This is a genomic window from Lactococcus taiwanensis (genome assembly GCF_014905395.1).
GTDB lineage: Bacteria > Bacillota > Bacilli > Lactobacillales > Streptococcaceae > Lactococcus > Lactococcus taiwanensis.
The window spans coordinates 1-57,671 of the sequence record NZ_BNDT01000007.1; the positions used below are offsets into that span (position 1 = coordinate 1).

The 57,671-nt window shown below is 37.5% G+C and carries 47 protein-coding genes, 2 tRNA genes, 1 pseudogene and 1 other annotated feature; of the genes and pseudogenes, 10 read left to right on the forward strand and 40 right to left on the reverse strand.

Annotated features, from left to right (window positions below; all coding sequences use genetic code 11):
- Together JKP71_RS08320 and JKP71_RS08325 are read left to right on the forward strand one after the other, a co-directional pair.
- Window positions 1-161, forward strand: a pseudogene (locus tag JKP71_RS08320) (Asp23/Gls24 family envelope stress response protein); the annotation flags it as partial.
- A gap of 120 nt (window positions 162-281) precedes the next feature.
- Window positions 282-1,232: a CorA family divalent cation transporter gene (locus tag JKP71_RS08325; protein ID WP_200407677.1), complete on the forward strand. Its 951-nt coding sequence runs from the start codon at window positions 282-284 to the stop codon at window positions 1,230-1,232.
- A gap of 186 nt (window positions 1,233-1,418) precedes the next feature.
- Here JKP71_RS08325 and JKP71_RS08330 read toward each other — a convergent pair whose 3' ends face one another.
- Window positions 1,419-2,609, reverse strand: a complete 1,191-nt coding sequence (locus JKP71_RS08330) for a GGDEF domain-containing protein (RefSeq protein ID WP_200407678.1) — start codon at window positions 2,607-2,609, stop codon at window positions 1,419-1,421.
- A complete protein-coding gene (locus tag JKP71_RS08335) occupies window positions 2,609-3,325 on the reverse strand; it encodes an EAL domain-containing protein (RefSeq protein ID WP_200407679.1) in 717 nt (238 codons plus the stop codon). The genes JKP71_RS08330 and JKP71_RS08335 overlap by 1 nt, the downstream gene beginning before the upstream one ends.
- A 254-nt stretch (window positions 3,326-3,579) precedes the next feature.
- Here JKP71_RS08335 and JKP71_RS08340 point away from each other — a divergent pair, with 254 nt between their 5' ends.
- Window positions 3,580-4,992: an aminotransferase-like domain-containing protein gene (locus JKP71_RS08340; protein WP_200407680.1), complete on the forward strand. Its 1,413-nt coding sequence runs from the start codon at window positions 3,580-3,582 to the stop codon at window positions 4,990-4,992.
- A gap of 255 nt (window positions 4,993-5,247) precedes the next feature.
- Here the strand turns inward: JKP71_RS08340 and JKP71_RS08345 are convergent, their stop codons facing one another.
- The 10 genes from JKP71_RS08345 to JKP71_RS08390 all read right to left on the reverse strand — a co-directional run bounded on the left by JKP71_RS08345 (window position 5,248) and on the right by JKP71_RS08390 (window position 16,454).
- Window positions 5,248-5,610 carry an ArsC/Spx/MgsR family protein gene (locus JKP71_RS08345; protein WP_200407681.1) on the reverse strand — a complete coding sequence of 121 codons (363 nt, stop codon included), beginning with the start codon at window positions 5,608-5,610 and terminating at the stop codon, window positions 5,248-5,250.
- A 44-nt stretch (window positions 5,611-5,654) separates the two neighbouring features.
- On the reverse strand, window positions 5,655-6,437 hold the full coding sequence (locus JKP71_RS08350) for a PhzF family phenazine biosynthesis protein (protein WP_200407682.1): 783 nt from the start codon (window positions 6,435-6,437) through the stop codon (window positions 5,655-5,657).
- Window positions 6,434-7,408, reverse strand: coding sequence for an ornithine cyclodeaminase family protein (locus JKP71_RS08355; protein WP_200407683.1), 975 nt, complete (start codon window positions 7,406-7,408; stop codon window positions 6,434-6,436). Before JKP71_RS08355 ends, JKP71_RS08350 begins: the two co-directional genes overlap by 4 nt.
- Window positions 7,409-7,679: 271 nt before the next feature.
- The gene (locus JKP71_RS08360) at window positions 7,680-9,203 is read right to left on the reverse strand and encodes a MucBP domain-containing protein (protein WP_200407684.1); all 1,524 of its coding nucleotides are present in this window, start codon (window positions 9,201-9,203) and stop codon (window positions 7,680-7,682) included.
- A gap of 352 nt (window positions 9,204-9,555) precedes the next feature.
- Window positions 9,556-9,843: a putative quinol monooxygenase gene (locus JKP71_RS08365; protein ID WP_200407685.1), complete on the reverse strand. Its 288-nt coding sequence runs from the start codon at window positions 9,841-9,843 to the stop codon at window positions 9,556-9,558.
- Window positions 9,844-10,033: 190 nt separating this feature from the next.
- Window positions 10,034-12,790 carry a cation-translocating P-type ATPase gene (locus JKP71_RS08370; RefSeq protein ID WP_200407686.1) on the reverse strand — a complete coding sequence of 919 codons (2,757 nt, stop codon included), beginning with the start codon at window positions 12,788-12,790 and terminating at the stop codon, window positions 10,034-10,036.
- Window positions 12,791-12,842: 52 nt separating this feature from the next.
- Window positions 12,843-12,887: a sequence feature (sodium ion sensor (DUF1646 type); this cis-regulatory element may regulate processes involved in with the transportation of sodium ions), on the reverse strand.
- A gap of 98 nt (window positions 12,888-12,985) precedes the next feature.
- Window positions 12,986-14,395, reverse strand: coding sequence for an MDR family MFS transporter (locus JKP71_RS08375; protein ID WP_200407687.1), 1,410 nt, complete (start codon window positions 14,393-14,395; stop codon window positions 12,986-12,988).
- Between the two features lie 103 nt (window positions 14,396-14,498).
- The gene (locus JKP71_RS08380) at window positions 14,499-15,125 is read right to left on the reverse strand and encodes a TetR/AcrR family transcriptional regulator (protein ID WP_200407688.1); all 627 of its coding nucleotides are present in this window, start codon (window positions 15,123-15,125) and stop codon (window positions 14,499-14,501) included.
- 224 nt (window positions 15,126-15,349) lie between these two features.
- The gene (spx, locus tag JKP71_RS08385) at window positions 15,350-15,748 is read right to left on the reverse strand and encodes a transcriptional regulator Spx (protein WP_058213129.1); all 399 of its coding nucleotides are present in this window, start codon (window positions 15,746-15,748) and stop codon (window positions 15,350-15,352) included.
- Between the two features lie 175 nt (window positions 15,749-15,923).
- Window positions 15,924-16,454, reverse strand: coding sequence for a hypothetical protein (locus JKP71_RS08390; RefSeq protein ID WP_075524495.1), 531 nt, complete (start codon window positions 16,452-16,454; stop codon window positions 15,924-15,926).
- Window positions 16,455-16,647: 193 nt separating this feature from the next.
- Between JKP71_RS08390 and JKP71_RS08395 the strand changes: the two genes are divergently transcribed.
- Window positions 16,648-17,247 (forward strand): ATP-dependent Clp protease proteolytic subunit, encoded by a 600-nt coding sequence (locus JKP71_RS08395; RefSeq protein ID WP_075524494.1) that lies wholly within the window; start codon window positions 16,648-16,650, stop codon window positions 17,245-17,247.
- A 76-nt stretch (window positions 17,248-17,323) separates the two neighbouring features.
- Here JKP71_RS08395 and JKP71_RS08400 read toward each other — a convergent pair whose 3' ends face one another.
- The 7 genes from JKP71_RS08400 to JKP71_RS08430 form a co-directional block, all read right to left on the reverse strand.
- On the reverse strand, window positions 17,324-20,737 hold the full coding sequence (locus JKP71_RS08400) for a pyruvate carboxylase (RefSeq protein ID WP_200407689.1): 3,414 nt from the start codon (window positions 20,735-20,737) through the stop codon (window positions 17,324-17,326).
- Between the two features lie 135 nt (window positions 20,738-20,872).
- Complete coding sequence (locus JKP71_RS08405) at window positions 20,873-22,117, reverse strand: FtsW/RodA/SpoVE family cell cycle protein (RefSeq protein ID WP_075524492.1); 1,245 nt, start codon at window positions 22,115-22,117, stop codon at window positions 20,873-20,875.
- Between the two features lie 186 nt (window positions 22,118-22,303).
- The gene (gene rpmG, locus JKP71_RS08410) at window positions 22,304-22,450 is read right to left on the reverse strand and encodes a 50S ribosomal protein L33 (RefSeq protein ID WP_075524491.1); all 147 of its coding nucleotides are present in this window, start codon (window positions 22,448-22,450) and stop codon (window positions 22,304-22,306) included.
- Window positions 22,451-23,665: a multidrug efflux MFS transporter gene (locus JKP71_RS08415; protein WP_200407690.1), complete on the reverse strand. Its 1,215-nt coding sequence runs from the start codon at window positions 23,663-23,665 to the stop codon at window positions 22,451-22,453.
- Complete coding sequence (coaE, locus tag JKP71_RS08420) at window positions 23,643-24,329, reverse strand: dephospho-CoA kinase (RefSeq protein WP_200407691.1); 687 nt, start codon at window positions 24,327-24,329, stop codon at window positions 23,643-23,645. The genes JKP71_RS08415 and coaE overlap by 23 nt, the downstream gene beginning before the upstream one ends.
- Window positions 24,330-24,462: 133 nt before the next feature.
- Complete coding sequence (gene pflB, locus JKP71_RS08425; RefSeq protein WP_082272271.1) at window positions 24,463-26,826, reverse strand: formate C-acetyltransferase; 2,364 nt, start codon at window positions 26,824-26,826, stop codon at window positions 24,463-24,465.
- A 254-nt stretch (window positions 26,827-27,080) separates the two neighbouring features.
- Window positions 27,081-27,998, reverse strand: a complete 918-nt coding sequence (locus tag JKP71_RS08430) for a magnesium transporter CorA family protein (RefSeq protein ID WP_075524487.1) — start codon at window positions 27,996-27,998, stop codon at window positions 27,081-27,083.
- 205 nt (window positions 27,999-28,203) lie between these two features.
- Here JKP71_RS08430 and JKP71_RS08435 point away from each other — a divergent pair, with 205 nt between their 5' ends.
- The 4 genes from JKP71_RS08435 to JKP71_RS08450 all read left to right on the forward strand — a co-directional run bounded on the left by JKP71_RS08435 (window position 28,204) and on the right by JKP71_RS08450 (window position 32,241).
- Window positions 28,204-29,727 carry a class I adenylate-forming enzyme family protein gene (locus tag JKP71_RS08435; protein ID WP_200407692.1) on the forward strand — a complete coding sequence of 508 codons (1,524 nt, stop codon included), beginning with the start codon at window positions 28,204-28,206 and terminating at the stop codon, window positions 29,725-29,727.
- Window positions 29,728-29,912: 185 nt separating this feature from the next.
- Window positions 29,913-30,476, forward strand: a complete 564-nt coding sequence (locus tag JKP71_RS08440; protein WP_200407693.1) for a TetR/AcrR family transcriptional regulator — start codon at window positions 29,913-29,915, stop codon at window positions 30,474-30,476.
- A 17-nt stretch (window positions 30,477-30,493) separates the two neighbouring features.
- Window positions 30,494-31,567 carry an ABC transporter permease gene (locus JKP71_RS08445; RefSeq protein WP_200407694.1) on the forward strand — a complete coding sequence of 358 codons (1,074 nt, stop codon included), beginning with the start codon at window positions 30,494-30,496 and terminating at the stop codon, window positions 31,565-31,567.
- A gap of 2 nt (window positions 31,568-31,569) precedes the next feature.
- Complete coding sequence (locus tag JKP71_RS08450) at window positions 31,570-32,241, forward strand: ABC transporter ATP-binding protein (protein ID WP_200407695.1); 672 nt, start codon at window positions 31,570-31,572, stop codon at window positions 32,239-32,241.
- A gap of 114 nt (window positions 32,242-32,355) precedes the next feature.
- Here JKP71_RS08450 and eno read toward each other — a convergent pair whose 3' ends face one another.
- The 17 genes from eno to JKP71_RS08535 form a co-directional block, all read right to left on the reverse strand.
- Window positions 32,356-33,657 (reverse strand): surface-displayed alpha-enolase, encoded by a 1,302-nt coding sequence (eno, locus tag JKP71_RS08455; RefSeq protein ID WP_075524482.1) that lies wholly within the window; start codon window positions 33,655-33,657, stop codon window positions 32,356-32,358.
- Window positions 33,658-33,844: 187 nt separating this feature from the next.
- Window positions 33,845-34,402 (reverse strand): ribosome hibernation-promoting factor, HPF/YfiA family, encoded by a 558-nt coding sequence (gene hpf, locus JKP71_RS08460; protein WP_075524481.1) that lies wholly within the window; start codon window positions 34,400-34,402, stop codon window positions 33,845-33,847.
- A gap of 117 nt (window positions 34,403-34,519) precedes the next feature.
- A complete protein-coding gene (locus tag JKP71_RS08465; protein ID WP_200407736.1) occupies window positions 34,520-36,970 on the reverse strand; it encodes an ATP-dependent Clp protease ATP-binding subunit in 2,451 nt (816 codons plus the stop codon).
- Entirely contained in the window at window positions 36,960-37,415 is a 456-nt protein-coding gene (locus tag JKP71_RS08470; protein WP_075524480.1) for a CtsR family transcriptional regulator, read from the reverse strand. The genes JKP71_RS08465 and JKP71_RS08470 overlap by 11 nt, the downstream gene beginning before the upstream one ends.
- 219 nt (window positions 37,416-37,634) lie before the next feature.
- On the reverse strand, window positions 37,635-38,105 hold the full coding sequence (gene greA, locus JKP71_RS08475) for a transcription elongation factor GreA (protein WP_075524479.1): 471 nt from the start codon (window positions 38,103-38,105) through the stop codon (window positions 37,635-37,637).
- Between the two features lie 169 nt (window positions 38,106-38,274).
- On the reverse strand, window positions 38,275-39,924 hold the full coding sequence (gene mltG / locus JKP71_RS08480) for an endolytic transglycosylase MltG (RefSeq protein WP_200407696.1): 1,650 nt from the start codon (window positions 39,922-39,924) through the stop codon (window positions 38,275-38,277).
- 140 nt (window positions 39,925-40,064) lie between these two features.
- Window positions 40,065-40,628 carry a DNA-directed RNA polymerase subunit delta gene (rpoE, locus tag JKP71_RS08485; RefSeq protein ID WP_075524477.1) on the reverse strand — a complete coding sequence of 188 codons (564 nt, stop codon included), beginning with the start codon at window positions 40,626-40,628 and terminating at the stop codon, window positions 40,065-40,067.
- Window positions 40,629-40,899: 271 nt separating this feature from the next.
- On the reverse strand, window positions 40,900-41,412 hold the full coding sequence (locus tag JKP71_RS08490) for an adenine phosphoribosyltransferase (RefSeq protein WP_075524476.1): 513 nt from the start codon (window positions 41,410-41,412) through the stop codon (window positions 40,900-40,902).
- Between the two features lie 112 nt (window positions 41,413-41,524).
- Window positions 41,525-43,753 carry a single-stranded-DNA-specific exonuclease RecJ gene (gene recJ / locus JKP71_RS08495; RefSeq protein WP_200407697.1) on the reverse strand — a complete coding sequence of 743 codons (2,229 nt, stop codon included), beginning with the start codon at window positions 43,751-43,753 and terminating at the stop codon, window positions 41,525-41,527.
- Window positions 43,754-44,078: 325 nt separating this feature from the next.
- Window positions 44,079-44,777: an SDR family NAD(P)-dependent oxidoreductase gene (locus JKP71_RS08500; RefSeq protein WP_200407737.1), complete on the reverse strand. Its 699-nt coding sequence runs from the start codon at window positions 44,775-44,777 to the stop codon at window positions 44,079-44,081.
- Window positions 44,770-45,693: a ribonuclease Z gene (rnz, locus tag JKP71_RS08505; RefSeq protein ID WP_200407698.1), complete on the reverse strand. Its 924-nt coding sequence runs from the start codon at window positions 45,691-45,693 to the stop codon at window positions 44,770-44,772. Before rnz ends, JKP71_RS08500 begins: the two co-directional genes overlap by 8 nt.
- A gap of 126 nt (window positions 45,694-45,819) precedes the next feature.
- Window positions 45,820-45,892: transfer RNA gene (locus tag JKP71_RS08510), tRNA-Lys, on the reverse strand.
- A 46-nt stretch (window positions 45,893-45,938) separates the two neighbouring features.
- Window positions 45,939-46,010: transfer RNA gene (locus tag JKP71_RS08515), tRNA-Arg, on the reverse strand.
- A gap of 105 nt (window positions 46,011-46,115) precedes the next feature.
- Window positions 46,116-47,021, reverse strand: a complete 906-nt coding sequence (locus JKP71_RS08520; RefSeq protein WP_196756702.1) for an SPFH domain-containing protein — start codon at window positions 47,019-47,021, stop codon at window positions 46,116-46,118.
- A 117-nt stretch (window positions 47,022-47,138) separates the two neighbouring features.
- Window positions 47,139-47,807 (reverse strand): hypothetical protein, encoded by a 669-nt coding sequence (locus JKP71_RS08525; protein WP_200407699.1) that lies wholly within the window; start codon window positions 47,805-47,807, stop codon window positions 47,139-47,141.
- A gap of 107 nt (window positions 47,808-47,914) precedes the next feature.
- Window positions 47,915-48,799, reverse strand: coding sequence for a tRNA (adenosine(37)-N6)-dimethylallyltransferase MiaA (gene miaA / locus JKP71_RS08530; RefSeq protein ID WP_200407700.1), 885 nt, complete (start codon window positions 48,797-48,799; stop codon window positions 47,915-47,917).
- 132 nt (window positions 48,800-48,931) lie between these two features.
- Window positions 48,932-49,597 (reverse strand): YitT family protein, encoded by a 666-nt coding sequence (locus JKP71_RS08535; protein WP_075524470.1) that lies wholly within the window; start codon window positions 49,595-49,597, stop codon window positions 48,932-48,934.
- Window positions 49,598-49,793: 196 nt separating this feature from the next.
- Between JKP71_RS08535 and JKP71_RS08540 the strand changes: the two genes are divergently transcribed.
- Both JKP71_RS08540 and JKP71_RS08545 read left to right on the forward strand, forming a co-directional pair.
- Window positions 49,794-49,979, forward strand: coding sequence for a DUF3042 family protein (locus tag JKP71_RS08540; RefSeq protein ID WP_075524469.1), 186 nt, complete (start codon window positions 49,794-49,796; stop codon window positions 49,977-49,979).
- Window positions 49,980-50,023: 44 nt separating this feature from the next.
- Window positions 50,024-50,197, forward strand: coding sequence for a DUF3042 family protein (locus tag JKP71_RS08545; protein WP_075524468.1), 174 nt, complete (start codon window positions 50,024-50,026; stop codon window positions 50,195-50,197).
- A 50-nt stretch (window positions 50,198-50,247) separates the two neighbouring features.
- Here the strand turns inward: JKP71_RS08545 and JKP71_RS08550 are convergent, their stop codons facing one another.
- The 4 genes from JKP71_RS08550 to JKP71_RS08565 form a co-directional block, all read right to left on the reverse strand.
- Window positions 50,248-51,588, reverse strand: coding sequence for a M20 family metallopeptidase (locus tag JKP71_RS08550; protein WP_200407701.1), 1,341 nt, complete (start codon window positions 51,586-51,588; stop codon window positions 50,248-50,250).
- A gap of 34 nt (window positions 51,589-51,622) precedes the next feature.
- Window positions 51,623-53,143: a YfcC family protein gene (locus JKP71_RS08555; protein WP_075524466.1), complete on the reverse strand. Its 1,521-nt coding sequence runs from the start codon at window positions 53,141-53,143 to the stop codon at window positions 51,623-51,625.
- Window positions 53,144-53,296: 153 nt separating this feature from the next.
- A complete protein-coding gene (locus JKP71_RS08560; RefSeq protein ID WP_075524465.1) occupies window positions 53,297-55,318 on the reverse strand; it encodes a KUP/HAK/KT family potassium transporter in 2,022 nt (673 codons plus the stop codon).
- A gap of 264 nt (window positions 55,319-55,582) precedes the next feature.
- Window positions 55,583-57,670: a DUF3329 domain-containing protein gene (locus JKP71_RS08565; protein WP_200407702.1), complete on the reverse strand. Its 2,088-nt coding sequence runs from the start codon at window positions 57,668-57,670 to the stop codon at window positions 55,583-55,585.
- Between the last annotated feature and the right edge of the window lies 1 nt (window position 57,671).

Here is a 57,671-nt window from a genome sequence, read left to right on the forward strand (position 1 = left end):
CGGATATCAAAACTAAAGCTGAACAAGAAGAGGATGAAGTCACAGTGCAAGACCGTGTGGTAGGTGCTGCACAAAGCACTGGTAAATTCACTTCTAAACAAGTAGATAAAGTGAAAGACAAAGTTGATGATATGACACCTGAAAAAGGACGGGTCAACTAGTTGTCTAGCTTATAGACACTAAAAGACCTCTTCTAGAGGTCTTCTTTTTTAACCATGCGCGCTTTATCACTGATAATCATTTAATCCTAAAATTATGGGCTAGCCTGAGGAGGATATTGGATGTTTCTATATAAGATATTAAAAACTGAGGGACTTGACGAAAGTGCCATAAAAACTTTGAAAGATACAAAGAATGATAATATCATCTATTTCTATCACCCTACGAAAACCTTTTTTGAGCACTTGCGCCAGCTCTACAAAATCGATATTCAATCCTTATTTTATGATGAAAAAGAAGCAAAGTATCAGGTGAAAAATAAATCAGGAGCAGAAAATATTGTAACGCTTCTTCTACTTTACCCCAAAGCAAGAACGGAAGAACATATTGAACGAATGGTCAACGCTCTTATTATTTTAAAATTTCAGAACACTACTTTTATCATCACCGAGGAAAAAGAAGAATTCATTTTACATTTTCTAGAGAATCATGAAAACCAAGAAATGACAGATGGGGAAGGTTTAGTTGGGTTAGTGAATGCGGCACTAGAAAAGATGTCGGATGATGCGCGCAAGATACGGGATGAAATTACAGCTATAGAAACTTCAATTAGTACCTCTGGCCCTATTCGTCCTATTTTTAATGACCTTCTTCAATTAAAGAAACACTTGATTACCCTTACCTTAACTTATGATAGTGATGATAAATTAATCGAATTTTTCAAACGTGAGAAAGACTTACTTCATCTTGAAACCAAAGGCGAAAACGGAACGATTCAATTGGAAGAAAGTCTGGATACTTTGAAAAAACTTGTTAAATCTTATGATAGCTACCTTGGCCATCTCGATGTTATGATCACTAACCTTAGCTCATTCCAATTGAATGCGATCATGAAAACTTTGACAGAAATTTCTATTGTCCTTACAATTCCGACCATCATTTATGGTTTTTGGGGCGTCAATGTGAAGCTACCCTTTGAGGGAATGGCTTTCGGTTTTCTCTTAGTGTTAGCAGTTTCCTTAATAATTAGTGGCGTTGTATGGTTTTGGATGAGGAGGATGAAGTTTTTATGATTTTTTTCTCTACTGACAAATCTTCATAACGATATAAGTTCATATACCTTGATTAATCCATTGCAGAGCAAAGCCTTCTATCTAGAAGATAGAGGGTTTTTTATATAAAATAAGTTCTTTGAACTCTACAAATCCACATAACTTACTCATCAATTTGTTAACATATGCTAATTTAAAACTTTTAAACTAATATAATTTACCATTAAAAGTAACTTTATTTCTCCCATTCTTTTTTGAATAGTAAAGATAATTATCCGCTTCTTCATAAAGGTCCCTTGCGACTAAATTTTTAGTTGACATCTCTGCTAACCCTGCAGATATTGATACACTGATAACTTTACCTTTGTAATTAATAGGGTGGCTGTTTATCTTTTTTGATATTTCTATTAAAATAGGGAGCACCTCGTCCCCACTTCTCCCCCTAAAGGCAATCGCAAATTCATCTCCCCCCACTCTATATAGCTTAGAATTTTTAAAATGGGTAAAAAGAATTTTTTCTGAATTTTTAGCTACTTCTACTAGAACCTTGTCACCAGCTATATGACCAAAAGTGTCATTAATTTCTTTAAATTTATCAATGTCAAATAAAGCAAAGGAGTAAGAAGAGTTTACCTTTTTGTAAAACTGAAATGACTTTTCTAGATTTTTTTCAAAACTAGCCCTATTCCCTATCTTAGTCAAATAGTCTATTGAAGCCTCTCTTAAGCGCATATTATATTCTAAAACTCGTCCTTTTATATTTCTATTAATCAGGAAAATAAGACAAGAAAAAAACCATACACTTATCCAAATTACTAAAAAGCAGAGATGTTTTTTATTTAAAAATAAGTCATTTACAGCAATTAGTGGAAACATAGACCAAGCGAAACTGTATATAAACGAGTAGATGACATTATATCTTTTATATAACCACTTAACGCGCGTGTGCTTGAAGTACCAGTTTAATATGATCAAAACGAAAGTGAATAGGAAAATGAGCATCATTGATACAAGGGAATGCATATGGTGCTTAACAATACTAATCATACTGTAGCCTAAACTCCAAAATAGTAGTAGTAGGGTTACTAATTTTTCATCGTAAAAGAACATGTATAAATAGACAAGTGCACCTTGCATGACAGTACCTGCTAATATACTGAGAAAGGTTTCATGATATAAAAATAAATTGGGATAAAAAACAACACTACAACATAAGAGTTGAAATCCACAAAAAACAATAATGAGAATATTTTTATAAAAGTTATATTGATCTCTAGAAGTTTTTTCTTCATCATCAAAATAGCTCTCGAGAATAATATAACTAAACCAAAAATTTTGTGCTAAAAAACTCGTTAATGTTATAACAATTAAGAAGAGGAGTTCTACATAATTTTCCATTATTTTTTAACCAGCACTCCTTCATGTTCTCGTGGCCAAATTATTTTAGGAACGGAGTATAAAAATCCTTGTTGAAGTTGTGTTATATTTTCACCTACCCAGCTAGAAAATTGGGCTTCTTCTATCCCCTCTACAACTAATTCTTTACCTGCTTTTGAAGTAATTTTAGCAATCATGGATAAAAAAACTTGGACATTGAGATATCCTATATAACGAAAATTTAGTGTAGAAAACTTCACTCTATCCACAATATCCAATAAGCGGAGCATGTTGCCTAGGGAATTTATCCCTTGTCCAACATCATCTAAAGCTATTTTAAAACCCATACTTTTTAGCTTTTTAAAGGCTAAAATATTAATATCACTGAAATAGTCTGTTTTACGTGATATAGGCAGTGTTTCAGTAATTTCAATTGTTATCCTACTTTTAAACTTAAGAAGTTTTCGTAACCGTACATATGTCTCATCATATTCTAATTCTTGATGATCTAAATTAAAACTAATGTTAATATCTGGATAAGCTTCCAAAATAGATAATATAGAATCTGTAAACCAAATAATAAAGTTTTCGTGCTTACTATGGTCAGAAACTATGTTACCAAATTCCTTAACGGGAAATACGTCTCTACTTTCGTGCCTCAATAATAATTCATATGATTTTTCTAAGTTATCGCTCATATTTTCAATCTTTTGGCTAAACAATCTAAATCTATACATTGTTACTCCTTATATAACTTATGCAAAACATTTAATAGAATTATATTTTACCTCATTTAAGCAGACTTTAAAGCCATTATTTTGTATCTCATACAATCTTGCAGGATTAAACTTTTGATTTTATTCATGCAGAAGTAATTACTCGCATTTTAAGTTATAATAAATTTGGATTGTATGGCATATAATAATTTCAAAGGATAAATATTCCTAAATGCTATAATTTTATTAGTTAAAAATAGTGAAAGAGAGTAAACATGCCAATTAATAAATATTCTGAGGATTCCTTAACTTGGCATCCTGACAAAACCCGTCTAGCACGTCCAATATATAAGTCACTCGTAAAATTACTAAAAGAAGACATCTCATCAGGTAAGCTTCCAAAAGACACCAAACTCCCTTCACAAAGAGAGCTGGCCGATTTCTTAGATTTAAATTTTACTACAGTTGGGCAAGCTTATCGCTATGCAATAAAAAAAGGACTTTTATACACTAATATTGGGCGAGGGACCTACACCTCGCCCAATGCTTATGAAGCTTCGACGATATCTACAAATGATATTGGAGAGGAAATTATTGATTTCGGTTTAGTAAGTTCATTCGATCAATGTAATTCTCTCATTATCCCCTTTATTCAATCTGTCGCTAAAAAAACAGATTTAATTGATTTGCTGAACTATCGAAATCCTAAAGGTACTCCTGAACAGCTCAAAACCGCCGCAAGATGGCTTGATACACAGGGAGTTTTTGCTTCTACGCAAAATATAGCCATTGTCTCTGGTGTGCAAAATGGCTTAGCCATTGTCCTCGCAGCATTATTCTCTCCTGGAGATCGTATCGCTGTGGATAGATTTACGTATTCAAACTTCATCGAACTTGCTCATTTATACCACTTAGAAATAGTACCTATAGATTATGATGATCAAGGAATGTGTACTGACAAGCTTGAACTAGAATGTTTAAAAAAGAAAATTCATGGAATATTTTTAATGCCTTCATGCAATAATCCTATGGGCTTTCAAGTTTCATTTGAAAGGAGAATCCAACTTTCAAAAATTATTAAAAAAGAAGGATTAATCGTTATTGAAGATGATAGTTTCTCTTTTTTGACGACTTATTTTCAAAAAGATGTTATCCCGCCTTTTCAACAACTTATTCCCGAGCAGACGATATATCTAGCGGGAGTGACTAAATACATTGGTTCCGGCCTACGCGTCGCATTCTTATCTTATCCACCAAAATTAGCAAAAAGTTTAGAAAAAGCAATTTTTAATATAAATGTAAAAACCTCAGGACTTGACGCCGAAATCGTAAATCAAGTATTGCAAAGTTCAACTGCACAGAGATTATTAGAAGAAAAATTTAAATTTACAAAAAGAGCAAATGAAATATTTGATGAGGTTTTTAAAGAAATAAACCCTACTCGACCGAGTAACTACTATCCTCTTTTTAGAACCCTCCCCTTAAAGAAAAATTTAATAAAGGATAAACAAAATAAAATTGAAGGTTATCTTTTAAAAAGAGGAATTAGGGTTTATCACTCTAAGAGATTTTCTACTCAAACTCAACCCGATTCCTTTATAAGAATCTCCTTATCTTCGAATAGCCTTGAAGATTTGAAAAGAGGACTAGAAATTATCGAAAAAGAGCGAATAGTTCATATTTCTTAGTCTGGGATTAACTTTATATAAAAATAAATTCAGCAAGGATTGCCAACCAGTTAAGTAGAGTTAAAAAGTTTGGGTTTATACGCCTAAAAATTTATATGCACTTCTCTAAGAAAGTTTTGTGAGCGTCAATACAACTCAAAGGGATAGTAAAAAGTACTAACACTCGTTAGTACTTTTTACTATCACGAAGACCATTGCAAAGAAAAACAACATTTAGAAAATCAAGTATTTAATCCACTTACCTATATGATTTTTCTAGTCCGCTAAAAATCTTCTTAGTTCATAGCGATCACAACCAACAAGAATTTTTTTATCATCATATATAATAGGGGATCTTAATAAAGAGGGATAAACAAGTATGAGTTGTATTAATTCCTCTGTTGATAGATTATCAATTTTATATTTCGAATAAATTGTTTTATTTAGTCCAGTACTTACTTTTTTATTTACTAATATCTCACTAAAGCCATAATCAGAAAGGCTTAACATTTTTTTTACAATATTCTTTGTTATATCCTTTTCATTAATGGTTTCAAATTTTATTTTGTACAGATATAACCAGTCATAAATTTTTTTAGTAGAGGCATCTAAATGTCCATTATAGTACACCCTAATCATGAGTTTGCTTCCTTAAGTTCTATCTATTCGTTTATACCGATTTTTCAAACAAAGCAAAAACCTTCTGAATATAATACCGCTCTGCCACTAATCACCACGCGTTCTCCTTTAAATTCACATTTTAAATATCCTCCTCTGGGCGAGCATTGATAGGCTAGAAGTTGATTTTTTCCAAGCCTTTGAGCCCAATAGGGAATTAAATTAGAGTGCGCAGAACCACAGACTGGATCTTCATTGATAGTCAGTTTAGGAAAAAATGTTCGCGATACAAAGTCAAACTCAGAACTATTTGCAGTCACTATCACCCCCACCCCTTCTTCGAATTTTTGAATTTTAGAGAAATTAGGTTTTAGATTTTTTACTGTCTCTTCATTCTCAAGTACAAAGAATAAATCTCTGGATAAAAATGCTTGGCGAATGGGGGCTTCTATTGCTTTTTCGTATTCTGGACGAATTTCCACTCTCCTTGGCATAATACTCGGGAAATCCATGGAATAATAGTCCTTATCTCTTTTGACAATCAAATCACCGCTCTGGCTTTTAAAGTTTACAGTGTCACCATCAATTGAATAGTAATTAAACAGTACAAAAGCAGTAGCTAGCGTAGCATGACCACACAGATCTATTTCTCTATCAGGAGTAAACCATCTCAGTTCATAAAAATCATCATGACTTACAGCAAAAGCAGTTTCAGACAGATTATTTTCGATAGCTATATTCTGCATAAGTTCATCGGATAGCCATTGATCGAGAATATACACAGCAGCTGGGTTACCCTCAAAAATTTTATTAGCAAATGCATCTACTACGAAATATTTTAATTTCATTGTATATCTTTTCCTTTTGTTAACTTGTTATATAAATACTCAGCGCAACAGAGATCTTCAATAGCTAGTCCCACTGCATCAAAGAGGGTAATATCCTTCTCATTTTTTCTTATGTACTCATCATGTAATACTAACTCACTCAAAGAACCGACTATACTATCAGGATATAAATTTCCTTCAGAAATTGGAATAATAATATCGCCGCTCTCTTTAAGTGCCATCTCATAGTCATCGACATATATTTTACTTTGAGCCATTAAATCACTTTTTATTTCCCTGGTATCTGGTGTGAATGTACCAATCGCATTAATATGTGTTCCTTCCTCAACTATATCTTTCCCTAGAAATGCCTCTTTACTAGAAGTTAATGTGCAAATGATATCAGTATTATTAGTAGCTTCTTCAAGAGTTTGACAATTAATGAATGACAAATCCGGATGTAGATTTTTCATTCTATTAATAAAAGTTCTTCCTGATTCTTGTTTTAAATCAAAAACTTTTACTGTTTGAATTGGTCTTATACCTAGTATTGCTTCTAAATGCGAAGCGGCTTGCTGACCGCTACCAATAAGCGTTAAATTATGAGCATCTTTTCTTGCTAAATAATTTGTAGCTAGAGCGGTTACCGCGGCAGTCCTAATCCAGGTAATAGCATTCGCATCAACAATTGCAACGGGCTGACCATTTTCGGAGTCAAATAATATAATCTCACCAACGTGGGAAGGAATGTTTTTATTATGATTATCAGGAAAAGCCGTCAAAATTTTGGCTCCAAAAAAACGCTTCTCTCCCAAGTAAGCAGGCATTAAAGCAAATATATTTTTATTCTTTCCATCTGGTAACTCCATTACAGTTCGAGCCGTTTGAGTTATTGCTTTATTACTATAGTCTAAAAAAGATTTTTTCATTACCAATAATGCTTCTTTAAAACTTAGGTTCTCCAGCACTCTATTATAGTTTATTATCTCCACCTTGATTCTCCTATTCTTGGGATTTCTGATGTACCTTTATTATATCCTTGTTTTGAACATGGAACAATTTAAAAAGTGTATGCCCAACAATAAAAAGGTCAGAAAGCAGCGCTGTTTTCTATGATTCTAGTTGTTATTATACGTCATCGTAATTGTTAGACTGTATTGCTTAAGCTTCAATATATCTGTTATAAAACTACAAAAAGCTATACCACTCATCTAGTATAGCTTTTTGACAGAACTATAAGTATCTTTGATAAGTATTACCAGTTTACTTTTTCGATTTCATAAGTAGAGCGGCACCCGACATAAATAATCCAACAAAACTTAAAAACAAAGCATTTCGCTTTTCGTTTAGGTCCGGTAATATCATTTCATGGTGCGTTAAAATTATAGTGTTCGAGTGTTCCGTTTTAACTTGTTCCACTTTTGCGATTGCTTTACTTTCATTTTTTTCTATTTTATTTGTAGTGTTTTTAAAATTATTGAGTGTATTTGTTTGCTTCAGCGTTTTCTCTACAGATTTCTCCTTATTTAAGAGCTTATATACATATAGGACTTCTGTTAACTGACCAGATTTATAATTACTTATTATATTTGACGGTAAATTTTCTTTGTCAATTTCATACATTTTTCCCTGAAAATTAATTCTTTCAATGTAGTAAGGACTTACCGATGTATCATAAGAGGGAGCGACTTGTTCTTTCTTCCAACTTAGTTGTGGAAGCATTATATCCGGGGCAATAGCTCTACCAAGATTATCTAAATAGCGTACAACAACTTTGCCAGATACTCTATCACTTGTTGGCATTAAAGTTTTTTTCTTATAGAAATAAGTTACATCTATAGTCTGAGTATCTTGGTATTCTCCCTTCACATTTGTTGCTAATCGTTTTCTGTCCAGATAATACTGTTCCCCATTATAATTTATTTCGTACTTGAAATAGGGCTCAATCGTTGTGTCATATCGTGGAGCAGCCTCCCCTTTTTCCCACATGACCATTGGCAATTGGGTATCATCAGCTATCGTATTGCCTTGTTCATCAACGTAATGAACAATAACACCACCAGAATTCTGTACGGAAGAAATTTCTACTTTACTCTTCTTATAAATATATGTTATTTCTACAGTTTGATCTGCTTTATAGCTGCCTTTAACATTATAAGGTTGCTTATTTTCATCTACTTCGTAAATTTCATTTTTAAATTCAATTCTCTTTTGATAATAGGGAGCTACAGTTGTATCATAAAGAGGTGGAGTAGTACCGTACACCCATTTTTCGATGGGGAGTAAATTATCATCAGCAATAGCAATCCCCTCCTCATCAACATAGTGAACGAGAACTTTTCCTATTGCTTTAGATGGAACACTTAGTGATTCTAAAGCTAGACCTTGATTTAAGTTACCGTAGCTACTAGTGTTCAAAATATAAGATCCTGCACCATTTACTTTTATGATAAAAGTCATATAAGTATTTCCTGTACCACATACCTGTACAGTAATAATAGTACCAGGCTCTGCATCCTCAGTTGAGGTGAAAATCCACAGTGAATTTCCCTTTTCTCCCGAAACGCTCACTCCTTTACAAATTTCATAGGGTTGTCCATTACCCGCTATTACTTTCTGAGGTTGACCATTCTTGATTACACCATCAGTTTCACCCATAATCTCTGTACCTTGCGATAAAACAACCATTTCTGCTAATGCCTGATAGGGCATGTTCCAAACCAAACCACTAGTAAAGATTACTAGTGCTCCGCAAGCAATGGTGTTTTTTTTTAATAGACTCGTCATAAATTTTTCCTCCTGAAATTCCAACATGTTCCACAATCATATACTATCATCTTTTTATTACTTTTCCAACAGTTTTCTTTTTTATTTTTAATTGATTTCTAATCTATCATGATTAAGCACTTTTAGGTCCGTGCTTCAAAAATTTTTAAATAAGTTTCCTTGTCTTTTTAGTTAAACTCAAAGCATGTGTAACTCTTAATAAATTTTCTAACTCTGAGGTAAAACTTGAATTCACTGTATTGATTTACTCCATTTCAGGAAAGTTCTTAACACATAACAAAAAGCTAGCGTATCCTTACTATAACGCTAGCTTTATTTTTTTAGACATTCATTTTTTTAAATGAATATCCTATTATTCTTTTATTTCCATAATATGCAATACGGGTTGTTTTAAACTATAATTCGCCAGATTTTGAGCAAAAGCTTTTAAAAGTGGGTTTGAATTATGTTGTTCAATTGATGCTTTTGTTTCCCAATTCTCTATCATTACAAACTCGTTCTGGTTACTTACTGATTCATATAATGAATAGTCAAGACACCCCTCTTCCTTTTTTGAGGATGTAATCAACGCTTCTATTTCTCCTCGGAATTGTTCTTTCTTATCATCAGCGATATAAAACTTTGCATTAACAACAATCATCGGTTATTTTCCTTTTTTTAGTCTATTTTCAATTATTGCAATTAAGTCTCCTCAATTGTTGATTAATCAATAATTGATAAATCATATAATAAGACATTTTATTCATATTTGCAAATTTTTAGATTTCATAGATGAGATTTCCAATCACAGAAATAACTCCTTGTCCTATTTCTAAAGTCACTAATACTCACTACCAGATCTTAATTTTAAAGATTTCCTTGATGCCGGATAAAATTAAAGTAGGTAGAGCTGGTATAAAAAGAACCAGAAGGTAAATGGGTAGTGTAAGTTGTGCAGTTCCCATTATATTATTAAAGAAAGGAAGCATTGTAACTAAAAAGGAGGAAAAACCAGCAAATAATACTGCAACTACTAAGCGTTTATTTTCAAATGGATTTCTTCTAAAAAGTGTCCTTGAACTTCTAGCATCAAAAACATGCCACAATTGACCATAAACCAGTGTAAGAAAAGCCACAGTCTGAGCTTCACTAGTCTCCATTCCACTACGGGCAGCTAATAAAAAGCTTAGATATACCATTGCTCCCATGATACCGCCCCGGATTAGTACACGTGACCATGTATAATTAGCAAGAATTGATTGCCTCGGATCTCTTGGTTTTTCTTTCATCAAATCAGTTTCTGCAACATCGTAACCTAATGTAAAAGAAGGGATAGCATCACTTACCATGTTGACCCAAAGCACCATTAAGGCAGTAAGCGTAGGGGTCATAGCTGCTACATTACCTACTGTTTTTCTAAATAGGAGCAGTCCCAAGATGAGCGCGAGGACTTCAGCGACATTCGTTGTCAACTCATGCCTCATAAAATTTTTGATATTTGCATATATGGTTCGTCCACTGTAAACAGATTTTTCGATAGTAGTAAACTTATCATCCAATAAGATTAGATCTGCCGAATCTTTAGTAACCTCGGTTCCCGTAATCCCCATCGCAACACCAATATCAGCTGCTCGCAAAGCAGGTGCGTCATTTACTCCATCTCCGGTCATTGCGACTACCTGTTCGTGCGCTTGAAGTTGTTTTACAATTCGTTGTTTGTGTTCAGGTGTTACCCGAGCGTAAACCCTCACCTTAGTTACTATTTCAAAAAGCTCTTCATCAGACATCTTCTCAAGGTCAATTCCTTTTAAAACTTTGGCATTTTTTGAATCTACTATTCCTAAATCATAGGCGATAGCTCGAGCAGTCTTTTCATGATCCCCTGTAATCATCACTACATTTATATTAGCTTCATGGAGCTGCCTAACTGATTCTTTAACTTCTTGGCGAGGAGGGTCAATAATTCCCGCAACACCAGTAAGTATAAAGTCTTTCTCTAATTCATCTGTTGAGCCGCTTAAAGCCTGTTCTTCACTTAACTCTCTCTGAGCTACTGCTAATGTCCTTAGCGCTTCTTCAGCATAGGCATCCACCACGGCTAGGAAATCTGTTTTGGCTTTCTCCGTTTGTTCTACTTTGTCCTCTATTAATACTCCTGAACACTTATCAATCAATACATCTGGGGCTCCCTTCGTATAGAGATAATACTTCCCATCCTGCTTAACTACCACACTCATCATTTTTCTAGTACTCGTAAAAGGAAGGGTTCTAATGAGTTGTTCATCGCGTAATATATTTACCTTATCGTAATTTGCCTTCTTACCAAGCACGGTTAGGGCGATTTCAGTCGGATTACCGAAAGCTTTTGTTACTTTGTTCTCTTCTCTTACTTGCGAATCATTACATAAGACGATTCCTCTCATAAAGGAGTCATAATTTTTTTGCTGGGTCACTTTTGTTTCAGGAGCTATATCTCCTGTAGTATGATACCCTAATCCTTCTACCTTATAACTTTGCCCATTCGCATGGAATTTTGTTACTGTCATTTCATTTTGAGTCAGAGTACCAGTCTTATCTGAACAAATATAAGAGGTACTTCCGAGCGTCTCTACGCTACTTAGCGTTTTAATCAAGCCCTTATTTTTGGACATCTTTACTGCACCAATCGTCAATACAATGGATAAAACAACTGGAAGAGCATCTGGTATAGAAGCTACTGCTAGAGCAATCGAAGTTGAAAATACTGTAGTCACTGAAGCCACAGAAAGCTCACCCGAACTAATTAATCCGAAAATAAAAGTAAGCACGACAATTCCTGCAGATATTTTCATTAGGGTTTTAGTCAATTTTTTTACAGTTTCTTGAAGTGGTGATTGTTTTACTGACACATTTTTCATCAGCTGAGAAATTTTTCCTAACTCAGTGTGTACTCCTGTTGCCACAACTAAACCTATGCCTTGACCACTTGAAACTACTGATCCCGAAAATCCCATATTTTTTTGATCACCAATCTCAACCTCTTCATTGATAGCAGCCGTAATTTTTATAATAGCATCAGCTTCTCCTGTCAAATGCGCTTCTATAAGTTGAAGTTCATCAGCTTCTAGCCACCGCACGTCAGCTTCAACAAAATCGCCTGCTCCAACTTTGACAAGGTCGCCTACGACTAGTTCATTCGCGGGTATTTTCTCTATACTTCCCTCTCTAATAACAGATACGAAACGATTATTCATTTCTTTTAATGCATTTAAATTTTTTCGTGCACTAATTTCCTGCCAAAAACCTAAGAAAGCATTAATTAAAATAAGAATCGCAATAGCGATAGCTTCATAAAGAGCTTCCTTACCATGTTGCGAATCATGCACTACTTGGAAAGAGTAAATAGCGCTAAAAAAAGATAGAGCAACTGCACCTAATAAAACAACAACAATCGGCTCTTTAAAACTTTTTAAAAATACCTTGAGGTAGCTCTCTTCTTTCTCTTCAGGAAGCTTGTTTTCGCCGTAAGCGGATCGGTTCCTATTTACTTGATCGCGTGAAAGACCCCGTTCGATTTGGAGGTCATAATATTCCAGTAGATTATTTGTAGTTTGCTGATAAAATTTCATTCAACTTCCTTTCTTCTTATAAACAACAAAAAAAGCGCAAACCTTCAAAACTATCTCCTCACCCTTGGAGATATGTCTTGAAAGCTTGCGCCCAACCTAGTCATTTATTAAATTAATTTAATTCTAACATTATTTTAATTAACAGTCAATAGTTTTTTTGAAAATAAATCAGAATGGGAGATAATATTTCCATTATCAACGCTGGTTTACTTTGTCTCTTTTTTCCTTTAAAAATAAACCTAATACAAATCCTATGCATACAAAGCCGAGTAAAAGTGCAAAAGTATGGTGATAAGCGATCAAATGACTATTTATAGGTGAAAGCCCATTCTGATTTTTGATTTGACCACTTAAAAAAGCCGTTAAAAAGGCGATTGCAAAAGAGTTAACCACTTGCATCATTTCATTGGTCAGAGGAGTGACTCGACTGATATTTTTCATGGGAACAGACTGAAGGGCGTGGTTATTAACTTGCATATTAACCAGACCTTGACTTAAACCAAGTAAAACGATGGCACCGATAGTGAAAGGTAAAGATGAACTAGGCTTAATTTGAGTAAAAAGGGTCAAGCTGAAAGCACCAAGCAGAAATCCCGGCAGAACTGCGGCTTTCGTCCCAAATTTATCAAAAATACGTCCACCGATTGTCATACCTAAAAAACTCGCAATAGCCTGTGGAACCATGACTAAGCCAGTTTTTTCAGAAGAAAGTCCGACGACATTTTGTAAGTAAAGTGGGACAAGAAGCATGGCCCCGAAAACAACGATTTGATTGAGCCACATGAGCGAAATTCCTTTTGTAAATTCAGGAATTGTAAAAGCTCGAAGGTGTAAGAGAGGATTTTCAACACGTAGTTCAACAATAATGAATAAAAGCAACATGATTAAACCAAGCCCTACAAAAGGGAGCGCAGCAGGGTTTGACCAGCCTTTATCTGCCCCAACGTGGACACCATAAATTAAAATTGGAAAGGCAAATGGAGAAAGAAGAGTCCCTTTTAAGTCAATTTTGCTTGCTTTATTTGCAGGAAAATTTGGGAGAAAGAGGAGAACAAAGATTAAGGCGAGAATGCCAACCGGAAGATTAATCAAAAAGACAGTTGACCAATTGAAGTGTTTAACTAAGAAACCTGAAAGTGCAGGTCCTATTGTTGGAGCGAGCAACATTGGTAACCCTAGAAGGCCCATCATTGAACCTCGTTTTTCCATTGGGATAATTTTAAAAGACATCCCAATTCCGATTGGAGCAACAACGCCACCAGTTAAGCCTTGAGCAATTCGCCAAATAATAAGACTTTGCAGGGAGTGAGCATTAGCTGCAAGAAATGAAGCGATAGTGAAAAAAATGATTGCTAAAGCAAAAACTTTTTTATCTGAAAAGCGGTCTCCCAAAAATCCAGCAAATGGAATAACTGTGGCCATAGCTAAAGTATAAGCAGTAATAACCCACTGACTATTTGAGAGATTTTGATGGAAAGCAGACTGGATATGCGGAAGAGTGACATTCATAATGGTTGTATCCATCATTACTAAAAGCATTCCAATTGCAATTGTTAAAACCGCAGGTAAGACTTTTTTTAAATTAAAATCATTAGTATTATTCATAAAGAACCTTCTTTTATATTTTTAGAACACTGTTCGGTAAAAATAATACCATTGTTCTGAAATAAAGTCAAGAAAAAAACTTCCTCAGGAAGTTTTCTATAAATTAATTAATTTTAAGCATTTTTTCAATTCCTGAAATAATAAGCTGTAAACCAAACTCAAAACTTTCAGAAGAGCCAAGACTAGTAAGGCTTTCAGTTCGCCAATATTTATCAAGAAAAGGAGCCAGTTGTACCAGAGGAATTTTGACAGTAGAAACGGGTTTTTCGGGTTGCTCTACTAAACGATCACGATCTATTTTACTGGTGTAAATAAAATTTAGAAAAAGGTTAATGGTGTAAAATTTGTGATCATCAGAAAGCTTGAGATCATCTACAATCATTAAAAGTTTATCAAAGAGCCGAAGATAGTTCTCAGATTCTGGTGGATAATCCATCATCAATTGTGCGAGGTTTGGATAAGCTTCTAAAACAGCATAAATATTTTTACCATAGACGAAAAGGCGGTCTTGCCATGTTTTTTCATTTGCTGGAAAAATAATTTCAAGACTTGCTTTATCAATAAGTGCTGCAAAAAGTGCTTCTTTACTTGAAAAATGGTAGTAAAGAGAAGACACTGTCATTCCTAGCCGACTAGCTAACTTACGCATTGAAAATTCTGTGAGAGGAAGTTCTTCTAAAAGTTCCCAGCTGCTACTAATAATTTTATCTTTGGTTGGTTGAGTCGCCATATGCAAACTTTCTATGATTTTTATTTTGTCTAATACAAATTTGACTTACAATTCTATTTTATTGTAAAAGTGAATAAAAAGCTATTTTTTATAATCAGACGATTAAAAAGCTTCACTATTGATGGAATTATTGATTTTGTAAGCTTACTGACAGAATGGTCAGTAAACTTACAAAAAAAAGACGCTATTGCGTCTATAAAAATTCCAATAATAATGAATGTTTTTTAAATTGCTGAACGCAAACGCGCTCCGCCATTTTCCAAAATACGGACTGTACGGGGCAAGAAGGCACGAATTTCTTCTTCGTTATAACCTACATGGAGACGTTTTTCATCCATGATGATGGGGCGGCGCATAATTTGAGGATTTTCAGAGATAATTTTGATTGCTTGTGAAAGTGAAATATCTTCAAAATCAACGCCTAAAGTCTTGACAAAACGATTTCGACTTGAAATCAATCCTTCAACACCATCATCACACTTTTGCAAAATTTGGCTAATCTCTGTTGTTGATAATGGATCTGCAATGAGATTTCTTTCGTTAAATGGGATATGGTGATATGAAAGCCAAGTTTTAGCTTTTTTACAGCTTGTACAAGAGGGTGCTGTATAAATTGTGATCATCGTCTCTCCTTCGTCTATATTTATTTAATTAATTAATACTATTAAACATCAATGATTGTACAATTATACCACATTTATAAACTTAAAAAAAGACCTTTTCAAAGTTTTTTCATAATTATTTTCAAAAATTAAAAAAGAAAAAAACACCCTAAAATAAGTGCTTTTTTTATGGTTATTAAATGTTATAATGTTGCTTTTTAAGCATTGCAGGATAAACGTTTTTCGCCTTTTGGAGCTCTCGCTTTTTAGCTTCAATATCGTCTGTAATTTCTACTGAGAAATTTTCAAAAATTGAGCGTGATTCTTTAAAAATATACCCTCCATTTTTCAAGTCTTGCTCATCGTCAAAAACAGCCAAATGATGTGATAATTTTTTAAAGAAGGTATTCAAAAAGTAAGTTGGAATGTATAAATTATACATGGAAGTATAATTTTTCAAAAAATTATAATCATAAAAAGGGACTTTTACGTCACTCTGCGGGTTAATCAAGGCCTTATCATCACCTGTAATTGGGCGATTCAAAATTTCGATTACTTTTTGATTGAGCGTATTACGGACTTCAATTTCCCGAAGTAATTTTTCAATTGTTAAACGCTTTTTATAGCGGTTTTCATCATAAATCTTGTAGATGTAAATCCCTGCTACCATCAGCCATGCACCAATAATTAAACCAAAGATCATTGCAATAATAAGTTCTGTATTCATGAGAATATTATAACAAATTTGAAAGCGTTAAGAAAGTCAAAGCTCTTTTTTATTGCACTTTTATTTAAAAAAATCTTAAAAGTATTTTCTTTGACCTTTTTTGACCAATGCGTTATAATAGTAACTAATAAAAACACTGAATCGTTTCTTGAAAGAGAAATATTCAGATCTTATTTAAAAGGAGATTCAATTTATGGGTTACTTAGTCCCTACTGTTATTGAACAATCAAGCCGTGGTGAACGCGCTTATGATATCTACTCACGTCTTTTGAAAGACCGTATCATCATGTTAACAGGTCCAGTCGAAGACGGTATGGCCAACAGTATTATTGCACAACTACTATTTCTTGATGCGCAAGATAATACGAAAGACATCTACCTCTATGTCAATACGCCTGGGGGATCTGTCTCAGCTGGACTTGCCATTGTCGACACAATGAATTTTATCAAATCTGACGTACAAACAATCGTAATGGGAATGGCTGCTTCTATGGGAACAATCATCGCCTCTAGTGGTACTAAAGGTAAACGTTTCATGTTACCAAACGCTGAGTACCTCATCCACCAACCAATGGGTGGTGCAGGACAAGGTACTCAACAAACAGATATGGCCATCGTTGCGGAACAACTTTTAAAAACACGTAAACGTCTGGAACAAATCCTAGCTGATAATTCTGGTAAATCTTTGGAACAAATTCATAAGGATGCTGAACGTGACCACTGGATGGACGCTAAAGAAACTTTAGAATATGGTTTTATTGATGAAATCATGGAAAATAATTCTTTAAAATAAAGCATTTAAAAAGACAACTTAAAGTTGTCTTTTTTAGTATAAAAACTTACTGACAGCTCTGTCAGTAAGTTTTTTTTTAGAGTAATTCAATCAACAGGTCTTGTGTTTGAATGGCTTCACCTTTAATGACAAAAATTTCTTTAATTTCAGCATCGAATGGCGCTTCAATCGTTGTTTCCATCTTCATCGCCTCAGTGACCATCAGTGCTTGACCTTTTGAAACTTTATCACCAGCTTGTACAAGAATTTCTAAAACTGAACCAGGCATCGTTGCTCCGATTTGGTTTGGATTTCCTGTTTCAGCCTTGCGTTTAGCAACAACTTGCGTTTGTACAGATTGGTCATTAATAACGACTTCACGACGTTGTCCATTCAGATTAAAGAAGAGAACACGATTCCCTGCCAAATCTGGCTCACCAATTTCATCAAGGCGAATACTGAGTGTTTTCCCCTTTTCAATTTGGACTTCGATACTTTCTCCTAAACGCATTCCATGAAGGAAAGTAGGCGTATCTAGCAGTGTCACCGCACCAAATTCCCGTTGCATTTTTTGGTAATCCAAGAAAACTTGTGGGTACATAATGTAAGAAATAACTTCATGATCACCAGGTTGGTAGCCAATTTTTTCTGCGAGTTCGGCTTTAACAGCAGCAAAATTAACTTTTTCTGCATGCAGACCAGGTCGATCAGCCAGAACTGCTTTATCCTTCACAATAATGTGTTGAAGTTTCTCTGGAAAACCTCCGACAGGTTGTCCCAAATCACCTCGGAAGAATGAAACAACTGATTCTGGGAAGTTTAGTTCGCTACCACGTGCATAAACGTCTTCTTCATTTAACTCGTTTTGTATCATAAAGAGCGCCATATCGCCCACTACTTTGGAAGATGGTGTCACTTTAATAATATCACCAAACATCATATTGACAGTGCGGTACATGGCTTTAATTTCATCAAAACGGTGCCCAAGTCCTACAGCTTTAGCCTGTGATTTGAGGTTAGTATATTGTCCACCAGGCATCTCGTGCATATAGACTTCTGTTTGAGGGCTCGTAATGCCAGCTTCAAAGGGAGCATAGTACTTACGTACATCTTCCCAATAATGGTCGATTTGCTCTGCATTTTTGACATTAATCGCTGCATGACGTGGACCATGCTCAAGAGCATAGTAGATGGACTGCATTGATGGCTGAGAAGTTCCCCCAGCAAGACTGGCTGTTGCAACATCAATAATATCAACACCCGCTTGTGTCGCACCCGAATAAGTGATAATTCCATTTCCAGATGTATCGTGCGTATGTAAGTGGATAGGTAAGTCAACTGTATCTTTCAACTCAGAAATCAAGCGATAAGCTGCTTGTGGTTTCAAAACTCCGGCCATATCTTTGACAGCTAAAATATGAGCCCCCGTTGCTTCCAATTCCTTAGCTAAATCTTTGTAGTATTGAATGCTATATTTAGGGCGAGTTGGGTCAAGGATATCCCCTGTGTAACAAATCGTAGCTTCTGCAATTTTCCCTGCATCACGCACTGCTTGGATTGATTTTTCCATTTGTGGTAACCAGTTTAAACTGTCAAAAATTCGAAAAACATCAATGCCCTCTTTGGCAGCTACACGAATAAATTCTTCAATAACATTATCCGGATAATTTTGATAACCTACGGCATTTGAGCCGCGGAAAAGCATTTGGAACATCGTGTTTGGCATCAGTTTACGAAGCTTACGAAGACGATACCATGGAGATTCATTGAGGAAGCGATAGGCAACATCAAAGGTTGCACCACCCCACATTTCAGCAGAGAAAAGCTCAGGTAAACCTTGATCAATAGCGGAAGCTATTCCCTTCATATCTTGCAAACGCAAACGGGTAGCTAAAAGTGATTGATGTGCATCACGTAAGGTAGTATCAGTCAAAAGCACTTCTTTAGTATTTTTGACAAAATCCACAACCGCATCTGCACCTTGCTCATCTAAAATATTTTTAGCTGTCTTTTTCTTTTCAATCAATAACTCTGGTTGACGTGGGGTATCAAAATGCCGTTTTTCAGTATTTTCAATACCTGGGAAACCATTTACAGTGATGGTCGAAAGATAATGCAAGGTCTTTGTGCCTCGATCTCGTAGACGTGGGAAGTTAAAGAGGCTTGGTGTGTTATCAATGAATGTTGTTGTGGCTTGTCCACTTGTGAAGTTTTCATTCTCAATAACATTCATTAAAAATGGAATGTTGGTTTTAACTCCACGAATACGGAATTCACGAAGAACACGTTGCATTTTTCGAACACTATCCTTAAAATCATTAGCAAACGTACAAACTTTTACCAACAAAGAGTCAAAATAAGGCGTCACTTCGTAACCCGCATAAGCATTGCCAACATCTAAACGAATCCCAAAGCCACCTGGTGAACGATAAGTATCAATCTTTCCTGTATCTGGTAAAAAGCCATTTTCAGGGTCTTCCGTCGTAATGCGGCACTGTATAGCAGAGCCTAAAAGAGGGATTTGGTCCTGTTGAGGAAGGCCAATCTCTTTATGGAGATCTTTTCCTTGAGCAATCAAAATTTGTGCTTGGACAATATCAACTCCGGTTACCAATTCTGTAATTGTATGTTCCACTTGTACACGGGGATTGACCTCGATGAAGTAAAATTGGTCGTCTTTTACTAAGAATTCAACCGTACCCGCATTGATATATCCGACATTCTTACAAAGTTTGACTGCTGCTTCGCATATCTCTTTACGAAAAGCTTCAGACAAGCCTACCGCTGGCGCAATCTCAATTACTTTTTGGTTACGCCGTTGAACGGAGCAGTCTCTTTCGTACAAATGAACAATATTCCCATGACTGTCGCCAAGGATTTGTACTTCAATATGTTTAGGATTTTCAATATATTTTTCAACATAAATTTCCCCAGAACCAAACGCACCGATAGCTTCTGATTTTGCACGTGCGTAGCCGTCGCGCATCTCAGATTCATTCCGTGCAACACGCATCCCGCGGCCACCACCGCCAAGTGCAGCCTTAATCATAACAGGATAGCCATAGGTAGCTGCAAACTCTAATGCGCCTTCGATGTCGACCGCACCATTCGTCCCTGGAATACCAGGAACCTTGGCAGCGTCTGCTGCTGCTTTTGCTTTAATCTTATCTCCAAAAATATCTAGATGATGAAGGTCTGGTCCAACAAAAATAAGCCCTGCTGCACGCACTTTTGTAGCAAATTCGAGGTTCTCTGATAAGAGGCCATAACCAGGGTGGATGGCATCCGCTCCGGCATCAAGTGCTACACGAATGATATCATCCATGTCTAAATAAGCATCAATTGGTTTTTTTCCTTGACCAATTAAATAAGATTCATCCGCTTTAAAGCGATGAACAGAATATTCGTCTTCTCTTGCATAAACGGCTACTGTTGAAAGGCCGAGCTCATTACAAGCACGGAAGACACGAACAGCTATTTCGCCACGATTGGCCACGAGCAGTTTTTTCACATTGAACTCCTTATTTTTGGTTTTAAAGAAAATCAGCCCTGATTGACACACTTTTCTTACCTAAAGCATGCATTGGCTGCACTGAAATCTTTAATGATAGTATTTTTGAATACTTTTGAACAACTGACCAGTTGGTCAGTTGCTCTCATTACTCAAAGAACCATAGCGGTTTGAAAGTTCAGAGACTTCCCGCCGCTTTTCATCAGCTGAGATATTTAAAGCAAAGGCAATCCCTAGCGAGAGCACTAGAAAAGATGATCCCCCTTGGGACAAGAAAGGAAAAGTAACCCCCGTTTCAGGAATCAAGCCAATTGCTCCCCCCACGTTAATGAAGACCTGGATCAAAAACATGGCACTTATCCCAATAGTCATAAGGGAATTGAAAGGATTCCGCGCTCTTATTCCTACCAAAAGTATTCGTACAATCAAGAAAAATAATATCCCAAGAATCAGAATCCCTCCGATAACGCCTAATTCTTCCACCACAATCGCGAAAATAAAGTCAGTGTGTGCTTCAGGTAAATAGCCATTTTTTTCGATAGAATTTCCTAAACCACGACCAACCCAACCCCCATTAACAATAGCATAGTAAGAGTTTGCAAGCTGGTGACCCGAGTTGGCTAAATCACTAAAAGGATTAACAAAAGCTTTAAAGCGAGCGTTAATATATGAAATCGGTAGGAACGAGGGAATCAGATGTCCTCCTGTCGCAAATAAAAGCCCTAAGAAAGCTACCGCTACTGTCAAAATAATTTTGCCATAGCCGCTAAACCAACGCCAAGAAATCCCACTAGCTCCCACCATTACCATGACTAAGGCAGCGAGTATGACTGCATTCCCCATATCAGGCATGATGATATCAAGAAGCAAGAGACTGATTACTGGTAAGCGCCAATCGCCAAAGAGGCGCTGAAAAAGGCTTTTCCCTTTAAAGAGTTCCTGGACATCACCAGTGGAAATAGCCTCTTGTTTTCTAGAAAACACTGAAGCAAGATACCAAATCACAAATACTTTGGCATATTCTGCTGGCTGGATTGTTCCCACACCCGGGATTGGAATCCAGCCATGTGCTCCATTTACTGGAGGGAAAAACAGGCGTGCAGCAATCATAGATAAAACCAGCATAATCCAAATAAAAAGGAGCATTCCTTTACTTTTCAGAGCTTTAAGCTTCATCCGATAAATAATGGCAATCACTACGAAACTTAGCATCATGAAAGCAGATTGTGTAATAACTAGTCGATAGGGTGAAAGGCCCCTTGTAAGTTGATAAGGTACTGTTGCTGAAAAAACCATAACAATTCCAATAGCTGACAGCATCAGGTAGGGTATCAGAATAGAATAGTTTAAGAAGTTTGCTTTTTTTAATCCATTTCTCATTATTTAAATCATCTCATATATCTTCGTCTTCATTTTATCTTTTTTATTATATCATTTTTTTGAAAGGATTTTCAGTTAAATGAATAATTTTCACCCCTTAATCCGATAAATTAAAAAAACATCTCTCAAGGACTACTGACAGATGTTTTTTGTTACTGACAGAGCTGTCAGTAACTTTTATTCATGTTATTCCTCGCGGTGAAGGGTTACAAGCCTTTCCTTAGGACAAAATTTCATGGTCTCAACTTTTTCTGGATGCGTTGCTTTGTTTTTACTACTGATATAATTCTTATTGCCACATGAAGTGCAGCGTAATGTGATTTTTATTCTCATTTATAAAATACTCCGTCTCCCCAGATACTTTCGAAAATTGATGAAAGACCAAATGATATTTACTACCACAAATAGACTTGTTCCTACTATAGCTGCACGATAGCTAATATAACCCGCGATGGCTGATCCGACTAGCGGGCCTGTTACCATGCCGAGGTTCGAACACATTTGAGCATAAGCAAAAATCCGACTAACCCCCTCTTTTGGCGTAATCTTAGATAACAAAGAGTTGACTGAAGGCATCAAAGCTCCAGTTCCAAAACCAAGAAGAAAGCGTAATATCCCCAGTTGCCAAGGATTTTGAACAAGAGCCATTGGTAAATAAATCACGAAAGTGAAGACAAGGCCAATCAGTATCAAGCGATGCGAACCATATTTATCTCCCAAACGCCCCAGAAAACTAGAGGAAAGCATGGCAGAAAGCCCCACCGCTGAAACGATCAAACCCGATATAAACATCAAATTATTCGTGTTTGTTGTTAAAGTCTTGATATACAAAGTAACAAATGGCTCGATAGACTGAGAAGTAATCTGAATGATAAAAGTAGTTACCAATAAGCCAAAAAGAATTTGTTTATTGCTCACTTTATTGATAATTTCCTTACTAGAGAGCATTTCTCCTTTTGGCACAGGTTCAAAGTTTTCATGTACAAAGAAAATGGTCAAAAAAGTCGCCAAAGCGAGCAGCCCGCCAACGATTAAAAAGACGTTGGACATCCCGAACCACTGCGCTAATAAACCTCCTAGTGAAGGACCAATTAGTGTTCCAGAAACCATCGCCGTTGACAAAGTACCTAGAGCATAACCCGATTTATCTTTGGGGGCCTGCGAAGCAATCATTGCAGTCGAATTAGGAATATAACCTGAAAAAAAGCCCATCAACAAACGCAAACCCAGCAACCACCAAACATTGGGGACAAAAGCAAGCCCACCCATCGTCAGGGTCATTACAATACTTGCGCGCACCATCATTACTTTACGGCCATGTTCATCGGCTAATCTTCCCCAGATGGGTGCCACCAGTCCGGAAGCTAGGGCAGTCAAAGAAAAAGCCAAGCCAGAATAAAGCTCAACATTTCCGCCTTTGACACCTAGACCTTGGATGTATAAGGGTAAAAAAGGCATCACCAACGAAAAAGAAGAGCCTACAAAGAAACAGCCAATCCACGTGATGAATAAGTTTCTTTGCCAATTAACAGTTTTCGTTTGATTCACCTCTCTTTTTTCTATTTAACTGCATTAATGCATCCTCCACTTGTTTTTCTAGCTCTGCGATGCTTCCTGAATTATCCAGAATACGATCGGCTACTTTTCGTTTTTTCCACAAAGGCATTTGTGCCGCGATACGTTGCTTGGCTTCTTCTTTTGTGAAATGATTACGAGCCATTAAGCGTTCTAATTGCCTAGTTTCATCAATATAGACCAACCAAATTTCATCAAAGCCAGTATAGTTATATTCAAGAAGCAGTGGAATATCCATGAAAAATACCTCATCTACTGACGGCGCCATCAGTAAATGATCAGCAAATTTCTTATCCCCAGAAGCTGTTGCTATCTCCGTTTTTTCTAATAAACGCGCCCTTTGAGCATAAAGTTCTTGACGAATAATGTCATCTTGAATTGTTGATAACTCTTGTCGTTTATTAGGATCCGCAAAAACCAACTTTCCTAGTTTCGCTCGATCAAGTTGGCCACTACTATCAATAAAATCACGCCCAAAATGTGAAACAATGGCCTCATATAATTTTCCACCTGGAAGCTGCAATTGGCGAACCACTTGGTCTGCATCAATCACTTGGTAACCTTTAGAAATCAAAAAATCAACCACCGTTGATTTTCCACTCGCAATCCCACCAGTCAATCCGATAACTTTTTTCATTCATCTATTTTAGCATATTTTTTAGGTTTACGAAACTAGAATTAATAGTTAAAAACTATTTATTTTAAGTTGTTAGAATCAGAAAAACCTGTCAACAAAGCTGACAGGTTTTTCATTAAATTATCATAAATCATTAGATGTTTGAAGTGTGCATTACTTCTTCATCATCATTTGAAAGCACTTCGTGGAAGACACGTTCAGTCAATTCTTGTTTTTGTTCTGGTGTGAGGTATTTCGTATTGACACAGTAACCAGAGATACGAACGATGACATCTTCACCACGCATGATTTTATCGTAAACATCTTTAAGGTCCATAACGTTCAAGTTAACGTGTTGACCAGCAAATTCAGTACCATTAATCAAAGCACCTGGTGTGAAGTAACCGTCAAGAATTTGAACCAAGTTATCCACTTGTTCATCACGTGTTTTACCAAGGGCACGTGGAGAAACTTGAGTAGTCAATGAGATACCGTCATTAGCGTCTTTGAATTCCAATTTAGCCAATGAGCGAAGGTTTTGCAACCATCCACCTTTAGCCTTGTTAGATGGGTTAGCACCTGGTGAGAAGAATTCAAGTTTAGATTTGTTGACTGTACCATCTTCATTGAGGAATACCCCTTTATGCACTGGAGAATTACCAGTTTGTTTAGAGTAAGCCACATTTGAAGTAATTGTCAAGAGTGATACAGTTGCTTCAGCATTCTTGTAAAGTTTATGAGAAGACAATTTTTGATGGTACATTTTCATGACAAGTTTAGCAATATCATCGGCACGGTCATCATCTTCACCATAACGAGGGAAATCACCTTCTACTTCGTAATCGTAGATATAGCCATTTTCATCACGCAAAGTTTTAACTTTAGCATATTTAATCGCTGAAAGCGAATCAACTGTATTTGCGAATCCACAGATACCAAATCCCATGTTAGCGCGAACTTTAGTAGGCAAGAAGGCCATTTGAACTGCTTCATAGTTATATTTATCAGTCATGTAGTGGATGATATTCATCGCATCAACATAAGTATCAGTCAACCAATCCAATGATTTATCAAAATTATCCATTACAGTATCATAATCGAGGATTTCATCACGTACTGGTTCGATGTCGAATACTTTATAATCTTTATGAACGTCATCATAACCACCATTCAAACCAGTCAACATTGCTTTCAAGACATTGACACGCGCACCAAAGTATTGGAGGTTGTGACGTCCATCTTCATTTTCTGGATCAAGGGGTGATACACAACATGAGATACATGACATTTCACCATATCCATCCTTAGCCATTGTTTCAACACCTTCATATTGGATAGATGAGTGTTTGTGGCTCATAGACATTGCATAACGTTTGAAAGCATATGGAAGTTTAGAATCCCAAAGGACCGTCAAGTTTGGTTCTGGAGCATTACCGATTGTATCGAGTGTATTCAAGAAACGGTAGTCCATTTTAGTAACACGGTGACGTCCGTCATTACCCATACCAGCCATAGATGTTGTGATGAATGTTGGGTCACCAGAGTAAAGTTCATCGTAAGCAGCAGCACGAGCAAATTTCATTGTACGAAGTTTCAATACGAAATCGTCAACAAATTCTTGGATTTCTTGTTCAGTGAATGTTCCACGAGCAAGGTCACGTTCTGCAAAGATATCAAGAACGATTGGCACACGTCCAAGTGAAGTTGCAGCACCGTTGATAACACGACATACAGCCATATAAGCGATGTTAACCCATTGGATAGCTTCTTTCACGTTCATCGCTGGACGTGAAACATCAAGACCATACAAAGCACCAAAGTTTACAACTTGTTGCAAGGCTTGGTACTGCATGTTGATTTCTTCTTTAAGACGAATATTTTCATCGTTAATTTCAGTGATTGCGTCCCATTCACGTGCTTTTTCTTTCATAAGGTAATCAGCACCATAGAGTGCAAGACGAGCATAAACACCAATGATACGTCCACGAGAGTAGGCATCTGGCAATCCTGTTACGGTATGCGCATGACGTGCTTTACGGATTGCTGAAGTGTAAGCGCGGAAGATCCCGTCATTTACGGAAGTCATAGTTTGAGACAAAACTTCGTGCAATTGAGGATCTACTGAAAGACCATGTTCTGTCAAAATCTTTTCAGCAACACGAAGTCCCCCTTTTGGCATAAAGTTCAAACGGAACAACTCTTTATTTTGCATACCATAAATCAATTCAAGATCTTTATCATTTGGATCAATATAGCCAGCAGGAATTTTATCGATAGAAGTCACTACATCCGTATCAAACGGGAAACCTACTTCTTCGTAGTGTGCTTTTGTATCTTCAATAATTTTTTTTACTTTAAGCGTGCGCTCAGTAGGACCAGCAAGGAAACTTTCATCTCCGTCATAAGGATTGTAGTTATCTTGCACAAAACGTGTTACACTGGCTTTATCACGCCAGTCCGTTCCTTTAAAACCTTCCCAGGCTTGCTCAAAAATATTTTCAGTAACTTCGGTTTTCATTTTAGAAATCTCCTTCGTTCTTTCTGTTTCAAATTACTCTTTCATTATATCATACAGTTACGCAATAGCAAGCGCAAACAATAAGAAATTTGAGATTCTTTACTAATACAGTAAGCGTTATCTTAAAAACTGTATCAGTATTTTAAAGAATAATTCGCGTTAATTTCACAAAGAAAGTAGAGTCAAGACACTGGAAATCAAACCCTTTCATTTCTAATGAATTTTTTCACAAAGAAAAAAGAGCTGCTAGCTCTTTATAACATATCTTTGCGGTGTAACAGCCAGGTCACCCAGCCACAGACCAAAATTCCAACAAAGAAAATTGCCCAGACCATCCATCTCAAATCCTGCCCAGGAATTGGGACGTTCATCCCGTAAAATCCAACAATAACTGCTGGGATCCCCAAAACAAAGGTAGCTGAAGTCATAATTTTCATAACGATATTCAGATTGTTACTTACAATATTTGAGAACAAATCTCTGAGATTTTCTAATAATTTCAACTGAATTTTCGTTTCTGTATAAGCTTGATCTGTTTCGACAAAAATATCATAGATTTTTTCAGCAAAACCGTCTTCATCATCTTCACGCAAGTAATCTATAAAATTCTGAAGTACTTCACGATTATTGTGTAGTGCATCTTCAAAGTAAATTAGACTAGCCTGAATAGCAATCATATCAACAATTTGGTCGTTTTTTGTCGAATTCTTGATCCCCACTTCAAGTTTCCTCCGTCGAATACGAAAATCACGTAAATAATCATGATAAGTATGCGTCATCTGATACATTACTTGAAAAATAAGTTGGTGCTTGTAACGTTTCGTATCATATTCTCGGCTAAAAAGCGCTTCGTTATCAATATCATGGTTGAGGGCTAGAATAACAGATTCATTTTTAGTCCAGACTAGAGAATAAGGAAAAGTAGCGACTTCTCCATAATTAGAAACAGCTGGATATTGTAACAAGATCAGATTATTATCATTATCATCCGTTTCAAAACGGGCATTTTCGTAATCATCAAGAATACCTGACAAATAGTCAAAGGGAAAGTCATAATACTCAGAAACAGTGCCGATTTCCTCACGTGTTGGGTTTAACACATAAGTAAAATTTTTCATTTCAGATGTAGAGATTAGTTTTTTATCAGGAGATAATTCATAGTTTTTTATCATTCATTCATACTCGCTTACAGCTTTTAAAAGAACCCATCAGCTCTTATCATATTCAATTGTAGCAGAAAATCATTCATTTGTGTCCGATGTAGGGTTTTTCGCTTCTTTTTCTGTAAAGTGTTTAATCAAATTGTCATTAATAAATGTATTGGTGTCTCCTATAGTTTGTGATACAATAAACATACTAACCTTGAGGAGTATGATTTTGAACTTTAAACATGAACCATTGAATCTCTATCTAAACTTTAAAAAATCAGCTGAACAGTTTCCTGATAGCCCGATTATCTTTGATGAGGCTGTTGGAGCTTTCCCTGAACTAGCTCTTGAAACGACTTATCAAAAGACTCATCAAGCCATTGTTGATAAGGCAAGTCTCCTAGCTGAGCTGGGAATCAAAAAATCGGATAAAGTCATTATTTTTAAATCAAGTGCCTTTGATACCTATCTTTTAGCGGTTGCTGTTTCTTATTTAGGCGCTGTTCCAGCAATGATTTCTTATCATCTTCCTGCCGAAACAATGGACATTTTAGCTGGACGTCTAGATGAGCCTTGGCTCATTTATGACGAAGTTACTGACAGAACTGTCATTGAAATGAAGAATCTTGAAGATTCTAAAAAACTTGCTGTCAGTAAATTTGCTTTGGAAAAACCCAGTCAAATTGCTGACAGTCAGCAATTGGCCAGTGATGAGATTGCTTATCTCACTCATACTTCTGGAACAACTGGTGTACCAAAATTAATCGCTCACTCTGCTAATTCAATGGGTTGGCGTTGGGTGCTTCAAAGAACTGTAATGGATTGGATGCCTGATAAGGAAGAGATTTTAGCTTTCCATATTTCTCCTGTTCATTCTCGTTTCAATATAGGGGTTTCATCAGCAATGACCTTTGGTTTTGGACTTATGCCCCTCAATGATTTAGCAAAAGATAATCTTGTCAATCTTTTTGCTAAACATCAGCCTTACGCCTTTGAAACTCATCCAAACGATTTTGTTCGTTTAGCAAATCTTGCAAAGCAAGACCCTGACATATTTGCTTCAATTCGTTACCTTCACTCAACTTTTGATGCAATTAATAAAGAGACAATGCACACTTTTCTTTCTGCCTCTAAGCAAAAAGATCCAGTCTTTCTACAAATTTATGGACAATCAGAATGTGGCCCAATGATTTGGAAAAAGCACCGTTTATCAACTTTAGCAGACACGAATGCCCGTGAAATGGGGATTGGTATGCCTGGATTATCTAAAGCACGTATTGCCGATGAAAATGGAAATGAATGTCCTGCAGGTACGCCTGGAAGAATCCACTTTCTCTCAAAGGGAAGAGCTTTGACTTACTTTAAGGAAGAAGAACGTTTCAACAAAGAAGTCTATGGCGACTGGTGGGATACTGGCGATTGGGGCCTTATGAATGAAGACGGGATTCTCTTTTTACATGACCGGCAAGTTGATTTAATCGATAAAATTGAATCTAATTTGGCAATTGAAGATCTTCTGTTAGACCAACACGACTTCTTAGATGAAGTGGTGATTATTCGTGATAAATGTGGTAAACCACAACCTATTTTGGCCCTAGCTGAAAATGCGGAAATGGATTGGTCAGCTTGGTGGGCTTCAATTGTTGATTTGCCATTTTTAAATGAACCTATTCTTATGGCTTACGATGAAATTCCTCGTACAGCAACAATGAAAGTTCAACGATTAGCTCTTGAAAGAGAATTAGCTAAATAAGTGTTCCTAATTTTACTGACAAAACTGTCAGCCACTTATACATCAGCAAATTTATTATCAAAACTACTGACAAAACTGTCAGTAGTTTTTTTGCTTAAAAAAATTAATTAATTGATGTTAATCAATTAATTTGTTAGAATTTAATAAATGACACAGTGTCATAAATTGAATGAATTGGAGACAAAATGCCTAAATCAACCTATTTCAGTCTATCTGACGAAAAACGTAATCGCGTATATGATGCCTGTTTAAATGAATTTCAGACTCATTCTTTTCACGAGGCCAAAATTATGCACATCGTAAAAGCGCTTGATATTCCGAGAGGGAGTTTTTATCAGTATTTTGAAGATTTAAAAGATGCCTATTTCTATGTCCTCTCGCAAGAAACCCTTGAAATTCACGATTTATTTTTTAATTTATTAAAAGATAATTCCATTGAAGAGGCTCTGGATAAATACAAATATCTCCTTCTTGAAAATTTAATTGATTCTCCTCAATATCAACTTTATAAATATCGATTTTTAGATTGGACTTATGAACTTGAAAGAGATTGGAAACCTAAAAGTTCAGCAACCGTCCCAGCTAGTGAAAATGATAATCCAGATTCACAAGTCTTAAAATCAGTTGTTCATAACCTCGTTTACAGATTATTCAGTGAAAATTGGACTAAGAAAACTTTTATTGAAAATTATGATAAAGAAATCAAATTAGTCACCGCAGGTTTACTTAATTATATTACTGACAGATAAAGCTGAAAGGAGATTTGATGTTTTTAGCATTGAGAGAAATACGTTATAATAAGGCTCGCTACACCTTAATTGGAGCCATTATTTTTTTAATCGCTTATGTAGTCTTTATACTATCTGGTCTATCTGTAGGACTTGCCAGTCAATTTAAACAAGCCGTCCTTGATTGGAAAGCCGAAAAAGTTGTTTTATCAACAAGTTCAAATAATATTATTTCTGCTTCACAAATTACTTCTGATGATTTAAGAAAGATTCATGTAGAAAATGGTTCAGAATTATCTTTGTTTTCTACTTCTATGCGTCAATCAAAGAGCGAGCGAGATAATATCGCTATCATTGCCCTGCCTGATAAGTCTAAAATCATGCCAGAAGTTCTTGAGGGGAAAAAATTTACTGACAATCGTTTAGAAATGATTATATCTAAAAAATTGGCAAATCAAGGATATAAAATCGGTCAAGAAGTTTCCGTGGGAAATAATAATATTAAAATCAAAATTGTCGGAATTTCAAAATCCTCTTCTTATTCCGCTTCGCCGGTTGTCTATACCTCGTTTTCCGCTTTGAATCAGATCAAATTTGGTGAAAAAAGCACTTCAGCTTCTTCTGTTAATGCTGCCGTTGTAAAATCTGGAAAAGTTAAGATTGATTCTTCTAACTCAAATCAATATAAAGTCATCTCTATTTCTGATTTAATTAATGATATTCCAGGTTATTCTGCTCAAAAGATGACACTCAGCGCAATGATTTACTTCTTATTTCTGATTGTACTGTTGATTATTGGAGTCTTTATGTATGTTATCACTCTTCAAAAGGTTCCGATTTTTGGCATCATGAAAGCCCAAGGAATTTCAAATCGCTTAATAATGAACTCTTTACTTGGTCAAAGCTTTATCCTTAGTTTAGTTGGCGTCTTCGTTGCTTTTATAGCAAGTTATGGAACGAGCTTTATCCTACCGGATGCGATGCCATTTGAAATTAGTCTTACAAACTGGTTGCTCTATGCTTTAATTCTCATCATCGTATCAATGATTGGGTCGCTTTTTTCAATCATTACTATCCGTAAAATTGACCCAACAAAAGCCATTGGAGGTTAAAAATGACAACAATTCTTAAAATGGAAAATGTAAAAAAATCTTTTGGGAGTGGTCATAATGAGATTCAGGCACTCAAAGGAATTGATTTAGCAGTCAAGCAAGGGGAATTTGTTTCAATTATTGGTCCATCCGGATCAGGCAAAAGTACATTTCTCACAATTGCAGGTGGCTTGCAAAGCCCATCTTCTGGAAAAATATCCATTAATGGGTTAGACTTTACTCCACTTTCTGAAAAAGAGCGTTCCAAACTTAGATTTAAAGAAATAGGTTTCATTCTCCAAAGTTCTAATTTGATTCCTTATTTAACCCTTGAAGAACAATTTCTCCTAATTGATAAAATCAATCACGAAAAACTAACTTCTAAAAAAGGGAGTGAACTTCTTAAGTCACTTGATATTTTAGACCTTAAAAATAAATATCCAAGTGAGCTTTCGGGAGGGGAACGTCAAAGGGCAGCCATTGCTCGTGCACTCTTTAATGAACCAAATTTAATTTTGGCCGATGAACCAACCGCAAGTTTAGACACTGAACATGCTTATCAGGTTGTTGAATTATTAAGACAAGAAGCTCATTTAAAGAACAAGGCAACAATCATGGTCACACATGACCAAAGGATGATTGAAAATAGCGACAGTGTTTATAAGATTGAAGATGGACTCTTATCAAAAATCTAAATAAAATAAAAGCTACTAGCTTACTAGTAGTTTTTTCATAGAATATTTTTTATAAAAAATAACCCTTCTCTAAAGAAAGAAAAGGATTATCTCTAAATCATTCGTTGATAAACCTTATTTTTTAAGGTTGTAGAATGCTTTAAGACCTTTGTATTGAGCCACTTCAGCCAATTGGTCTTCGATACGAAGCAATTGGTTGTATTTAGCCATACGGTCTGTACGTGAAAGTGAACCAGTTTTGATTTGACCAGCGTTAGTTGCAACAGCGATGTCTGAGATTGTTGAATCTTCAGTTTCACCAGAACGGTGAGAAACGATTGCTGTGAAACCAGCTTCTTTAGCCATTTCAATAGCTTCGAAAGTTTCTGTCAAAGTACCGATTTGGTTAACTTTGATCAAGATAGCGTTTGAAGCATTTTCACGGATACCACGTTCAAGGTATTTAGTGTTTGTAACGAAGAAGTCGTCACCAACGAGTTGAACTTTTTTACCAAGACGTTCTGTGAGGAGTTTCCATCCATCCCAGTCGTTTTCGTCCATACCATCTTCAATAGTGATGATTGGGTATTTAGAAACGAGTTCTTCAAGGTAGTCAACTTGTTCAGCAGCTGAAAGTTTTTTACCGCCTTCACCTTCGAATTTAGTATAGTCGTAAACACCGTTTTCGTAGAATTCTGATGATGCACAGTCGAAACCGATCATAACGCCATCTTCACCAGCTTTGTAACCAGCTGCTTCGATTGCTTTAAGGATAGTTTCTACACCGTCTTCAGTACCTTCGAATTTAGGAGCGAATCCACCTTCGTCACCGACAGCTGTTTCAAGTCCACGTTCTTTAAGAATTTTCTTAAGTGTGTGGAAGATTTCAGCACCCCAACGAAGTGCTTCTTTGAATGTAGGAGCACCAACAGGTACGATCATAAATTCTTGGAAAGCGATAGGAGCGTCTGAGTGAGAACCACCGTTAACGATGTTCATCATTGGAGTTGGCAATACTTTAGCGTTGAATCCGCCAAGGTAGTTGTAAAGTGGAACACCAAGTTCATCAGCAGCAGCACGCGCAGCAGCGATAGAAACACCAAGGATAGCGTTAGCTCCCAATTTACCTTTGTTTTCAGTACCGTCAAGAGCGATCATTGCACGGTCAATAGCTTGTTGGTCAGTAACTTCATAACCGATGATAGCTTCAGCGATGATGTTGTTTACGTTGTCAACAGCTTTTTGAGTACCAAGTCCGTTGTAGCGAGATTTGTCGCCATCACGAAGTTCAACCGCTTCATGTTCACCAGTAGAAGCACCTGAAGGTACCATACCGCGACCGAATGCACCGTCTTCAGTGTAAACTTCAACTTCAAGTGTTGGGTTACCGCGTGAGTCAAGGACTTCGCGAGCATAAATATCAGTAATAATTGACATTTTAGTCTCCTTATTATTTTTAAGTGCGTCTGCACTCTTAATACATCTCTGATTTTACTATTTTTTAAAGTTTTTTTCAAGTGAAAATCTTTGCAAACTCGAATTTCACAAGGGTTTGCGCTTACATTTTTCTTCTCCTTTTCTTTTTGATAAAAAAAGAGATTGGCAAAACCAATCCCTTTTAATTTTATTCTGTTTCAATCAAACCATAACGTCCATCATCTCGACGGTACACCACATGTGTAGCATTAGTATCTGCATCAGTGAAAACGTAGAAGTCATGTCCAAGCATATCCATTTGAAGCACTGCTTCTTGCGCATCCATAGGTTTTAAGGCCACATGTTTAGTACGTACGATTTCACTGCTTTCTTCCGTCACTTCATCTGCTTGATCAAGAGGAGCAAATTCATCACCGAAAGCTTGACCAGTAGGCACTGCATTACGTGGTTTACGGTTCATTCGCGTTTTATATTTACGAATTTGACGTTCCAGTTTTTCTTCAACAAGGTCAACTGAAGAATACATATCTTGTGAAGTATCTTCAGCACGCAAGGTTACATTCTTAGCTGGGACAGTCACTTCGACTTTAGCACGTTTATCAGAGTAAACTTTAAGATTAACATAGGCTGTCACTTCATGACCATCGTTGAAGTATTTATCAAGTTTGCCAACTTTATCTTCAACATAAGCGCGGATTGCATCGGTAACTTCGACGTTTTCGCCACGAATATTAAATTTGATCATAAGAGTACCTCTCAACAGTTTTATAATTCACTCTTCATAACTATCAGAGCATTTGAATTCTTCAAACTGTCCTTTCCTTTATTTCTAATCTAATTATAACATGAAACAGCTTTCATCTCAAATGATTTGAGTGATTTTAATTTTTTTGTTAGAGGTGCCAATGGAGAGTTGGTCACCCGCTTTAATTTCATTGGAAAGGAGTTGTTCACTTAACAGGTCTTCTACTTCCCTTTGAAGCGCTTTTCTTAGAGGACGTGCCCCATATTCTGGATCAAATCCTACTTCGGCAAGGAGTTTAACAGCCGCAGGTGTGAGTTTAATGTGAATATTTTGTTCTGCAAGTCGATTAATAAGAGACTTACTCATAATCTTCACAATTTGCTCGATTTCTTCAGCAGTAAGCGGATGGAAGACAATAGTTTCATCAATTCGGTTTAAAAACTCGGGACGGTAATGCCTTTTTAGCTCCTCCAAAATCCGTGCCTTCATTGCTGCATAATCACCACTTATGTTTTTTGCACCAAAACCGACTGTTTTATCGTCACGAAGCGCCGTTGCTCCTAAATTTGAAGTCATGATAATGATGGTATTTCTGAAGTCCACTTTGCGGCCTTTTGTATCGGTCACAAAGCCATCATCTAGGATTTGCAACATAATATTAAAGACGTCTGGATGGGCTTTTTCAACTTCATCAAGAAGCACAACAGAATAAGGCTTATTACGCACACGCTCAGTTAGCTGGCCTCCTTCATCGTAACCCACATACCCTGGAGGAGCTCCAATAAGTCGTGATGTCGAGTGTTTTTCCATGAACTCACTCATATCGACCCGGATCATATTGTCCTCACTTCCAAAAACACTATCAGCTAGTGCTTTGGCAAGTTCTGTCTTACCTACCCCAGTAGGACCTAAAAACATGAATGAACCCATTGGACGGCGGCTATCAGCCACGCCTGAACGCGCTCGTCTAATAGCACGAGCAACCGCTGATATCGCTTCATCTTGTCCCACTACACGCTTATGCAATTCTTTTTCAAGATTAATAAGGCGTTCGCTCTCAGTTTTAGTCATTTGGCTGATTGGTACCCCTGTAAGAGTAGAGGCGACGTTAATGACCGCTTGGTCAGTAACTTTTTGTGGCTTTTCTGAGCGCACTGAGAAACGATTGAGAGTCTTTGTTGCTTTCTGAACAAGCGCTTCTTTTTCTCGAGAAGCCGTAATATCTAAATGAACAACTGCCTCTGACAAGTCTTTTTGAGCTTCTTGTACTGCTTTTTCTAACTCTAAACGTTTAGCTTGTTGATTTTTGATTGATATTTTTACCGAAGCTGCTGCTTCATCTAAAAGGTCAATGGCTTTATCTGGCAACTTACGGCTGGTCATATAACGCACACTGAGCATGACGGCGCTTCTGATGGCTTCATCAGTAAATTGAACGTGATGATAAGTTTCAAATTTTTCCCGTAAGCCTTCTAAGATAGCGATTGCCTCATCTGGCGTAGGCTCCTCAACATTCACTCGAGCTAGACGGCGTTCTAATGCTTCATCTTTTTCAATGTATTTTTGATATTCGTTATAAGTTGTCGCACCAATCATTTGGAAGTTACCACGAGCCAAGGCGGGCTTGAGAATATTCGCTGCATCGTTGACCGAATCCATTCCTCCGCCTGCTCCAATAATGGTATGTAGCTCATCAATAAAAATAATTACCTCTGGATCATTGCTGACCTCTTCGACAATCGCTGTCAACCGGTCTTCAAACTCTCCACGGAATTTTGTCCCTGCAACAACTGTTGCCATATTAAGTGCCATGATACGACTATTCATCAAACCGACTGGCACTTCACCGTTTACAATTCTTTGGGCTAACCCTTCAATGATCGCTGACTTCCCTACCCCAGGTTCTCCAACTAAGACAGGGTTATTTTTCGTACGACGACTTAAAATGTGAACTAAACGTTCAATTTCAGCCTCTCGACCAATCATCGGATCCAACTTTCCTGCTCGGGCTTCTTCTGTCAAATCAGATGAAACGGAGTCTAAAGTAGGAGTATTCGTTGTTGCTGAAACACGTTTAGCTAAATTTCGCTTAGACATTGGAGTTACAGCCTTTTTAACTTCTGGCGTTTTAAGTCCTGTGCGTTTTTCAAGTTCTTTTCGCACAGAGACGATGTTAATCTTTTGTAATTTCAATAGTTGAAGTGCGAAGCCATCCTCGACTTGTAAAAGAGCGTAAAGGACATGCTCCGTTCCAACAAGCTGCGAGCCATTATGCTTAGCTAAGAGCTGAGCAAGAGTCATTACCTCTTCAGCACGGGGCGAGAAAACAAGTTCGTCGCGCTCACTGGACACATGGCTCGATAAGTCTTCCAAGTCAATTAATAAATCAGAGGTATCCACTTTCATTGCCCCTAAGACACTGTAAGCAATTGATCCTGGAATGGAGGCCATTGCAGCTAAAAGATGCGCACTTTCAATCGCGCCATACTCATATTGATAGGCATATTCTGCTGCCTTTTCTAATATTCTTTCAATCGTTGGGGTATACTCGATATTTTCAAATTTCATCATCACGATCCAATCTATTTATTATGCTTTTCATCATTGTCCCGCGTGTAAAAGGACTGATGGCTCCGTCAGTAAGGATAAGAAGGAGCAGATTACCTTCACGCTCTGTTAGGACCTTTTCATCAAAAAGAAGTTGGATAATATCATGCGCCGCCTTGCTTGATAGATTGGCCGGAACCTTTTGATACAATGCCGTCAAAAATTCATGACGTGCGGAATACTGATATTTAACGATTTTAATGTAGCCGCCACCACCGCGTTTTGATTCCACATCATACCCTTTTGAGGCTGTAAAACGTGTTTTAATCACATAATTAATCTGACTAGGCACCACATCAAATTGATTGGCCAAGTCCACGCGTTTAATCTCTATCTCCTGAGCTTCTTCAAGCAAGTGTCTCAAATAAGCTTCAATAATATCTGATGTATTTTTTTGAGTAGACATTTCCTTTTCCTTTCCTTTGATCCATTTTCCTAAAATAATCTTTGACTATTACTGACTATTATACCTAAAAATAATAATTTTTACCAAGAATAGCCATTAAAAGTGCGGATAGGGCTGTCAGTAACAGAGCAGTATTTTCCCTGCGAAATCTGTAAGAAAAGGCTACTGATGAAGCTGTCAGTAAAAAAAAAGCCACCAAAAGGGGCTTTTTTAATTTAATTAGTCAACATTCACAATTTTAACAGTCATTTCACCAACAGGCAAGGGTACGTTGACTGTATCTCCTACTTTTTTACCAATCAGCACCCGTGCAATCGGTGATTCATTTGAAATTTTCCCAGAGAAAGGATCCGCTTCGGCCGTACCGACGATTTGATAAGACTCTTCTTCTGTATCCCCTACTTCTACAAAAGTAACTTTTTTACCAAGTGCCACTTCATCCTTAGCAATTTTAGCGTTATCTACAATTTCAGCATAGCGAATCATTGTTTCTACAGTTGAAATACGCCCTTCAATGAAAGCTTGTTCGTCTTTAGCTGCTTCATACTCAGAGTTTTCAGAAAGGTCGCCATAGCTGCGTGCCACTTTAATCCGATCAATTACTTCTGGACGTTTAACGAGTTTAAGATTCTCAAGTTCATCTTTTAATTTATCAAGACCCTCTTGGGTCATTGGGTATGTTTTTTCCATTTTTTCTTCCTTTTTCTATAAACTTTTTGACCAGCTCAACTGAAAGCAACTTCTTTTGTTCCCTACGGTCGAACTTTTAGGAATTGTCATCTTCACAAAACAAGAGGACGCTGATTATGCATCAACGTTCCTCCTTGTCTTATCCTACAAACAAGTTTGAAGTGATTTCCTAGTTTTTAATTTTATCATTAACATAAGTTTGAACATTTTTATTTTGTTCTTCCAATGTTTTAGCAAAGTAAACCTTACCTGTCGTTACATCAGCAACGAAATAAAGATAATCATTTTGTGCTGGATTTAGCACTGCCTTGATTGAAGATAGACTTGGACTATCTACCGGACCAGGACCAAAGCCAGTATTGGTGTACAAATTATATGGTGAATCAATCGTAGTGTCAATATTCGCATCTTGCTCAAGTGAAGTCTTTTCACCCAGTTTATCCTCAGCATAAAGAACAGAGAGGTTTGAACCTAGTACCATTCCTTGATTCATGCGATTGAAGAAGGTAGCTGCTACTTGACGCCGATCATCATCATTATTCGCTTCTTTTTCAACTAATGCAGCCAAACTCAAGACTTCATTAACACTCAATCCTTGCGAAGTGATGGTATCATAATAAGGAGTCAGTTGGGCGTTCATCGCTGCTATCATACTTTCAATCATCGATTCAACTGTCGAAGATTTTGTATAGTCATAAGTTGCAGGATAAAGATAACCTTCAAGCTGATATTTCACACCTGAATCCTTTGCGGGAAGACTAGCAAACAGTTTCGGATAGGCTTTAACCATTTTGTTGATAAAAGTTTCATCCTGTACGGTTTTCATAAAAGCCGCAGTTGTGAAAGGCGTCTTTGCATTTTTCTCTTGTGAATTTACAGCAATCGCTTTGGAAATTTGCGTTAAGGTATAACCTTCTGGAATGAGCACCTTGCCAAGTGTCGGCGCAACAGGTTTCTCCGTCCCTCCTTCTTCTAATTTAGAAGCAATCGTGGATAAATCCATATCAGGAGAAAGGTTATAATAGCCACTCTTAAATTCCGTATAATTCTTAAACTTTGTGTAGTATTGGAAAATCATCCCATTTTTGATAATGGACTGATTTTGTAAAATTTCACCGATTTGTTTACTGCTAGAGCCAGAAGGGATATTGACTGACTTCATCGTATGGTTTTTGGTGTCTAAGGGTTGCACACCAGATTTTACAAAATTATAACCATACCATCCTGTTCCCCCTATAACCAAGATCAATAAAAGAACAATCACAGCAATAATTTTTCCTGCTGTAACACGCTTTTGTTTCTTTTTCTTTGGCTTTTTCGACGGTTTTATTTTTTTGGAACCTCGATTTTTCGCACTTGAGGTCGCTTTTTTTCGCTGAGGTGTACGCTCTCTTGTTTCCGCAGTAGTAAACGTTTCTTTTTCGAGCGGTTCACTTGGCCGGCGATGCTCACTTCTTGAGAAAGTCGTCGCTGAAGCTTCGTTTTCTTTTTCTTCCAGAGCTAAAGCTTCTAGTTTTTGCCGTAAAGAACCTGTTTCTTGCGAGACTTTTGACGCCTTAACTTCCTCCTCTAGCGGTTCATCTTCTTCTTCAGGAAAATCAAAAACAGGAAGCTCAAAGGGTTCAAGCTCCACTTTCCTTCGGGTCGCACGAGGGCGCGTCTCTGTAGGCTTATCTTCTGATTTTGGGCGTTCAAATTGACTGACGCGTGGTGCCTCTGTCTCTTCTTTCGCCTGTTGTACAGCATTTTCTTCCAGCTGACGTAAAATCTTTTCTTTAAAACTTTCGCGGGAAAATTCAGCTGTGTCTTTATCCACCAAATCTGTTCTCCTTATGATGTTTGAACTGACGTTCAAGGATTAGCATTTCACTTTTATTTATTGTAACCGTTCTTATGAAATTTTACAAATAATAAGCAAATATTCATAAAAGTGAGGCCCCTCACCTCACTTTTATACTTTTAGTCTTCGTCTGAGTCGTCAGAATCTTCGTCATCATCGTCTTCAACGTCGATTTCAACATCTTCATCTACATTTTCAAGTTCTACTTCAGCAAGTTCAGCATCATAAGCTGCGACGTCATCTTTGTCTTCATCTTCAGCTTCAGCATCATAGGACATATCTTCTTCTGTCTCTTTGCCATTTTCTTCATCTTCTGGATCAATCTCATCTTCGATCCCAAAGACATTAACTTTGCTACGTTTTTTAGCTGGTTTTTCTTCTTCGTCTTCTTCGATTTCATCGAGGGCAATGACTTCCTCGTCGATTTCGTCGATTGCATACCATGAACGTAAGGCCCAAACATTCCCACCAAGTGGAATGAAACTTCCATCAGTATTGATTTCGGTGTAAAAACGTGAAATACTAGCTTTGATTTCGTCGTCTGATTTATTCAGGTAAGTCTGGATTGCTTTGACAATTTCAGCAAATGGCATTTCTTTACCATGTTGCTCTAGCAATGCATGAGCGACTTCAATCATTGAAAGTTCTGAGGTTTGTTGTCCTTCTAAGGCTGTAATTTTCAAGTTCTTGCTCTCTTTTCATATAAAATGTAAGTTCGTTCCATCGAGTCAGAAAATTATGGCATCGCTGACACCTCTTTCTAACTCTCTTTAGCGAACTTCGTTTGCAGAATTTTCTTTTTATAGTTTATATCAAATTTGGCTAGCTGTCAATATTTTATATCGCTTACGCCAAAAAACTTCTGTCAACTTACATGAACTTTTTTACTCCTTCTTTAAAAGCATTTCAAAAAGGAAGTTCTGACAGAAATATTCGTATTATTATAGAATAAAATTAGTAATGCATGAGTACTTTATAGTCGTAATTGCCAATTTTCTCACGACCTTTAAGCTCGTCCAATTCGATGAGAAAAGCGCATCCAACAACAATCCCACCCATCTTTTCGACAAGCTCAATAGTTGCTGCAATAGTCCCACCTGTGGCCAACAAATCATCAACAATAAGCACACGTTGACCGGGTTTAATGCTATCAGCGTGCATCGTTAGCGTATCTGTACCATATTCTTTTTCATAGGTTGCTTCGATGACTTCACGTGGAAGTTTGCCTGGTTTACGCACAGGTGCAAAGCCAACACCTAAAGCAAACGCTACTGGACAACCAATAATAAAACCACGCGCTTCAGGTCCGACAACCATATCGATTTCTTTATCTCTGGCATATTGGACAATTTCAGTAGCTGCATAATTGTAGGCATTACCGTCAGCCATTAAAGGGCTAATATCACGAAAGACTACCCCTTCTTTTGGATAGTTTTCAATGGTTGCAATATAATCTTTTAATTCCATAGTTTTTGTATTACTGACAGAGTTGTCAGTGCTCCTTTTGTAAATTGTAACTGTAAGACGTAATTTTTAAATTTGAAAGTTACTGACAAGCTTGTCAGTAATTTTTTTACAGTCACTTTTCAATTAATTTTTGATAGATTTCTTTAACAGGTGCCAGTGCAAAAAGTTCTTGCATTTTCACAATTTCTTGTAGTTCTTGGTAAATCTTACTTTCTGAAATTTCACGTTTTTCTGCCGTCTTATTCACTGACATAAGCCCATTTTCAATGGTCACAAAGTCAAGTTCTTCAAATATTTTAATCATTTTAATTAATAAAAGATGGGGAATATTTAAATAATCGGCAAGTGACTTCAATTTGTAACGGACATCAAATTCGGGAAATTGATAGATTGCTTTATACAATTTAGCAAACTGTTCACGATTGCCGCCACCTGTTAAATAATAGGTGTCTTCAATCTGATTTTTAAAATAAATCATTTTCAAATTTTGGGCCGCCTTCGCTTGAAGGGCTTGCTTTAACAAAGAAAAACCTGCTAAATTTGTAGGTGCCTCCAAAACAACAAGCACATCTTCCATTATATCATGTTTTAGTTCATTTTGAACAAATACACCTGCTTTTTCTGGGAAATTTATTCCCTGGCTGCGTGCATCAATGAGTTCTATACCGACGGCTTTTGCATCCTGTACCATAAGTTGAACAGTAGTATTTCCATTCCAACTATTAGTTGATAAGTTAACCGCAAGCTTTGTATCGACTTGTTCAAATTCTAAAGCTTCAGCACCATGGTTGAAATAAACAGCCTCTACCTGTTGCTTTCCTTGAGTCAAGCGAAGCTTGAGATGACTATTGTCTTTCCCCATGCTCCGGCTTTGCATGACCTTATAATTTTCGACTAAAAAGTATGGTTTAGGGTGGTCCATCCCATAAGGAGCCAACTTTTGCAGGCTACGAATTTGTTCTACAGAGAGCGTCTCCAAATCACAGCGTCCAGAAAGTTCAAGCGAGCTTTTAAGCGACATGTCAAGATTTTCACGCTCGATATAATCTAACATAGCTTGTTTAAGGGCAGTGACATGATCTAGAGTTAGGGTCATCCCAGCTGCCTGTTTATGCCCCCCAAACGCAATAAAAAGTTCACGATGAGAATTTAAAGCATCAAAAATGTTGAAAGCCTCAATGGAACGAGCAGAGCCTTTTAAAATTTCTCCCTCTTTAGCAAGCATGACGACTGGCTTATGTGTCTGCTCCAAAAGACGGCCAGCGACAATCCCTAATACCCCTTTATGCCAATCTTCGTGGTAGAGCACTTCGACAGGATCTCCAGTTAACATCATGACGGCCTGTTGATAAATTTCTTCAACGATTTCCTTGCGCTCACTATTTTTTTGATCAATCATCTTGGCAATCTCATGCGCTTCATCTTCATCCCACCCAGTTAATAATTCAATTGCTGGGTTGGGATCATCTAGCCGTCCTAAAGCATTTAATCGTGGGGCAATTTGAAAACCTACCGTCTCCTCAGTCACTTTATCAAAATCGACACCTGCGTATTGCATCAACTCTTGCAAACCAGCACGCTCTGTTTGTGCTAAAATTTTTAGTCCGTGTGCAACTAAAATACGGTTTTCATCCGTTAAACTTACCATATCAGCAATCGTCCCAATAGCGACAAGATCTAACATTTCACGCGGCACATATTCTAAAAGCGCACAAGCGACTTTAAAGGCAACACCTACTCCTGCCAAAAATTTAAACGGATAAGCGCTCTCTGGATGCTCAGGATGAACAATGGCGTAAGCCTCAGGTAACTGATCAGGCATCGCATGATGATCCGTAATAATTACATCAACACCTTGATTTTGTGCCCAAGCGATGGCTTCATTTCCCGCCACCCCATTATCCACAGTGATAATGAGATCAATGGCTTCGTTATTGATGAAATATTGATAAACTTCGAGATTTGGTCCATAACCATCAGTGAATCTGTTGGGAAGATAAACTTCAACTTCAGCTCCAAGTTCATCTAAAGCTGTTTTCATGACTGATGCAGCGGTCATCCCATCTGCATCATAGTCACCATAAACCAAGATCTTTTGATTAGTTTCAATCGCTTTTAAGATACGTGTGATTGCTTTTTCCATATCATGGAGCAAGAAAGGATCATATAAATCCTCCAGATTTGGACGTAAAAAATGCTCTATTTTCTCAGCATCCCGAATGCCTCGATCATAGAGAATTTTTCCTGTCAGTGTGTCTAATTTTTCTTTTTTAATTAATTTTAAAAACTCATCTGGAAGCGTCCCCTCGGAGAGCATCCATTCATATTTCGTTTGAATCATTAAATTCCTCACCTAGGTTTTATGCTTATTTTATCATATTTTGTCCAAAAGAAAAATCCCAGAGTTGGGAAATCTCTTTTCTTATAATGCCAGACTTTCTCCGATGTATTGTTACTTAGAATACATTTTCCGATTCATCGGACGGACGGAGAAATTGTTTCTCCTCAAAGATATTTTCGCCATCAAAATCAACCATCTCTTTAATAAACGCTTTAAATTTTTCAAACATAGCACCCGCCCTCATTTCCTTTAAGATAACCCCAATTATAGTTGGCTTCTATCAACAGGAACTTAAGCTATTCTTAGCCTAAACTAAAAAACTTGCTTACTTAAAATTAAAAAAACGTGTGGATAAATAGTCAAATAGGCCGGGCATTAGTGCTCTTAGTCTCGAAGCTGTGGATAAAGTCCAGGGCAAATTAATTTCTCGTCTCTTTTTCCCCAAACTTTGCACAATTTTAGTGGCCACTTTCTCTGCAGAAAGAGCGGTTCTCCCCACTTTAGCCAAATAGGCCTGGTTCTCCTTATGAAACTTAGTCCGCACCGGTCCAGTATTTACCGTAGTTACAATCAAGGCTGGATTTTCCATCCGAAGGGCATCAGAAAAAGTTAACAATGCAGCTTTAGAGGCTGCATAAATACTTGATTTGGCAGTCGGAAGTTTCCCTGAAATGGATGCGATATTAACCAATTGTCTTTGGGGGATTAATTGTCGCGTCAGCTGAATAGGTAAGAGGGTATTAATTACAAATTGTTCTGTCACCTCAGCATCTGTCTGTGACATCAAAGGTTTAAATATCCCAAATCCTGCATTATTAATCAAAATATCTACAGGTCCGACTTCTTCTTTATTTAGTAACTCATCGGTTGTAAACAAGGTAACGTGCGTCAAATGACCGTAAAGCTCCGAAAGGGCCTCTTTGCGCCGGGAAACTAATATCAGATGGTCATCATCAGGTAACTGTTTGACTATTTCCTGAGCAATGTCTCCTGTCGCACCGGTAATTACAATTGTCCTAGTCAATTTTTTCCTCATATAAATCTTTTACCACAAAAGCATTGCCATGTACAGCTTGGGCTTCTCTTGCCAACTGCCCTACTAACGGCCCCACATAACGTGCACTGATATGGGTCAATAATAAACGTTTGACCTGTGCTTCTACAGCAACTTCAGCCGCCTGTTTTGAAGTCGAGTGACCGTGGGCACGTGCCATCTTACTTTCAACCGCACCATAAGTTGCCTCATGAACTAAAAGATCTGCTTGCCACGCCAAGCGCGTCGCTGCATTGGTCTTTCGCGTATCGCCTAAAATCGTGATAATTTTTCCTTTTTTATCAGGTCCGATAAAATCTTGCGGATTAAAAACAGTTCCGTCGTACTCCACAGTTTGACCTTTTTTAATCTTGCCAAAAAGTGGTCCAAAAGGAAGCCCTGCATCCTTTAAGGCTTGAGCATCAAGTTCCCCTACACGATCTTTTTCAACGACACGATAGCCAAGGCAAAAGATTGTATGATCTAGCAGATCGGTATAGACTTCAAAACTATCATCCTCAAAAACCTTGCCTGCTTGTGAAATTTCATGAAAATGTATTTTATAACCTAAGCGTGAACCAGATAGTTTCAAACTCATTAAAACATACTCTTTAATGCCTACTGGGCCAAAGAGATCAAGATCTGTTTGCTCGTCACTACTTTGAAAGCTTCGACTGGATAGAAAGCCTGCTAAACCAAAAATGTGATCGCCGTGCAGGTGAGTAATAAAAATTTTCGTAATTTTACGCGGTTTAATCGGCGTATTCAATATCTGATGTTGCGTTGCTTCGCCACAGTCAAAAAGCCAGATTTCATTGCGTTCATCAAGCATTTTTAGGGCGATCGCTTGAGTTTGACGGGATTTTGAAGGTTGCCCCGCACCTGTTCCCAAAAATTGAATTTCCATGAGACCTCCGTGTCTTCTATGCTTTCTTAGCTATCGTACTTTTTTGTTAATCACTAATAAAAAAGAGTTTTAAGGAAAGCAAGAAAAAATTGTGAGTTCCCCCACAATCCTTATCCTATAATTTAGTGACCCGTGCTGGGCTCGAACCAGCGACCCTTTGATTAAAAGTCAAATGCTCTACCAACTGAGCTAACGAGTCATTTTCAAAAGTGTTGACCGAACACCAATTTGTCAACTGACAAATATGCGTCCGGAGGGAATCGAACCCCCATCGCAAGAACCGGAATCTTGCGTGATATCCATTACACTACGGACGCGGATGTTGATTACCCAACCATCTTATTTTACCGAAATTCTAAAAAAAATGCAAGAGTAAACTCAGTTAAAAAATAAAAAGACTATCCATTTGGATAGTCTTTTGTTTAATTTTTGGTAGCTTTGATAGAAGACATAATTTTAGTGCGCAAATCTTCGGCACCTTCTGCGCCACCCGGTAGGAAAATTGTGGAATTCCCCCGATCCGCAAATTGGTTGAGCGTGTCTAAATATTGGTTAGTGAGGAGGATGGACATGATTTGTTCTTCATCCAAAGCAACACCTAAGTTTTTGATTTCAGTGATTTGTTGGGCCAAACCATCTACAATCGCTTTACGTTGTTCAGCAATACCTACCCCATGCAATCGATCTTTTTCAGCTTCAGCTTCAGCTGCTGTGACAATTTTAATCTTATCTGCATTGGCTAACATTTGTGCAGCATCACGTTTCCGTTGAGCAGCGTTAATCTCATTCATAGACTGTTTGACTTCTTGATCTGGTTCCACTCGTGTAATCAAAGTTTTAACAATGATGTACCCATAAGTTTCCATTTCTTCTGCCACTTGGTGTTGTACCTCTAATGCAATTTCATCTTTTTTCTCAAAAACTTCATCAAGTGTTAGCTTGGGTACTGCAGAACGCAATGCATCTTCAATATAAGATTTAATTTGTTCGCCAGGGTTCATGAGTTTATAGTAAGCATCTTTAATACTGTTTTCGTTCACACGGTACTGCGTTGCAATGTTCATTGTTACAAAAACATTATCACTGGTCTTTGTTTCTACTGTCATTTCAGTTTGTAACAAACGCAATTGAATGCGCGCTGCAATTCGATCAATCCCCCAGGGCATTTTCAAATGAAAACCTGGCCCAGCTGTGGATTGATATTTACCAAAACGTTCCACCAAAGCAACGGTTTGCTGTTTGACCACAAACACAATTGTACTTAAGCTAAAGATGAGAATGAGTAAAATAATGGCTAGAATAACCACAGGAAATAATAAGATAGACATGAGAACTCCTCCTTTTTCTCTTCATAAATTACTGACAACTCCATCAGTAATCGTTTTCACAAGTGTACCATTTCTCAGCCATAAAAGCAATGTTTACCGCTGTTTAAAAGGGTTCTTTTACATTCCCTTTGTAATATATACAAAGTGCTTGCGTCCATCTCGACCAAAGCGTAAGGGGCTTAAAAAGCCAATTTGTTGTGCCTGCTCTAGTAAATCTTCCACATTATAGCCTGATAAGCGGATGTATTCATCATTTTCTGACAAGTCTGTCAGTGGAGAGGCTTCTTTAAAATCGACGAATTCACTCTCAAACTTTGCTGGTCTCATCGTGATGCGCTCCCCATTTTTTTCAAGGAGGTAGTGAGGAAAAATTTGAGCCAGTTCAAAAAGAAGTTCGTCGGTAATTTTTACGGGAAATTCACTAAAAATGACGGCTTCTTCCTCTTTGTTTTTGTAGCAAAAACCAAATGATTTTCCTGAAAGATTCAAGCGGATAAAGCGGAAATTTTCCGTGCCAGCTTTTCCCTCCAAGTGAAAATCAGGTTTTTCCTCAAAAATATCAAGTGCACAAGACAGCTCAAAAAAGTAATCTGTCGCATCTTTTGGAGAACGTTTTTGATAAAGTTCAGCGAAATAGGCGTTCAGTACAGAGGCTGGTGGAGTGACTAACAAACGTTTGTCTGAAAGTGTCGTCAAACTAGCCAACCGATTTTCCAGAAAAACACGATCTTGCGCCATGAATCCTCCGTATTTCATCGCTAAATCCAACCACTTTTTATCATTCATCTTTACATTTTCCTCTTTTTCCTAAAAATATTACTGACAGCCCTGTCAGTAACTTATTAATTTCTCATTTTCATTCTGTTTCATTATAACATTTTTCGGGACGGGCGTCAGTTCAAAAAAGCATCTACCTGATCAAGAATATTCGCTGGATAACCCGCTTCAAAAACAACAAAAAATTCAACAGCCATCCGGTTTTTAAACCACGTCAGCTGACGCTTAGCATACCGTCTTGAATTACGTTTAACCAACTCAACAGCTTCGTCTAATGTTGCTTCTCCTTGAAAATAAGGGAAAAATTCCTTATAGCCAATTCCTTTTGCGGCTTGGGCTTGAGGGGCTTTCTCAAAAAGACGACGTGCTTCATTTAACAAGCCTTCACTAAGCATTTGATCAACACGACGGTTAATCCGATCATAGAGGATTTCTCGTTTTGCGTTAAGACCAATCAAATGAAACTCATAAGCAGAGCCTTTATTTTCATCTTTAACGCCAAACTCTGCTCGCTCCAAAGCCCGTACTGCTCGTCGACGATTCAGTTCGGGAATATTGAGTCCTAAGTTCGTCACCTTTTCAAAGAGTTGCGCATCGGAAAGGGTCTCTAATTGTTCACGCAGAGCCAGCATTGCCTCGTGATTTTCTTCGCCACCCAAGTGATACCCTTCCACCAATGCTTGAATATACAGCCCCGTTCCGCCCACAACGATTGGAACTTTTCCTCGCTCAATAATTGCTGCAATTGTTTCATTAGCAAGTGAAACAAAGTCATGTACCGAAAAATTTTCCTCCCAAGATCTTACATCGATCAAGTGATGAGGTGCAAGCAACTGTTCTTCTTTAGTCACTTTAGCTGTACCAATATCTAATCCCTGGTACACTTGTTGCGAATCACCCGAAATGATTTCGCCATTAAAACGCTGAGCAAGTTCTATTCCTAGAGCTGTTTTTCCGACTGCAGTGGGTCCGACAATTACTAAAACTTTATTATCTCTCATGAAGTTATCCGCTTATTCATTTCTATCAATACTTTTCTCTATTATTTCAGATTTAAGACACAAATTCAAGCTTTGAAAGAATAAAAAAGTTACTGACAGCTCTGTCAGCAACTTTTGTACTTTTCTTATGCCTTAACTAGCGAAAACCTTACGATAAATTCGTTTCCCCCGATGCATCAGAAGCTGACGATATTCTGCTCGACCGACAATCAGAGTCATCTTACTAAAGATATAGCACGAAAGCAGAGTTACCGCAAAATTTGGTAAGGAAAGGAAAGTCAATAAGGAGACACTCAAGACCACCACATCGACCATAAATAAGACTTTATCTATTTTGAAATCCCACTGTTCTTCCAAAATTCGACCAAGTAAAATCGAACCTCCAAATGTCCCTTCTGAAATAATCACAAGTCCCGCACCAATCCCAGAGAGAATCCCATCCAATATTCCCGCAAAAATGACATGTGAAAACTGAAAGCCAGTCACTCCTAATGCTTCGTAAATCATCAACCACACACTCATCGAAAGGGCTCCAGGAACACTTAACAATAAGATTCGCCTCGGCAACAAACGTCCCCCAAAAGCAAAGAGTGGAATATTGACTAAAAAGAAAGTTAAAGCTGGGTTAATCCCGAAAACAAAATCCATAAGTACAGAAAATCCGGCCACCCCATTACTTGCTAAACGGTTTGGAATGACAAAAAGTTGGACAGAGAGCACGTAAAGCCCGACACCTACAATCAAAATGGCGAGGTCTCTCATAAACTTTTGATCTATTTTTACGCCCATTAGTTTCATATCTATTGCTACCTTCTTTCTATCTTAACTTAAATTGTTGTAACTTGTTATATGATATCACATGAACCTCTATCTTACCTTAACCAGTTAAGCATTTAGAAAATCACATTTTGCAACCGTTTCATTAGCGTTACTCTAAAAATTGAATTATAATAATATTAGAACGATTTCAATTTATAGATAAAGGAGACTACACATGAAGCACAAACTGATTAAAGGTTACCTCGTAGGTAAAGCTATCGAGATGACGATCGCAGGAGCCACTGTCCTCCTCGCAAAGAAAAAAGGGTGGATGCCTGAACATTCAGAAACACCTTCCAAAGCAGATTTTATTGCCCAAAAGAAAAAAGAGGCAGCACGCAAAAGGATCGCCCGTTTTTAAACGAATCCACTTCTCTCGATTATGTAAAGAAAAGGAGTCACTCTATGGATAAAAAAACATTTATCGCTGGCGTTTTAACAGGAAAAGCAACGACTTACCTAGCACTTGGTCTCGTCGCACTTGGTGTACATTATAAAGTCATAAATCCGCTCAAGAATAAAGCATTAAAAGTTGACAGTGGACGTAAGCGTGCGGCGCGCAAACGTATTGCTCCTTAGTAGAAATAAAAAAAACTTACGGGTTAATCCGTAAGTTTTTTATTTCTTTATTACTTACCCCATAAGCGATAAATTGCTTCTGCATAGATTTCCATTGTTTTACGAAGCTCTGCCACAGACCACTGTTCATTAGCTTGATGCATGTAGTCAGGACTGTCAGGGAACATTGCCCCAAAAGCCACACAATTTTTCATTGTACGCGCAAAAGTAGCTCCTCCGGAAACCATTGGTTCCGTCATGTCATTCGTGCAATCTCGATAAGTACTTAAAAGTGTACTTACTAACTCACTTTCTAAAGGAACATATAATGGTGCTAGCCAATCAAATTCTTTATACTCAAGTTGATATTGCGCAGCCTTATGACTTAATTTCTTGACTAACTCGTCTTTATTCACAGTCACTGGGATACGCATGTCTAAACCAATTTTCGTTGCTTCTTCTGTAATCACAAGTTCAGCAAAATTCATTGACAACTCACCAGAAGCTTCATCTTCAGTTTTTCCAACAACATTTTCTCCCGTTGCATTTTCTCCAACCAGTTTTCCAAGAAAGGAAAGAGGAGGAAAATCAAAGACATCACTCAAAGCTATTGCCAGACGGCTGACCGCATTAATCCCCTCCGGAGCATCCTTAGCATGCACACTTTTCCCATGAACCAGCAAGCCATTTTCTAATTTTTCATAACTAAAGCCATGCGCATCCAAAGCCTGTTGGACTTTTGAAAGTTGATGGGAAGCATAAGACGCTCGGTCAGGCACTACATTTAATGCACCACCGGCTCTTAAAGAAAATTCTGTTGTCCCTGGGCCGATAAGATGAGCCTGCAACAAGCCTTTCTCAGCATAAATCAAAGGGAACTCCGCATCTGGGGCAAAGCCCATCGTGATACTTTCTTCTTTTTCATTATATTTTTCTAAGCAGCGCCAAAGCGTTTCTTCATCCGTACCAAAAATGAAACGGATACGCCCTTCAAAGGCAACACCTGCATCCATCAAAGCCTTTACTGCAAATAAAGCAGCCATCGTAGGCCCTTTATCATCCTGGGTCCCTCGTCCAATGAGTAAGCCATCACGTTCAATCAGTTCAAAAGGATCTGTCTGCCACCCTGCTTGATCAGCCGCTGGGACAACATCCATATGACATAATAAGCCAAACAGCTGTTCTCCTTCACCTACTTCTGCGTAACCATAGTAACCCTCATCATCTTTAAAGGTTTTAAAACCAAGTGACGCGCAAAGTTTCAAAACCTCATCCAGAGCTGCCACTACTTTTGGTCCAAAAGGCTGACCAGGGCCTGCCTCATTTTCATTAAGGACCGACTCATGACTTACCAAAGTTTTTAAAGCAAGGACCGCCTGTTTTTGATGTTCATCAGTAACAAATGTTTTCATATTCTACTCCTTTTGTTAAGTTAATAACTTCAAATTATAACACCGCAGCAATACCAAGAATAACCATAATGACCACAAGTTGAATCACAATTAATTTTGCCATAAATTTCCACCACGTTCCGATATTAAAACGAGCAATTGCTAAAGCTCCCATGACCACCGCCGATGTTGGTGTAATCAAATTCAAAATACCCGACGCAGATTGATAAGCAGTAATTACCAAATCTTTAGAAACATTAGCAAACTCTCCCATAGGACCCATGATACCCATAGTTGCAGCCGCTAAACCAGAAGTGGAAGGGATTAAGAAACTCATCGGTAAATAAAAGAGGAAAGTTAAAATAATGAAGAGACTTGAAGAAAGCCCGCTCAATCCCTGCTCACCCCAGTGAAGAATCGTATCCGTAATCATTCCATTATTCATCACAACTTGTATTCCCCGTGCAACTGCTACTACAATGGCTACGCCAATCATATCAGAAGCACCAGCAAGAAATGACGCAATAAATTCTGATTCTTTCATGCGATAAACCACCGCTACAATGAGCGACATCACAATAAATAACATCGTGATTTCAGGAAAATACCACGTACCGAGCGGTGCCATATTTTTACCTAAAAGAACCCCGACCACTGGCAAACCTGATAACCAATCAGTAGCTGTATTGAAAAACGTAAAGTGTTTATTCAACATATCCCAAGGGATAAGCGAAATAATCATAATCGCAAAAGTTGCAAAGAAAATGCCATTGACCCACTTTTGTCGTGTAGTAATCTCTGCCTGACTTTCGATGGATTCGATATCAAAGTGTTTACGATCTGCTTCGCGGGTTTTATAAACTAATGATTTGGTCGGATCCTTTTCAATTTTTGAGGCATAACGCATAACATATATAATGGAAATTGCGGTCAAAACAATTAACATAATAAAGCGAAGACCAATTCCTTGCCCCATCGAAATCCCAACAGCATTGGAAGCCACACCCGTGGCAAATGGATTTACTGTGGAAGCCAAACATCCTACTTGAGAACCGACTAAAACAATGGCCACGGCTGTTACAGTATCGAAACCAACCGCAATCATTACTGGAATAATCAAAACATAAAAGGGTAGTGTTTCTTCTGCCATTCCATAAGTTGAGCCTCCCAAAGCAAACAGTGACATCAAGACAGGAATCAGTAATTTCTCGCGTCCTTTAAAACGCTTAACAATTGATGCTACTCCGGCATCCAAGGCACCAGTCTTATTCACAACACCTAAAAAGCCTCCTACCATGAGAATAAAGAAAGAGATAGGAATTGCGGCAGGAGTTGCAGGAATATTGCCATTAGCATCTATTCCCAACATTCCATTAACGGGTGCCATAAAAACATCCCAAAGCCCTTGAGGATTGGAAGCCACCTGTGTAAAAGATCCTGCGATGATGTTTCCCGCATCATCCACTTTATAGTGTCCTGCGGGAATAAACCAAGTCAGCACCGCTATAATTGCAATAATGATAAAAAGTATCGTATATGCTGATGGCATCTGAAACTTTTTCTTTTTCGCTTCCATAAGAAACCTCCCAAATATAATAATTAAAGCGTTAACATAATAATACTACACCTTTTTCTAATTTTTTTCAAATCTAAACATTAATAAATAACCTAAAAATTAAATAATCTTATCATAATATAAAAAAGAGAGTTTCTACGAACTCTTCTTTTTTTATATTTCATTAGTAGTGAAAATTTCTTTTTCATCTGCCCGATCTAAACGCTCATGAATTTCCAAATTACGAACGTCTGAAAGCACCAGAGGAACGGTTTCTACGGTGACCTCAGAGAACTGAAGTCCAAACCAGCGGATTGGTGAGGCCGTAATTCTCTTGATTTGTGCCTTGGTTTGAAGTACAAAACGTTCAAATCCCGGCATTTGACGTGCATTCATCAATTTTTCTTCAACGACTACAAAGCGGAAATCTCCCACTTTTCTACCTGGCGTAATACTATAATGCTGGTGCTGACGAGGTAAACGTCCTGACTCCATCAAGTCTGTGACAATCGTCCGTAGGTAACGAGGAACCTCTTGGCGCATCCGGAAACCTAAATAGAGATTGACACGAACAATAAAATCTGTTCCCATCATATCTACCTTATACTCTGACGTGTAGGGCTCATCAGTGACCTTAACATTCACAAACCAGTAACACTCTGCACGTTTAGGACGCTTGTCAAGAATAGAATACAAAATAGAGCGATCGATCCACTCATGGTCCATTTTGCTTGTCAAATAAACAACGTTTGTTTGATATAAATCATAGGATTCATCATGACGCAACGCATTGAGTTGATTCTTATAGTCATTAATATTGAGTGATTTGATATATTTTAAAACAATTTTATGCGATTTGCTCCAAATGAACATTACAAAGATGATCATCAAAGCTATCAGTACTACGATATAAGCACCTCGTAAGAATTGCACCAATGATGCTGCAAAGAAGGAACCTTCTATCATAAACAGGGCCAGTGAAATCACGGCCACCCCAATTTTAGGTATGCCCTTTTGAATAAGGAAATATGTCAATAAAGTCGTTGTCATTAACATTGTGATAGTAATGGCAAGACTGTAAGCTGCTTCCATATGTTCTGAGGTTTTAAAATAAAGAACAAAGAATGAAGTAGTTGCCCAAAGCGCAAAGTTAATAGCAGGAATATAAAGCTGTCCTAAACTTTGACCAGGATAATAAATTCTTAACAAAGGTAATAATTTGAGTCGAATAGCTTCTGAAACAAGTGTGAAAGAACCAGATATTAAAGCTTGAGAAGCTACAATTGCGGCTAGTGTTGAGAGGATAACCGCATAAACTACCAAGGGTTGTGGCAAAACAGCAAAGAAGGGGTTGAGTGATAAACTTTCGCCACGGTGTGACAATAACCATGCTCCTTGCCCACAGTAGGACAGGATAATACAGATTTTTACAAACGGCCAACTGACATAAATGTTTCCTCGACCGACGTGTCCTAAGTCCGAGTATAGTGCTTCTGCCCCCGTTGTAACGAGGAAAACTGAACCTAAAATAAAGAAACCTGCTTTGTTTTCAGGACTAAACAAGAGCTGAACTGCATAGTAAGGATTGATTGCTTTTAAAATAGACAAGTCTAAAAAAGAGTTTAATAAGCCACTAATACCGAGGAAACTGAACCATACAAACATTATCGGTCCAAAAAGCTTTCCTACTAAACTTGTCCCAAAACGTTGAATAAGAAACAAAAAGGCGAGGATAATCATGGTAGTAATGATTACAGCCGTTTGGTTGGAGTAAACATTCGCAAGATTAGGGACTCCCCTCAGCCCTTCAATTGCTGAGGTTACCGTAACAGCCGGAGTCAATGCTCCGTCAGCTAATAATGTTGCTCCACCAATCATCGCTGGAACAACGAGCCACTTTCTCATCCGACGAACAAGCGTGAATAGAGAGAAAATCCCACCCTCATGATGATTATCCGCCTTCAAGGCGATGAGCACATATTTGACCGTAGTAATGAGTGTCAATGTCCAAATGACAAGAGAAACTGCGCCTAATACGAAATTGACAGAGAGGTTTTCTAGACCACCTTGCCCTCGAACAATAGCTTGCATAGCATACAAAGGGCTCGTCCCAATGTCACCATAGACAATACCTAACGCAATAAGGAAGCCCGCAGATGTCGCTTTATTAAACGACTTATTGTTTGCATGACTCAATTTGAATTTCCTCAACTTTCTTCCGCCACAATGAGTGACTTTATAAAAAACAAACCTCAACTCAGGCTTATTTTTGATAACTACATTATAGCAGAAATTAAATGATTTAAGATGAAAAAACTGTCAAGATTATCACATAATACTACTTTTCCTTTAATAGGACATAACATAAAAAAATCGAACAATGAGTTCGATTTTTTTATGTGTTTTTGATTTCCTTCATAGCGCTTATCACTCTGCTCTTTTAATTATCAATTATGCATTTTACCTCATGCTTCTTTCTAAAAAGAAATCATAAACAAGTAAGAGCACAAGACCACTTCCTATGATAGATAGGAGTGTCAGTCGACTCCAATCTTTCCAAAAAGGAATCTTAGTCAAAATGAGAGTCCGATCCCATGAGCTATCTGCTTGAATAGACAAAGTTGTTATTTTTGAGCCATTTTTTTGATAGCCACGCGGTAATTGAATGGTGACGATTTGGTTCGTCAGCGCTTCAATATTTGCAGTGCTTACCGTTTTACCCTTGTTGTCATTAAAGAATATAGTAATGTTATGCAAGTCAGCTTTCACTTTAATATCAATCGTTTGTTCAGTGCTTTGATTGAATCTATAGACTTTTGGATTAGAAGCAAGCGTACGATAACCTTGTACGGAGGCATGAGAAATATCATAGGATTCATTATAAGGTGAAGTGATTCTTTCTGTTCCCACTATTTGCTTTGATTGAACATCAATATAGCGAATCAGCGCATTACGAAGCCAAGGCTTGGTTGAAGATAAATTATCATTATTTGGTTTAGGATTTTTTCCCATTTTCTTATTTTTAGAAATCAGGGAGGGATCTGTTTCTGTCTTGAGCACTGTTTGAGGCCCGATAGGAAAAAGCTTGGTCTGCAAACGCCCTAGATAACGTTTATAAAGTGAAACAATTCCCCTTACTAGGACAAAGTCTTGATTGGGTACCTTCTGTAAAGGCACCTGATTATCTAAATACACCTGTTTTAAACCATAGTATTGAGCAAACCATACATTTGCCCACTCCTTTTCAGGATGCTCACTTGCAACTAAATATGGTGTCCCATAATAGGGATTAAAAGAATTAGACGTGATAGGCATCCCAGGTACGCGTGCCACTGACTCGCCAGTCTTTTGAGCTTTTTGAGCAATACTTTGCGCTGTATAAAAATACTGATAAGATGATTTAACTTCTTTAAGATTATAGGCGTAACTTGGAATAGCTACAAACGCCATCACCAAAATAACAAGAAAAAGAGGAAGCTTTGTCCATATTTTTTGTAGCCGTAACTCTTGCCAAGCTTCAAGCATTAATAATAAAGCAGTAATAAATAAAATATTGCTAACAAACCAAAGTCGTGCTGGGGTGATCGGTGATGCTATAATAGCGACACATCCTACTAAACCAGAGCCAAAAAAGAAGAAACTGGAGACAACTAAGCTTTCTACGGTATCTTCCCACTGCCTACGTCTTATAAAAAGTAAGCCGCTCAGGATAAGAAAAATCAAGATCAGATATCCCGAATAATGGATTGTTTCTGAAAAAACAACTTGTATTTGTTGCCAAAAACCTGCCGATTTACCATAATTTTGTGTTTCAGCTGAACCTGCCGAGAGGGAAACTTGAAGTACAAAACCGATGATTGCCCCAAGCACACCATATGCTTGTGTGAGGATTCCTTCACTCGGCGATTTTCTGAAATTGTAAACCATAAATAAAACAGCAACTAAGATCGCTGTGGCTCCACCAACTTCGTTAGTAAATCCTGCTAAAATCCCTAGTAGAAAAAGTCCAAAGCTCAGGGAGCGCTTTTTAATATCTTTATTGAAGCGAAAGGGAAGGAAAAAAGCGATAATAATCACTGTGGGCCAAAGGTAATTGGCTGTGCCACTTGCCCAGAGAACTGTCGTGCCCATGCCAGGTATAAAGAACCACATTAATAAAAAGGTTAATAGCAAATGAAGAGGCTTGAATATCGCACTCCTCCCGCTAACAAGAATATTTAGCAGCAAACCTACTAAAGCATAAATCGCCGCATTGAAAATATTAAAAATTCCTTTTGGAAGTTGCATGGCAAAAATTTCAAATATGATTGAAGTCATGCGTGCATTCCATATGGACATGTGAGTATAAACTGCCGAAACAAAATCCCATAAATTATGATAAGGTCTCAAATGTTCAGTCGGCCAAGCTCCTGCATAGACAAAATGGTAAAGAAAATCATCTCCCGTGTATCCCGAAAATTGATTTAAATTCAACATAAACATAAAAGTACTAAAGAGAACCACGGTACTGGCTAATGCAAGAAAAATAGGATAGCGTCGTTTATTCATC

Excerpts from the sequence above, each read along its gene's own strand:
- greA (WP_075524479.1), bottom strand. The coding sequence starts at position 38,105 with ATGGAAAAAACATACCCAATGACCCAAGAGGGTCTTGATAAATTAAAA.
- JKP71_RS08520 (WP_196756702.1), bottom strand. The coding sequence starts at position 47,021 with ATGTCTATCTTATTATTTCCTGTGGTTATTCTAGCCATTATTTTACTC.
- JKP71_RS08445 (WP_200407694.1), top strand. The coding sequence starts at position 30,494 with ATGTTTTTAGCATTGAGAGAAATACGTTATAATAAGGCTCGCTACACC.
- JKP71_RS08330 (WP_200407678.1), bottom strand. The coding sequence starts at position 2,609 with ATGGAAAATTATGTAGAACTCCTCTTCTTAATTGTTATAACATTAACG.
- JKP71_RS08430 (WP_075524487.1), bottom strand. The coding sequence starts at position 27,998 with ATGATAAAAAACTATGAATTATCTCCTGATAAAAAACTAATCTCTACA.
- rnz (WP_200407698.1), bottom strand. The coding sequence starts at position 45,693 with ATGGAAATTCAATTTTTGGGAACAGGTGCGGGGCAACCTTCAAAATCC.
- JKP71_RS08405 (WP_075524492.1), bottom strand. The coding sequence starts at position 22,117 with ATGAGAAATGGATTAAAAAAAGCAAACTTCTTAAACTATTCTATTCTG.
- JKP71_RS08325 (WP_200407677.1), top strand. The coding sequence starts at position 282 with ATGTTTCTATATAAGATATTAAAAACTGAGGGACTTGACGAAAGTGCC.
- JKP71_RS08370 (WP_200407686.1), bottom strand. The coding sequence starts at position 12,790 with ATGAAATTTTATCAGCAAACTACAAATAATCTACTGGAATATTATGAC.
- JKP71_RS08525 (WP_200407699.1), bottom strand. The coding sequence starts at position 47,807 with ATGAATGATAAAAAGTGGTTGGATTTAGCGATGAAATACGGAGGATTC.
- coaE (WP_200407691.1), bottom strand. The coding sequence starts at position 24,329 with ATGAAAAAAGTTATCGGATTGACTGGTGGGATTGCGAGTGGAAAATCA.
- JKP71_RS08395 (WP_075524494.1), top strand. The coding sequence starts at position 16,648 with ATGGGTTACTTAGTCCCTACTGTTATTGAACAATCAAGCCGTGGTGAA.
- JKP71_RS08360 (WP_200407684.1), bottom strand. The coding sequence starts at position 9,203 with ATGACGAGTCTATTAAAAAAAAACACCATTGCTTGCGGAGCACTAGTA.
- miaA (WP_200407700.1), bottom strand. The coding sequence starts at position 48,799 with ATGAGAGATAATAAAGTTTTAGTAATTGTCGGACCCACTGCAGTCGGA.
- JKP71_RS08390 (WP_075524495.1), bottom strand. The coding sequence starts at position 16,454 with ATGAATACAGAACTTATTATTGCAATGATCTTTGGTTTAATTATTGGT.
- JKP71_RS08440 (WP_200407693.1), top strand. The coding sequence starts at position 29,913 with ATGCCTAAATCAACCTATTTCAGTCTATCTGACGAAAAACGTAATCGC.
- eno (WP_075524482.1), bottom strand. The coding sequence starts at position 33,657 with ATGTCAATTATTACTGATATTTATGCTCGCGAAGTCCTTGACTCACGC.
- JKP71_RS08380 (WP_200407688.1), bottom strand. The coding sequence starts at position 15,125 with ATGGCGACTCAACCAACCAAAGATAAAATTATTAGTAGCAGCTGGGAA.
- JKP71_RS08450 (WP_200407695.1), top strand. The coding sequence starts at position 31,570 with ATGACAACAATTCTTAAAATGGAAAATGTAAAAAAATCTTTTGGGAGT.
- rpmG (WP_075524491.1), bottom strand. The coding sequence starts at position 22,450 with ATGAGAATAAAAATCACATTACGCTGCACTTCATGTGGCAATAAGAAT.
- JKP71_RS08550 (WP_200407701.1), bottom strand. The coding sequence starts at position 51,588 with ATGAAAACATTTGTTACTGATGAACATCAAAAACAGGCGGTCCTTGCT.
- JKP71_RS08565 (WP_200407702.1), bottom strand. The coding sequence starts at position 57,670 with ATGAATAAACGACGCTATCCTATTTTTCTTGCATTAGCCAGTACCGTG.
- JKP71_RS08335 (WP_200407679.1), bottom strand. The coding sequence starts at position 3,325 with ATGTATAGATTTAGATTGTTTAGCCAAAAGATTGAAAATATGAGCGAT.
- JKP71_RS08555 (WP_075524466.1), bottom strand. The coding sequence starts at position 53,143 with ATGGAAGCGAAAAAGAAAAAGTTTCAGATGCCATCAGCATATACGATA.
- JKP71_RS08365 (WP_200407685.1), bottom strand. The coding sequence starts at position 9,843 with ATGATTGTTGTTAATGCAAAGTTTTATATCGCTGATGATAAGAAAGAA.
- JKP71_RS08465 (WP_200407736.1), bottom strand. The coding sequence starts at position 36,970 with ATGAAATTTGAAAATATCGAGTATACCCCAACGATTGAAAGAATATTA.
- JKP71_RS08540 (WP_075524469.1), top strand. The coding sequence starts at position 49,794 with ATGAAGCACAAACTGATTAAAGGTTACCTCGTAGGTAAAGCTATCGAG.
- spx (WP_058213129.1), bottom strand. The coding sequence starts at position 15,748 with ATGATCACAATTTATACAGCACCCTCTTGTACAAGCTGTAAAAAAGCT.
- JKP71_RS08490 (WP_075524476.1), bottom strand. The coding sequence starts at position 41,412 with ATGGAATTAAAAGATTATATTGCAACCATTGAAAACTATCCAAAAGAA.
- JKP71_RS08545 (WP_075524468.1), top strand. The coding sequence starts at position 50,024 with ATGGATAAAAAAACATTTATCGCTGGCGTTTTAACAGGAAAAGCAACG.
- JKP71_RS08350 (WP_200407682.1), bottom strand. The coding sequence starts at position 6,437 with ATGAAATTAAAATATTTCGTAGTAGATGCATTTGCTAATAAAATTTTT.
- JKP71_RS08340 (WP_200407680.1), top strand. The coding sequence starts at position 3,580 with ATGCCAATTAATAAATATTCTGAGGATTCCTTAACTTGGCATCCTGAC.
- JKP71_RS08375 (WP_200407687.1), bottom strand. The coding sequence starts at position 14,395 with ATGAATAATACTAATGATTTTAATTTAAAAAAAGTCTTACCTGCGGTT.
- pflB (WP_082272271.1), bottom strand. The coding sequence starts at position 26,826 with ATGAAAACCGAAGTTACTGAAAATATTTTTGAGCAAGCCTGGGAAGGT.
- JKP71_RS08535 (WP_075524470.1), bottom strand. The coding sequence starts at position 49,597 with ATGAAACTAATGGGCGTAAAAATAGATCAAAAGTTTATGAGAGACCTC.
- hpf (WP_075524481.1), bottom strand. The coding sequence starts at position 34,402 with ATGATCAAATTTAATATTCGTGGCGAAAACGTCGAAGTTACCGATGCA.
- recJ (WP_200407697.1), bottom strand. The coding sequence starts at position 43,753 with ATGATTCAAACGAAATATGAATGGATGCTCTCCGAGGGGACGCTTCCA.
- JKP71_RS08470 (WP_075524480.1), bottom strand. The coding sequence starts at position 37,415 with ATGTCTACTCAAAAAAATACATCAGATATTATTGAAGCTTATTTGAGA.
- JKP71_RS08345 (WP_200407681.1), bottom strand. The coding sequence starts at position 5,610 with ATGATTAGGGTGTACTATAATGGACATTTAGATGCCTCTACTAAAAAA.